Raw genomic sequence first — 56,912 nt, 5'->3', positions numbered from 1 at the left:
GCGTGACGCCGTTCATCGCCTTGACCTCGGCGGCGTTCAGCACGGACGCGGGGCTGCCGCCGACGGTCGGCGGACGGCAGATCATCGCCGGCAGCGCGCCGTCGACCTCCAGGTCCATCGCGAACTGCTTCTGCCCGGTCACCGCGGCGAGCGCGTCCTTGCGGTTCTGCGGGGTGCCGACGATGCGGAACTTCGACTCCGGCTTGAGCTCCACCTCGCGCGCGGTGGTCTTGGACACCGCCGCCCGCGGCACGATCTCGCCGTAGGACAGCGTCTTCCCGGCGCTGCCGATGATCTCGCCGGCCTTGGCCTGCAGGCTGCTCACGGTGTCGCCGAGCAGGATCGCGGCGGCCTCCAGCAGCGCCTGCTTGGCCAGCGCGGCGGCGACGCGGACCGGGGTGTACATCGCGAAGATGGTGTTCGACCCGCCGGTGAGTTGGTTGAACAGCAGTTCCGGACGCGCGGGCGCTAGCGTGACGTTGACCTTCTCCAGCGGCAGCTCGAGCTCTTCGGCGATGATCATCGCGATGGACGTGGTGATGCCCTGGCCCACCTCGGCGCGGGGCATCTCGAAGGAAGCAGTGCCGTCCTCGTGCACCTCGACCTTGATCAGCTGCGAGGTCGGCTGCGCGGCCGCGGTGAGCAGGTCGTTGAGGTCGTAGAGGTCCGCGGGCACCGGGGTGGTGACCGGGGCCGCCTCCGCCGACGAACCGAGCAGACCCGCGTGGGCGGCGGCGACCAGGCTGGTGCCTCCGATCAGGAAGCCGAGGAACTTACGCCGACCCATGCCTTCTGCTGGCACGCCGTGGTGTTCCAACCCTGGCTGTGACATGCCGTCTCCCGTCGCGATGCCGAACGAAATTTCACGCGAACCGAGAGTGAACCGAACTTCTCGCCCCTAACTGTTCAGATCTTGTACACCGGCCCGACCGCATCCGCCAAGACCGTAGTGATCTTGTTCCTGTGAGGAGCGGACTTCACCTCGCGGAGCCGGGATTGCCGACGTTCCACGCGACGGGATGGGGACGGCGGTGGATCCGGGCTGTGCGGTCGGTCTGGAGCCGGTTTCCGGCAAAATCGGCGGATGTCACCACTGTGCGAACAGTCTGGTGTCCATGGTGGACATGACGAACTGGCCGTCCACCGCTCGATTGCGGTGGACGACCAGGTGTTCGGCTGAGCCAGGGTGGTTACCAGGCGCCCTGGTTGACGTTGGCGTTGTTGAAGGCCGTCACTTCGACGTTTCCGCAGAAAGAGTTGTTGAAGACGTCGACGTCGACGTTCTGCAGGATCGCGACGTCCTGGTCGATGTTGCCGAAACCGCCCCACCAGCCGCCGCCGAGGGCCTTGCGCTCGGGCAGCAGCTCGACCGTCAGGTGTTCGAACATGGTTCCCCCTTGTTCGCCGTTCACGAGTTTCCGACTGCGGCTCGTGCCGCTGCCCGCGAGTACGACAGACACCCGTCACCACCCCGTCACACCACCGTCACACCACCCCCGAGGACCGCCGCCGAACACCCGGTTCACGCTCCGTGTTCACCCCACGAACAGGGGAAACGGAGGTTTGGAAAACCACCTGTAGACGGATCGGATGAACTCGAAAAAGACCAACGCAGATCACCGGTTTCCTTCGCAGGCACCGCGGAGTCCGATGTGGATGTCTCGGTGATCGGCCGCGCGGTCATTCGGGCCAGTCCGAGTTCTTGATGACCTCGACGAAGTCGCCGCGCACGAATCCGGGGACGTAGTGGGCGAGCACGTCCGCCTTGACGTTGCCGAAGGTCGTCGCGGGGCGGTCCTTGATGCCGTCGGTGAACGCGTTGAGGATCCGGTTCTTGAAGTCCGGTCGTGGGTGCGCGGCGACCACGGCGGCGCGCTGCTCGTCGGAGACTGCGTGGTAGCCGATGCCCAGGACGTCCAGCTCGACACCGCGGGTGACCAGAGCGACCTCGGGCGCCATGTGCAGGGGGATTTCCGGGGTGGTGTGCAGGGCGATGGCCGTCCAGACCCGGTCGGCGGGCTCACCGGTGATGCCGTGGGAGTGCAGGAACTGCCGGGCCTCGTCCGCGCCGTCGATCTCGAAGCGCTGGTCGGTGCGGCGGAACCGCTCGGTCAGCCCCAGGTCGTGGAACATTGCGCCCACGTACAGCAGCTCGGGATCGAAATGAAGCCGTTGCTCCCGGCCGCGCAGCGTGCCCCAGAGGAACACCCGCCGGGAGTGGTCGAACAGCAACGCCGGAGCGACCTCGCGCACCAGCTCGGTGGCCTCCCGCGCCAGGCGGCTGTCCGGGATCTCCACGCCTGCGATCGTTTCCGTCATCTCGGCTCTCCCTCTCCAGATCGGTGACTGGTTCCAGGGTGGCTCGGCGGCTACGCTGGTGCCATGTCTTTCCAGTCAGGAGAACCACGGATCCGGACATGACCCACCGGGTTGCGATCGTGGTCTTCGACGGGGTGACCGCGCTCGACGTCAGCGGCCCGTCCGAGGTGCTGCACCAGGCGACCCGGCTCGGCCGCCCGTACGAGCTCGTGCTGGTGTCACCGCGTGGCGAACAGGTCGTCACCACAGCTGGGCTGAGGCTGGCGGGTGCGATCGCAGCGGCCGATGTCGAGTCCGTCGACACGGTCGTCGTCGCCGGGGGAGACCGGCTCGTCGATCAGCCGCTCGGACCTGACCTTCTTGAGACCGTGCGCATGCTCGCTGCCCAGGCGACGCGGGTCGCATCGGTGTGCACCGGAGCCTTCGTCCTCGCCGAGCTGGGCCTGCTCGACGGTCGCCGCGCGACCACGCACTGGCGCCATGCCGCGGCGCTGGCCTGCCGCTACCCCCGGGTGCGTGCGGAGCCGGACGCCATCCACATCCGCGACGACCGCTACCTCACCTCGGCGGGCATCAGCGCGGGAATCGACCTGGCCCTGACCCTCGTCGAGGACGACCACGGGCCGGACGTGGCTCGGGAGATCGCCCGGGAGATGGTCGTGTTCATGCAGCGCCCGGGCGGGCAGTCGCAGTTCTCCACTGCGATCTGGACTCCACCGGCGCGCAGTGAACTGCTAAAAGACGTGATCGCGTCCGTGCTCGCCGACCCGGCCGGCGAGCACAGCCTGCCGAGCATGGCGGCCGCCGCGGCGGTGAGTACCCGGCACCTGACTCGCTTGTTCAACACCGAACTTGGCACCACGCCTGCGAAGTGGGTCGAACGGGTCCGCCTCGACCGGGCCCAGCAGCTGCTCCTCGACGGGCACAGCGTCACCTCGGCAGCGCACCGCAGTGGACTGGGCAGCGACGAATCGCTCCGCCGCGCCTTCGCCCGTCACCTCGGCACCACGCCGACCCACTACCGCCAGCGGTTTGCCAGCACGCACCGGCAGGGCCCAGCGGAAACCGAGCAGGACCGCCCGGTTCTCCGCTGAACCCCGAGGTCGTCAGAGCCAGCCGGGGAGTACGAAGATCGCGACCGACAGGACCGGGGCCACCACGATCATGCTCATGCCCCAGGCCATCAGGCCCTTGAACGTGGTGTCGCGCTCCGCCTCCGGGGTGCTGGCGACTACCAGTGCGCCGCTGGTGGAGAACGGGGAGGAGTCGACCACCGACGACGAGAGCGCCAGGGCGATGATCAGGCCGACCGCGCCGACCTGCCCGGTTTGCAGAAACGGCACCGCGAGCGGGATGAGCGCACCGAGGATGCCGGTGGTCGAGGCGAACGCGGACACACCGCCGCCGATGAGGCAGATGACGAACGCGGCCAGCAGCGGGACCCCGATGCCGACGACGCCGTTGCCGAGGAACTCGATGGTCCCGATGTTCTCCATCAGGCTCACGTAGGTCACCACGCCGCAGACCAGCAGCACCGTCGGCCACGCGACCTCGGACACGCACTTCTTCGTGGTATCAGGCCACAGCAGCACGATGATCGTCGCGATGCTCAGCGACAGCAGCCCCACGTCGAACTCGAGCGCCAGCGCGCCGACCGCCAGCGCGACGAGTCCGGTGAGCGTTGCGATCCGCTGCGCGTTCAAGGTCGTTACGGTGCGAGTCGCGGTCGTCGTGCCTGAGCCACCTTCCGGCTCCTCGGGATCGGTGCTGACTCGGCGGCCCAGCAGGTGTTTTCCGCCGAACATGTAGAACACCGCGATGCTGAGCAGGGTGTTGAACAGCAGCGAGCTGAGCCACAGCAGCACCGGGTTGCCCGGTAGGCCGCTGCGTTCCACGACGCCGTTGGTGATGCTGCCGAAGATGCTGATCGGGGAGAAGCCGCCGGCGCTGGCGCCGTTGATGATGAGCAGCCCCATCAGCAGCGGGTTGATCCGGTAGCGGGTGGCGAAGTTCAGGCCGATCGGCGCCATCATCGCCACCGCGCCGGGGACGACGGCGCCGACCATCGTCAGCAGGCTGGTGACCAGGAACATCACCCACGGGATGAGGGCTATTCGCCCCCGTACGGCCCGCACGCCGCTGTGGATGAGCCAGTCGACCGTGCCGTTGGCCTTGGCGACGGCGAACAGCAGGGTGACGCCGACCAGGGTGGCGAAGAGATCACCCGGGAACCCGGCGAAGAGGTCGTCGCTGGACTGGCCGAAGACGAACGTGCCGAGCAGGAAGGCGCCCAGGAACGCCACCGCTCCCATGTTCACCGAACGCAGGGTCGCTAAGGCGAAGATCAGAACCAGACCGATGATCGAGATTACCTGTGTGGACATCGACACTCCTCAAGGCGGACATTGGCTCGCAGGGGGTCGGCTGTTCGGGGATGCGGGTAAGAACGTGAGACCAGCGCCCGATGGGTGCTGGTCAACGTCGGAACCGCAAGGTGTTGGCTCGCGGAACGCCTTTGCATGCTTCGTGAACGATGGTTGATGCTTGGGTGCGTCTGCTGGATCTGGCGGTTGCGGTACGGGGTCGCGCTTCTGACTAGCACTTCGAACGCGTCGAGTGGGTGGCCGATCGGCTCAGGATTTCTTGGCCTCACCCCGTTTTGCGCGGCCGTCCACTGCTTCGCGCACCAGCTCGACCGGGTGCCACGCGGTGCGCCCCGCGCCGTGGAAGATCTGCTGCCGGCAGGACACCCCGGTCGCGGCCACGACGACGTCGTCGGACTCGGCCGCCAGCGCGGGGAACAGCCGGTCCCCGCCGACAGTCATCGACGTTTCGTAGTGCTCCGACTCGAAGCCGAAAGAGCCCGCCATCCCGCAGCAGCCCGCGTCGATCTCCACGACCTCGGCGCCCGGGATCCGGCGCAGCAGCGCGACCGTCGCAGCGGTGCCGACTTCGGCTTTCTGGTGGCAGTGACCGTGGAAGACGATGCGCCGCCCGGCCAACCAGGAGTCCGCGCGAAGTGCCAGCTGACCGGCGTCGATTGCCTCGGCGAGGAGTTCCTCGACCTGCTTGACCCGGTCCGCCACCGCGCGCACCGACGTGGAGTCCGGCAGCAGTGCGGTGTGCTCCTCGCGGAGCATCAACACGCAGGACGGTTCGCAGCCGACGATCGGCGAGTCGTCCTGTGCCAGCGACGAGACCAGCGCGGTGGCTTTCTTCTTCGCGTCGTCGAGCAATCCTTTGGACATGCTCGAACGGCCGCAGCAACCGCCGCCGGCGAGATTCACCTGCCAACCGGCCCGTTCCAGCAGCTCGATGCCCGCTTGGCCGATGTGCGGTTCGGTGTAGGTGGTGAAGGAATCCGCGAGCCAGGTGACCGGAGTGCCGTTGCTCGGCCGGGACCTTCGACGGAACCAGCGGAGCAGGTTGAGGCGTTGGAACGTCGGCAGCGGGCGTTGCGCGGTGATGCCGAGGGCTCGGTCCAGGAGTCGGCGCAGGAAGCCGATCCGGCCCGGCAGGTTCGACAGCGGGGCAGTGGCCGAGCCGATCCGGTTGAGCGCGCGGATCGAGGAGAACACCTGCGACCGGAGCGGAGTCCCGTGGATCTCGTGGTGGTGCGCGAGCGTTTCGGCCTTCAGCGAAGCCATGTCCACGCTCATCGGGCACTCGCTCTTGCACGCCTTGCACATCAGGCAGAGGTCGAGGATCTCGTGCAGGCGCTCGTCGCCGAGCGCTGCGTGCGGGTCCGGTTCGGACAGTGCCTTCACCAGCGCGTTGGCCCTGCCGCGGGTGGAGTGCTCCTCGTTCTTCGTCGCGATGTAGGACGGGCACATCACGCCTGTGGTCGACTTCCGGCAGGCGCCGATGTTCATGCACCGGTCGGCCGCACCGCGCATACCGCCGACGGCCTCGAACTCCAACGCCGTCCGCAGTGGTGGTGCGGGTGGGAGAGCGTCGCGGTCGCGCAGGTTCTCGGTCATCGACGGCGCGTCCACGATCTTGCCCGGGTTCATCACGCCCTCGGGGTCGAACAGGCGCTTGACCTCGCGCATCGCCTCGTACAGCGCGTCGCCGAAGATCTCCCGGTTGAACTCGCTGCGGGCGAGGCCGTCGCCGTGCTCGCTGGAGTTCACCCCGCCGTACTCGGCGACGAGGTCCTTGACCGCCTCCGCGACGGTGCGCATCTTGGTGACCTCGTCGGGGGCGGTCAGGTCGACGAACGGGCGGATGTGCAGGCAGCCCACCGAGCAGTGCCCGTAGAAGCCTGCCTCCATCTCGTGCTCGTCGAGGATCTCCTTGAACCGCTTGGTGTATTCGGCCAGGTGCGCCGGGTCGACGGCGGTGTCCTCGACGAAGGCCAGCGGGCGGCGGGTTCCTTCCCCAGCGGCCATCAGCAGGCCCAGGCTGGACTTGCGGACCTTCAGCAGTGCGGCCTGCTCGGCGGGGGTGACCGCGCGGAGCGTGTGGTAACCGTGCCCGCTGCGCTGCCACTGCTGGTCGAGCTCGTCGAGCTTGGCGATCAGCTGCTCCTCGTCGTCGCCGGCGAAGGACACGAACAGCAGCGCACCCGGGTCGCCGACGAGCACGTTGCCGAGGTCGGCGAACTCGATCTTCTGCCGGGACAGCTCCAGGATCGTCCGGTCCATCAGTTCGACCTGGTGCGGATCGCAGGCCAAAGCGTCGGTGGTGGCCGCTATGGCGCTGGCGGCGTCGGTGAAGTGGCCGACGGCGTAGACGGTTCGCGCGGGTTTGGGCACCAGGTCCACCAGCGCTCGGGTGGCGATGACCAGCGTTCCCTCCGCACCGACCACGAACTTCGCCAGGTCGAAGGGCTTTTCCGCGCCGAACCCCACCATCCGGTCGAGCCGGTAACCGCAGGCGCGGCGCCAGAACGCGGGCATCTTCGCCCGGATGACCTCCGCATTGGCGTCGACCAACGCCGGAAGTACCTGGTAGATCCGCCCTTCGATGGTGTCCGCCGACGCCCGGTGCCTCCGCTCAGCTTCGTCGACGGGCTCGAACCGGGCGCGCGAGCCGTCGGAGAGCACCACGTCCAGCGCTCGCACGTGGTCGATCGTCATGCCGTAGGTCAGCGATCCGCTGCCCGCGGAGTTGTTCCCGACCATCCCGCCGATCGTGGCCCGGTTGCTTGTGGAGGTGTCCGGGCCGAACATCAGCCCGTGCTCGGCGGCGGCCCGGTTGAGCTGATCCTGCACCACGCCGACCTCGACCAGCGCGGTGCGCGCGACCGGGTCGATGTCCAGGATCCGGTTCATGTGCCGCGACATGTCGAGAACCAGGCCAGGACCCACGGTTTGGCCGACCAGACTGGTTCCCGCCCCGCGGGGAACGATCGGGACGCCGAGCCCGGCGGCGATCTCGACCGCTGCGGCGATGTCGTCGGTGTGACGCGGGAATGCGACGCCCAGCGGGATGATCGAGTACATGCTGGCGTCGCGGGAGAAGAGGTGGCGGGTGTAGTCGTCGAAGGCGACCTCGCCGTCCAGGGCGCCGCGGAGCACGCGCTCCAAACGTGAACTGAGAGTCTGCTGCGCGGGGGAAGAGCCGGTCAATGCAGGTCCTTTCGTTCGCGGTCAGGCGCGCAGGGCCTCCAGCGCGGTGTGGATTCCGGCGGGGTCGATCGGCACCCCGGCCAGCTGGAGTCCCATGTGGACACCGGACAGGGTTCCGGCCAGCGTCAGGTCGTTGAAGTCGCCGAGGTGGCCGATGCGGAACACGCGGCCGTTGAGCTTGCCCAGCCCAGCGCCCAGCGACATGTCGAAGCGGTCCAGAATGATCTGGCGGACCTCGTTCGCGTCATGCTCCTCGCTCAACAGCACGGCGGTGAGCGAACTGGAGTGCTCGCGTTCATCCGCGCACAACACCTCCAGCCCCCATGCCCGCACGGCGGCCCGGGTCGCCGCTGCGTGTCGGTTGTGCCGGGCGAAGACCTCGGGCAGCCCATCGGCTTCGAGGAGGGACAACGCTTCTCGCAGCCCGTAGAGCAGGTTGGTCGGTGGGGTGTACGGGAAGCTGCCGCGTTCGTTGGCTTCGAGGAAGGGCATCCAGTTCCAGTACGACTTCGGCAGCCGCGCCTTTTCGGCAGCAGCGAGGGCTTTTCGGCTGATCGCGTTGAACCCCAGACCGGGTGGCAGCATCAGGCCCTTCTGCGAGCAGCTGACCGTGACGTCCGCGCCCCACTCGTCGTGCCGGTAGTCGATGGAACCCAGCGAGGAGATCGTGTCGACCAGCAGCAGAGCGGGATGGCCGGCTTCGTCGATGGCGGAGCGGATCTCCGGCACGCGGCTGGTGACCCCGGTCGAGGTCTCGTTGTGCACGACCATCACCGCGGCGATGCTGTGCTGCTGGTCAGCGGCCAGGTGCTCGGCGACGACCGCTGGGTCGACACCGTGCCGCCAGTCGCCGGGGACGAAGTCGACGACCAGCCCGAGACCTTCAGCCATGTCGCGCCACAAGGTGGCGAAGTGGCCGGTTTCGAACGCGAGCACGCGATCACCCGGTGACAAGGTGTTGACCAGCGCGGCTTCCCAAGCTCCGGTGCCCGAGGACGGGTAGATGACGACGGGACCGGTGGTGCCGAACACCGGTTTGATCCGGCGGAGCACGTCCAGCGTCAGCTCGGCGAAATCCGGTCCGCGGTGGTCGATCGTGGGTTGCGCGAGGGCGCGCAGGATCCGGTCGGGAACGTTGGTCGGTCCGGGGATCTGCAGGAAGTGCCGTCCGCTGCGGGCAGTCATCGCACACCGAGCCCTTCTGTGCCGTGAGGTGGTACGCTGTGCCGTTTTGAAGCGCCGAGAGGGTAGGCATCGGGACAGGGAGAGTCAAGGCAGTGCGCAACGTCCTGAACACGCTGCGGGTGCTGGAAGAAGTCGCCGCGCGGCAGCCGATCGGTGTCGGTGAGATGGCCCGCGTGCTGGGCATGCCGAAGAGCACGGTCCAGCGTGCGCTGCTCACCCTCGACGAAGCCGGGTGGATCCGTCCGGCGGAGGGCGAGGTGAAGCGGTGGGCGCTGACCACCAAGGCGCTCGCGATCGGCGGCCGGGCCAGCGGCGACCTCGATCTGCGCGACGCGGCCCGGCCGATCATGGAGGACCTGCGCCGGCGCACCGAGGAGACGATCCACCTCACCGTCCCGGAGGAGGACAAGGTCGTCCTGATCGAGCGGCTGGAGACGTCCAAGCCGCTGCGCATCAGCATGTCGCTGGGGCACGCGCTACCGCTGCACGCCTCGGCCAACGGCAAGGCGGTCCTCGCGCACAGCGGTGCTGACGTGCTCAAGCGCGTGATCGCCGACGAACTTCCGCGCTACACCGAGAACACGATCATCGACCCGGACCAGATGCGCGCCGAGTTGGAGCGGATCCGGGAACGCGGATTCGCCGTCAACCACGGCGAATGGCGCACCGACGTCGGCTCGGTTGCGGCAGCCGTCGTGGGACCGGAGAAACCGATCGCCAGCCTCAGCGTCAACATCCCGGTGAGCCGCCTGACCCCGGAGTCCGAAGCGGTCTTCGGCCAGGCGGTGAGCGAAGCGGCGAGGACCCTCGCGGCCCGCCTCGGCTACGCCTAGGACGTCGAAGTACGGGGCGGGGAAGACCTCGTGAGGAGGTCCTCCCCGCCCCGCACTTGTTGCGGATGGTGGGTCAGTGACCGCGGCTACCTGGGCCCCTCAGCCTGAGATGATCTTCCCAGGGGACCCCGGGGCGCTGCCGGGGGATCCGCCGGGTGATCCGCCGGGGGACCCCGGCTTGCCGTCGGAGGACCCCGACGCGCCGCCGGAGCTCATGGTCTCGTTGATCCAGTCGGCGTGCGCCACGACGTCGGTGTAGATGCCGGGCTTCTCCGCGCAGTTCTCGGCCTGTCCGCGGCTGGTCGCGCCGACCAGTGCGTAACCGCTGCCATCGTTGATCACGGCCGGGCCGCCGGAGTCGCCGTAGCAGGCGCTCACCTTGCCGTCCTGGTTGTCGATGCACAGCTCGCGCGACGAGTCGAAGGGGTTGTCCGTGCTGGTGCACTTCGACGGTGAGATCGTCTTGGTATCCAGCTCCTTCAGCTCCACCGGCGGCTCACCGCATTTGGGCGCGCTGCACGTCTGACCCCAGCCGAGCAGGTGCAGCGCGGTGCCCGGCTGCGGCTGCGAGGAAGCGATCTGGATCGGATCGGACTCGGCCGGCTTGGACAGGTGGACCAGGGCGATGTCGTAGCCGGCCTCGTCCTGCTTGTAATTCGGGTGGGCCACGAACTTGTCCGGCTTGACGACCTCACCGCCGCTGGTGCGGTCGGTCGTCCCGATCCGGTAGTGGATGTCGCTGGGCTTCTGGTCCTTCACGCAGTGCGCGGCGGTGACGAGCCACTGCTGGTCGATCAGGGAAGCACCGCAGTGGTGCTGACCGTCACTGGACTGCATGGAGGCGATGAAGGTGTAGGTCTGGGTCGACTTGCTCCCTCCGATGATGAGTGGTGTGGCCGTGGCGCTGGCGATGGGGGTGGCGAGCACGAGCCCGGCCAAGACCGTCGCGGCTAACGCGAGAATTCCTCGCTTCAGAGAACCTCGGGGCATGTTCTGTCCTTCCGCTCCAGCTCTGCGTCGGGGGAGAGCGCCATGAGCTGGGAGTACGTGGGGGTCTGCCGAGATGCTTCCGGTGGACAAGACCATTAGCATTAACCCGAATGGGTGAACCACGCGACGTGTCGGATCAGCTATCGAGAGTGTGCAGCGAGACTCTTTGGTGCGACGAAACTTGTTGTGGGTCAATGGATCTCCGCATCCTTCGGTGCGATGTCCACCTGCTGGACCCGTGGAAGGCGGGGACTGTCCGTCACGGAGGCGGCTTCCCGCGCTCCAGGATCGCCAGCCCCGGCGTCAATCATCCACATAGGACTGTTTTGCCGCCGGGCGGCATGTTCCCGGTGGCCGCCTTCGCGGAGTTGGATCCCGAAACCGTCGACGTGCAACAGCAATCCGCATCGACGATCCGGAACTCACCGGCTTCCATCGCGCTGCCTTCGACTGCAGCTGTGGTGCCCGTGCTGGCAGGACGCAATTTCAATGGAAATCAGACGTCTGATTTCCATTGAAATTGCGGAAGTTGTCCACGGCGAGGGGGGCCTGTCCGCAGGTGTCGGCGTGTCGTGGCCCGACACGTGGACGCATCTCGGGCTGGCGCCTGGCGCTGCGGTTCGGCGGTACGAACAGATCCACAGTGGACGAGATTGCCGTGTTTCGACTGCTCGGCGCCGGGGACAAATGCCCGACGGAACCATCGTTTATGCAGGTCAGGGGCTTGATGGTCGGCTAGTTCAGGCGGCGTCGATGTGACCGGTGTGCCACAGTGGCGACGTGTTTGAGCCCCCACGGCAACCTCTTTCCAGACCACCCCGGTGGCTGGTAGCGCTGTGGCTTGCGGTGCTCGTGGTGACGGTGACCGTCGTGGTGCTCACCTACGCGCATCCGGTGGCCAGGTTCGCCGACGACCTCGCCGCCTTGGCCAACGCGGTCGTGGCCGTCGCCGCCTACGCCTGGACCGGCTGGCTGCACACCGGCTCGGAACGGCGCTGGCGCCTCCTGATGGCCGCAGGCCTGGGCGGCTGGGCAGTGGCGCACGCGATGTGGACGTGGCATCGCGCAGTGCACGGCGAGGCGGTGGCCGTTCCCGGAGTCGCCAGCGTGCTCTACCTGCTGCTCCCGGCCGGTGTGTTCGCCGCGCTGGTCGTGATAGCCCGGACCGACCACGCCACGCTGCGGATCTACGACACGGCCGACCCGCCGCGAGTCCTGCTGCTCGACGGCCTCATCGTGGTCACCTCGCTCGTCGCGCTCGCTTGCGAAGTCCTCGCGGTGAACGCGGGCGCCGGCGATTCCCCAGCACTGGTGCTGCTGTCGGTTTCCTACACGATCGGTGATCTCGTGCTGATCGTGCTCGCGCTGCTGATGACCCTCGTCCTGCGCAGCACCTGGCGACCCAGGCTGATCTGGCTGGTGGCCGGCCTGTGCGCCATCGGGGCCAGCGACGTCACCTACGCGCACAGCACGCTCTCCGACGCGACAACACCCGCAGCCGCCGAGCTCGGCTACATGGTCGGCATGGCCCTGCTGCTCCCCGCAGCGCTCGCGCCGCCCCGGTCGGCAGCCGTCCAGCGCCGCAACATGTCGCTGGCTATGCTCGCGGTGTCCTACGTTCCGCTGGCCGTCGTCCTGGCCATGGTCGTCATCAACGTCGCAGGCGGGAGCCCGTACCCCGACGTCGTCTACGTCCTTAGCGTGATCATCGCGCTGGTCGTGATCCGCCACGTCATCACCTTGCTGCAGCTCTACCGGTCCCACCAGCGGCTGGCCCGGGCGATCCTGCGGGATCCGCTCACCGGCGTCGCCAACCGGGTGCTGCTGGCCGACCTGCTCGACGAAGCGGTGTCCAGCCCCGAGTTCGAGGAGCGCGGGCTGATCTACGTGGACCTGGACGACTTCAAGGCCGTCAACGACTGGCTCGGGCACCGGGCGGGCGACGAGCTCCTGCGCATCACCGCCCACCGGCTGCGCCGTAGCGTGCGCGAGGGCGACACCGTCGCGCGCATCGGCGGCGACGAGTTCGTCATCCTCCTCGTTCCGCCGCCGAACAATCCCGAGGTGCTGATGCAGCGCCTGGCCGACGCCGTGGCGGAGCCGGTCAGCTTGGCGGGGGAGGACCTGCCGGTGTGGATCACCGCCAGCATCGGCTATCACCGCATCGCCCCAGGTCAGCACCCGAGCGACGCGCTGGCGTACGCCGACCGTGCGATGTACCGGGACAAGCGCAGCAGGATGGACTGACCGGGCAGTGCCCCGCAGGTCAATTTGCGCAGAGGGCATGGCGCAGCTCCAGCGCCTCCTCGATAGCGTGGGCCGGATCGCGATGCTGCTCGACGTGTGAGGATGCGCTGGTGTCAGACCACGACAGCTCCATGGTCCGCTTGCGCGGAGTGCGGGTGCACAACCTGCGCGATGTCGACGTCGACTTCCCGCGCGATGCGCTGGTCGCCGTCACCGGCGTCTCCGGATCGGGAAAGTCGTCGCTGGCGTTCGGAACGGTCTACGCCGAGGCCCAGGCCCGCTACCTCGAGTCGGTCGCGCCCTACGCCCGGCGGCTCATCGACCAGGCGGGCGCACCGGACGCCCGTGAGATCATCGGCCTGCCGCCCGCCGTCGCGTTCCAGCAGGCCCGCGGCGCGGTCCAGGCCCGTTCCACGGTCGGCACCGTGACCTCGCTGTCGAACTCCTTGCGGATGCTGTTCTCCCGCGTCGGCACCTATCCCGACGGTGCGCAGCGGCTGGACTCCGACGCCTTCTCCCCGAACACGCCGGCGGGCGCGTGCCCGCACTGCCACGGCCTCGGGCGGATCCACGCGGTCAGCGAGTCCTCGCTGGTGCCCGACCCGGGGCTGTCCATCAACCAGAAGGCGATCGCCGCGTGGCCGGGCGCCTGGCAGGGCAAGAACTACCGCGACATCCTGGCCACCCTCGGCTACGACATCGACCGGCCGTGGCGGGAGCTGCCGCAGGCTGAACGCGAGTGGATCCTGTTCACCGACGAGCAGCCCGTGGTCACCGTGCACCCCGAGCGCGAGGCGGGACGCATCCAGCGCCCCTACCAGGGCACTTACCAGAGCGCTCGCCGATACGTCCTGCACACCTTGGCGACGACCCAGAGCGCGACGCTGCGCAAGCGCGCGTTGCAGTACGCAGAGGTGCTTCCGTGCCCGGCTTGCGACGGTTCGGGCTTGCGGCCCGAGGCGCTCGCGGTGAAGTTCGCTGGTGCGAACGTCGCCGAGCTCGCGGCGCTCCCGCTCACCGTGCTCGCCGCCAAGCTGAGCCCCGAGCAGGACAACGAGGTCGCGCGGGTCATCGTCACCGATCTCCTCGCCCGCATCGATGCGCTGGTCGAACTCGGCCTGGGCTACCTCGCGATGGACCGGACGACCCCGACGCTCTCGGCCGGTGAGCTGCAGCGACTGCGCCTGGCGGCCACGCTGCGCTCCACGCTCTTCGGTGTCGTCTACGTGCTCGACGAGCCCTCGGCCGGACTGCACCCCGACGACACCCAGGCGCTGCTTCGCGTACTGGACCGGATCCGGGAAGCCGGGAACTCGCTGGTCGTCGTCGAGCACGAGCCGGAGGTGATCCGCCACGCCGACTGGCTGATCGACGTCGGTCCCGGTGCGGGGGAACACGGCGGACACGTGCTGCACAGCGGCCCCTTGGCGGGACTGGCGGACTCCGCGGAATCGGTCACCCGCACCTACCTGCTCGACCCGCCCGTTCCGGCCAGCCGCGACCGGGAGCCGACCGGACACGTCGAGCTGCGCGGCGTCAGCCTGCACAACCTGGTCGAAACCGACGTCGACATCCCGCTCGGCGTTTTCACCGCCGTCACCGGGGTTTCCGGCTCGGGCAAGACGACCCTGGTCACCGGTGTCCTGGCTGCTGCTGTCCGCGATCACCTCGGTGCGTCCGGCCCGGACGACGAGGACGAGCCGCAGGACCTCGCGTCCCGGTACGTTCGCGACATCGTCGGCCTGGAGGCGATCAAGCGGCTGGTCGAGGTCGACCAGCGGCCGATCGGACGTACCCCGCGGTCGAACCTCGCGACCTACACCGGCCTGTTCGACGGGGTGCGCAAGCTGTTCGCCGCCACCGACGAAGCCCGCCAGCGCAAGTACACGGCCGGCCGGTTCTCGTTCAACGTCGACGGCGGGCGCTGCGAGACCTGCCAGGGGGAGGGGGCGGTGGCCGTTGAGCTGCTGTTCCTGCCCAGCAGCTACTCGCCCTGCCCGGCCTGCCATGGCGCCCGGTACAACCCGGAATCCCTTGACATCCGCTACCGCGACAAGTCGATCGCCGATGTGCTCGCCATGACCGTCGACGAAGCCCGCGACTTCTTCGCCGATGTGCCGGCGGTGGCGCGCAGCCTGGACACCCTCCGCGACGTCGGGCTGTCGTACCTGGCCCTCGGCCAACCGGCCACCGAACTCTCCGGCGGCGAGGCGCAGCGGATCAAGCTGGCGACGGAACTGAAGCGAACCCGCCGCGGCAAAACCCTGTTCGTCCTCGACGAACCCACCACCGGCCTGCACCCGGCCGATGTGGACGTGCTGATGCGCCTGCTGCACGCGCTGGTCGACGCGGGCAACACCGTCGTGGTGATCGAGCACGACATGTCCGTCGTCGCAGGCGCGGACCACGTCATCGACCTCGGACCCGGCGGCGGGGACGAAGGTGGCTCGGTGGTGGCCGCCGGTACTCCGGCGAAAGTGGCGCGCACCGATTCCAGCCGCACCGCGCCGTACCTGCGCGAGGTGCTCGAAAACCCGCGCTGAAAATCGGATACCTCCTGCTTTCCGGGCTTTTCCCAATCGGGGAACGGCTTTTCCGGATACCTGGAGGTGCGATCAGGGACGTGATCAGCGGGAGATGAATCCGTTGATCACGGTCAATGGTGGTTGTTGCCGAAGACGAGGAACATGATCATCAGGGCGATCAGGGCGGCGATGACCGCGAGGGCGATCTTGACCTTGCTGTACGGGCGTTCGCCCTGGATCTCGCCGGTGCGGCCGTTGATCAGGATTTGCCAGCTCTTGCCCGCGTACATGTAGGTCGCGACCCAGATCGGCAGCAGCATCAGCTTGAACGTGATGTTGGTGAAGTTGGTGTTCACCGCGTTGACGCGCTGCGTGTCGCCGCCGATGTCGCGCCGGCAGTCCTCCTGGAGCACCTTCGACATCCGCGATTTGGCCTCGTCGAGCCCGTTCTCGGGTTCCACGTCGTAGCGCAGCGCGTAGTAACCGGCCAGGTACTGCTGCTGGAAGGGTTGGGCCTCGGGCAGCGGCCACGGAGCGAGCGAGTCCACCTTGTCGACCGGGAGCACCATGCTGGCAGGCACCAGGACGTCGTCGAACGCGCGGGACACCTGACCGCTCACGCTGTACCAGCGGGTCCGGCGCTCCGTCCGGGTGTTGCCGTTGCTGTCCCGCGTGGTGACGTAGTAGTGCACGCCCCGCTGACCGCGGTAGTGGGAGAAAGTGTCCGAGTCGTAGGTCCAGTGCGGCATGTAGGTGCCCTTGGTCGACTCGGCGCTGACCACCCTCTTGAACGCGTTCGGCGCGAACCACCGCGACGACACCCACTTGCCCAGTGAAGTCCGAATGCCGTTGTGGTCCACCATGAACGGCAGCACGCCCTCGGGGATGATCTGCCCGGTCGCGTTGGGATCCAGCACCAGCGGCGAACCGCAGAACTGGCACAAGCCCGCGGTCGCGGTGGTCTCCGTCTGCGCAGAACAGCGCTGGCAGACCAGCGTGTACGGGGCGAGCTGGCCGACCGGTTTGCGGGGCAGCGAGCCCAGCTCCTCGATCGCGATCTCCCGGATCTGCTGGCCGCTGGCCTGGATCTCCTGCCGGAACCCGCAGTAGGGGCACTGCAGCACGTTCGTGCCGGGCGTGAACTCGAGGCGGGCGCCGCAGCCACCGCAGGGATAGGTGGCCGACGCGGCCGGGCTTCCGCCGTGCGGGTTGGACATCGGGTTCCCCTCCGGCTCAGGCTTGCGGCGGCAGCGGCGGCGGCACCTGGCCGAACAGGGAGTTGAGCTCCGGAACCTGGCGCGCGGCCACCCACGACGGCATGCCCTGCTTCCACACCAGGGTGTCCGCGGTCAGCGTGCCGCTGGAGATCTGCTGGCCGAGCGCGGAGAAGCCGAACGGGCCGAGCTGCTGGCCGTTCGCGCCGAGGTACCACTGGTCCTGCTGCGGCAGCGGCGGCGGACCAGCCGGTGCTCCCTGCTGCGGCGCGGGCTGGTGAGCGGCGGCCGCGGCCTGCTGACCGAGCGCCATGCCCATCCCCATGCCCATGCCGGCACCAGCGCCGCCGTCGTTCTGCGCGGCCTTCTCCATCGCGTTGGCGGCCTGGAACTGCGAGTACTGGTTGAGGTCGCCTGCGATGCCCATCTGGGTCCGCTTGTCGATCATGGCCTCGACCTCGGGCGGCACCGAGACGTTCTCGATGATGAACCGCGAGATCTCGATGCCCAGCGGGCGCAGTTCCAGGTTCAGCGCGTTGGCGATCCGCTCGCCGATCTGCCCCTGCTGGGTGACCAGGTCGAGCATCGGCACGCCGGAGGCGGCCAGCGCCGGCCCGAGCTTGCCGATGATCATCTGGCGAAGGTGCTCGGAGACCTCTTCGGTGCGGAACGCCGGGTCGGTTCCGGCGAGTTCGCGCAGCAGCGCCACCGGCTCGATCACTCGCAGCGCGTAACCGCCGAAGGCCCGCAGCCGGACCATGCCGAACTCCGGGTCGCGCACGATGACCGGGTTCTGGGTGCCCCACTTGAGGTCGGTGAACTGCCGGGTGTTGACGAAGTACACCTCGGCCTTGAACGGCGAGTTGAAGCCGTACTTCCAGCCCTTGATGGTGGACAGGACCGGCATGTTCTGCGTGTCGAGCGTGTACATACCGGGCGGGAAGGCGTCGGCGACCTGCCCCTCGTTGACGAAGACGGCTGCCTGCGACTCGCGCACTGTCAGCTTGGCGCCCATCTTGATCTCGTTCTCGTGGCGGGGAAACCGCCAGACGATGGTGTCGCGACTGTCATCGGTCCAGTCGATGATGTCGATGAACTCGCCGCGGACCTTGTCGAACAAACCCACCGTGAACCCCCGCCGACTACTAGGACTTCGACAACGACGTTAGCAAACCCATCACCCGGCCAACCGCGACTTCGACCGAATCACCCCGCAAACCCCTATGCCCCTGATCACAGTGCTGCTCGTGGTGTGTCTACCGGTCGGGGAGACGGGGAGTGGCGTGCGGCAGGTTGGCTGCCAGGACGTCGAAATGGCGTTGCACTGACCAGGCACTTCTGTCCCCGATGACGTAAAGGCGGCGTTTGGCCCGGCTGACCGCGACGTTGAGCAAGTTGGGTTTGCTCGCGGCCCACCGGCGGGCACCCGGGCTGTCGGGTTTGCTGCCGAGCACGGCGATGACGATGTCCGCCTGCTTGCCCTGTGCGGTGTGGACGGTGCCGGCGACCAGCCCCGGATGCCGTCGTGACCGGGCCGCGAGCTGGCGTGCGATGTCGCGGAACGGGCCGATCGCCATGACCCCGGACATGTCGAAGTCGAGGCCCGCGAGGACGCCGAGGATGTGGTCGAGTTGCTTGCCCTCGTCCGGGATCCAGTGGCCTTGGGCGTTGCTGCTGGCCACGTCGATCCACTTCGATTCGGGGAGCGTCGGGTAAGCAGTTTCGAAACGCTCCCCCGCAGCGCTGCCGGTCCCGTTGATCATGAGGCCGTCGTAGGCGACGGCGTTGACGATGTCGAACATCGGCTGGTCACAACGTCGGTGGACGGTCAGCGGAACACCGACCCAAGTCATTCCGTCGTCGTCCGGCAGCTCTGTGCCGAGCGGGGTGAGGCGGTCGGCGATGCGCTGGACGGAGGTGCGGCTGGGCGACCACTGTTCGTCGACATCGTGTTCGTTGCGGATAGCCTGCTCCGCGCGGAAGGGCAGGGTGGTGATCGGTTCCAGCTGCAGCGGGTCGCCGACGACGATGGCGCGCTGGGTTCGCCACAGCGCTCCGACCGCGTTCTGCGGGGTCGCCTGCCCGGCCTCGTCGATGAGCAGCCACCCGAGCGCTTCCTTGCCGAGGTGGCTGAACAACCGGGAGTAGGAGGCGAAGGTGGTGGAGACAACGGGCACCACGAAGAACAAGCTCTGCCACGCGGCGAGAACTGCCTCTTCCGGGGCATCTGAGGGTGCGCCGCCGCCGACAACGTCCATGGCGGCTTGCAGGTTTCGGCGCATCTCGGTGGGGGCGTGCTGCAGGAATGCCTTGTGCAGCGCTAGGGCGGCGAGGAAGAGTTCGCTGCGGGCGGTGTTCCACTCCGGATCGGTCCACAGCGCGGCTAGCTCCCGGCGCTCGCGGTCGTTCCACCACGTTTCGTCGGGGTAGTGCCGACCGAGAAAACCGGCTGCTTGGTCGAGCTGGTCGTCGAGCCTGGCGAGTTGGGACTCGCCACCACGCAACGCTGCCTCGGCTTCGGCCTGGGCGCTCGCGGCGCTGGCGATTTCCTGCTCGGCTAGCGCAACATCTCGCCGCGCTGCGACGAGCGGTTCGTAGGTGACCACCGGTGTGGGGACGCCGACTTCCAGGACGTGCTCGGCTGCGTCCAGTTCTTTCTTGGCGTCGACGACTGCCCGTCGGGCGGCTTCCACTTCTCGTTGCGCCGCAGTCACTTCCTGCTGTGCATCGTGCAGTTTCTGCTCGGCGGAGCGCACTTCGGTGGTCAGCCACACGTCCTGCTGCAACCACCGCTTGCCCGCTCCGCCGAAGGTCAGCAGTTGTTCCCAGAACCCCGGCCGGGACTGCTGGTGCTGGGCGTGGACCTGCCACCGACGCCCCAGCTCGGCTTCCCACGACCGGATTGTGTGGCCGTTCTCAACGCTTCGGCCTTGGCCGTTCCGTTCAGCCGCTGCTTGTCGTTCGTGGAGCACCCGTGCCGCATCATCTCTGCGCCTGCGGGCGGCTTGCTCGGCCTCGGCTCGACGTGCTCGGGCGAATCGATCGGCTTCGTCCAGCTGCTGGCGTTCGACGAGGACCGCGGTGTCGCGGCGCTGCTTGGCTGCTTCCACTAGCCCAACCGCCTCGGACACCGAGCTCCGCAAGTCGACCAGCTCGGCTTCCACCTGCGCCCGGCGCTCGACCGTCCGGTAGACGGCAGATCTCTCGGAGCGGAGGGTTTCCACCTTCTTCGAGGTGTCTCGGAAAGCACCAACGGCATCGGCCCACGACTGCTCTGGGGCGGTCTGCTCGTAGTTCTTGAGAATCGTCAACAGGCCGAACCAGGGGTTGTCATCGGCTCGCTCGTCCGGTTTGTGGAACCAGAAGGCGTTGGTGAAGCGGCTGCGGTTGCCCTTGTTGCCGAGCCGTGCCGCGATCGCTGCCCAGCCGTCGTGACTCACCGGCTCGTCAGCGCTCTGCCGATTCTTGGCCTCGGAGTCGGGTGCAAGCAGCGCAGTGGCGATTGCGGGGAAGTAGTCCAGTGCGGCAGCTTGTTCCTGCCACGACTCGTCGATGGCGTCGGCAGCCGGGATTTCGTCGGTGACGTTCTGCACCGCGCCGTTGTTCGCCGAGGCAACCACGATCTCGAAGCCGGTGAGTTCGGGGCGCCACTCGCTGATGACCCGGGTGTATTGCCCAGTGGCCCAACGCATCTGCTCGCCGGTGAACGCCTTCTGAGGGCTGGACAGCGACGCCAGCAGTTCAGCCCGCTCCACCACCAGAGCAGCGATGAGGTCGCGGAGCATCGTGGTCTTACCTGTGCCGGGCGGGCCGTTGACGCCCATGAGGCCGTCGCCTGGCATTGAGACCGCGGTGCTCACCGCCAACTGCTGGTTGAGCGCAAGCGCGTGCTCCGGGAGGCTGGGCCAACGACCAGCTGGGACAGCGTCCGGAGAGGTGGCTGCGAGCGCGGTGTCGATCCGCTCCCGGACGTCGATCCGCCGAGTGGTGGGGATTTCGGCCTCAGGCCGCAGGTACTCGTGCAGCGCGGTGCCGATGTCTCCCTTCGCCGTGCGTTCGGCGACCAGGGCTAGGTCGTTCATGATGTGGCTGTTGAGGAAGTCGTGACTGGCGACGGCATCGGCCTTGCGCTGGGACACGGCCCTGCTGCTGATGCGGATCTCGGTGGTCGGCAGGGCGGCATCGGTTCCGGCGGCAGCCACCGCGCTGGCGAGGCACTCGGCGAGGTCGTCGGCGTCCAGCATTCGCGGAACTTGTTTGGACGGAGCACCTTGCGGGGAGCTGTGCTCGTCGGTGACCACGTCCCGCAACGCTTCACCGAAATCGAGCGTGGCGTCCTGGAAGTCGGCCAGCAAGTCTCGGCTGCCGGCTGCCTCCTGGAACACCTTCCCAGTGGCCCAAGCGCAACTCGACAGCACCTCGGAGTCGAGGATGGCGCGTCCGTCCTCGCCGACGAGGAACGCGGCGATGGCGCTCTCCCCAGCAGGGCGCTCGTCGTAGCTGTCCGCATCCGGTTCGAAGACCCGTGACAGCACCTCGAAGACCTTGTCCAGCTGGTAGATCCCCAGGTACACGACGTGCTGCCACACCTGGTCCGACCGCAGCCGCCGCCGCGCGAGCTCGTGGTCGGGATCCCACGGCAACAGCTGGTCCGGCCGCACGGCGAACACGTCCTGCTCACGAGCGACCTTGTCGACCTTCTGCGGGCTGAACATCTCAACCGTCTGCCAGAACTCGACAACCCCAGCCCGCCTGGCATCCCCTAGTCGCGCCAACCCCAGCTCCGATCAACTCATCGCCACCAGCCGACCACGAATCGTATCGTCCGGAAAGGGAAGCAGTTCGGCAGAGCCATCAGTTGAGTCCGGCTGAAGTGGGACCTGCTGGCGACAAGATTCCGATCATGGGCGGTCTATCGGTCATTCAGGCCAAGCGTTACACCAAACTGGTTCCTGCCGATGCAGCGCGGGCGCTGTGGGGTGTGATGGAGGACAAGAAGGCCGGTACAGGCGTGCTGGTCACCACCTCGTACCTCGGCAAGGCCACCCATGACTTCGCAAAGCATTGGCAAGTCCGCGCGCCGAGGCTATCGAGACCGGCGAGAACTTCCGTCGGTGCTCGATTGATGTTCGGGGGCAACCTGATCGGTTCTGTTGGCGTCTTGTGGGGGCACGGGTTCGTCGGCTGAGGGGTTTTGATGGTGAGGAGTGGCGTTGCGGTCGCCGCGGCGGTGGTTGCCGTTGTGGGTGTTGCGGGGACGGCGTTGGCCGAGGGCACTTGGAGTCGGGAGGAGTTTCCGGGGCTGCCGGACATGGCGTCCTACGTGAGCACCGTGTCCAGTGGGGGAGGCGCTACCTGGGCTCTTGGTAGTTACAGCCCGCCCGGATCGCCGACGTCGGTTACCGCGCAGGGTTTTCGTCGGGAGGAGAGCGGGCGTTGGGTCGAGGTGGCGGTTCCGAACATCGGGCAGATCGTTTCCTCCGCGGTGACCGGTCCTGACAACGCCTGGGCGGTCAGCTCGTTCACCAAGGTCAGCCAAGGTGCGACGATGCACTGGGACGGGAAGGCGTGGACCGAGGTTCCGGTGGAGGTGCCGGACGCTCCGCGCGTCTCTCCCAGTGACGTTGCCGCGGTCGGACCCGATGTGTGGGCCATCGGGAACGCTTATCGCGACGGCCAGGACCCGATTTCGCGGAGCTTCGCGGTGCGGTGGGTCGACGGTGGTTGGCAGGGCGTTGCACTGCCGCCCGAGGCCGACGAGCAGCTCTTCGCCAGCATCGGTGGCGCCGCGCCGGATGACATCTGGATGGCCGGAACGACAGGTCAGCGGCCGCACCAGATCGTGTCGATGCACTGGGACGGCTTGCAGTGGAGCCACGTTCCGGTGCCGCCGGTGGACACGACGGAATCCGACTACATCACGGTGCACGATGTCGCTGCCTTCCGGCCGGATAACGTCTGGATCTCGGCCACCCAGACGCCCTACGACACCCCCCGAGTCCAGTCAGCCGATCCTGATGCACTGGGACGGGGCGCAGTGGAGCCGGCAGGATCCGCCGGTGCCGGTCAGCAAGCTCGGAAAGCTCGTGCCGGCTGGTGGCGCGCTGTGGAACCTCGCGCCTGACGCGCTGCTGCGCTACGACGGGACCTCGTGGCAGCAGGTCGACGGACCGCAGGACGGTGCTCTCGGCAACGCTGCCGAGCTCCCGGACGGTCGCTTGGTCGGCACCGGCAGCACGGGCGGCTCGTACCAACCTCAGCCGTTCGCAGTCGTGCAAAGCCCCTGACTCGCCGGACCTCTCCGGCCAGGCGGTCGGAGAGGTCCGTTGTCCGGTCAGCGGTTGTAGACGGCGACGTAGTCGACCAGCATCGGGTGGCCGGGTTCGGTGGCCGCGGTCGGAGTGGTGAAACCCGCGTCCCCGTCCGGGAACGCCCCGCCCATCGCCAGGTTGAGCAGCAGGAAGTAGCCGTCGTGCGAGGTCATGTTCTGCCAGGCGGCCGGGTCGATCTGGGATTCGCGCACCGAGTGGAACTGCTGGCCGTCGACGTACCAGCGCAGTTCCTCGGTGTCGCCAGTGCGGTCCCACTCGAAGCGGTAGGTGTGGAATCCGGCTTGGCAGGTCTCGCCGGGGCAGGGGCTGCTGCCGCCGATGCCCGTGGTTTCGTTGCACGAACCGCCGGGGCTGACGTCGCAGTGCAGGACGCCGTGCGTCTCGTTCTTGCCGTTGACGTTCTCCATCATGTCGAACTCGCCGATTCCCGGCCAGTTCCAGTAGTTCTCGCGGTAGGGCGAGCCCAGTGCCCAGAACGCCGGCCAGTAGCCGAGCGCAGCGTCACCGGTGGTGTTGGGGACCTGCAGGCGCGCTTCGATGCGGACCGCGCCACCTTCGGCGGCCTTGAAATCGGCCCGCTGCGTCTCGATCCGCGCTGAGGTCCAGTTCCCGGCGTCATCGCGCAGCGGGGTGATCTGCAGGTTCCCGTTGCCGTCCTGGGCGATGTTGGCCGCGTCGTCGGTGTAGGTCTGGATCTCGCCGGTGCCCCAGTTGTCCGGGCCGCCCGGGTAGGAGGTGCCGGTGTCGATGATCCAGTCCGGCGACGGCGGGCTGCCCGCGTCACCGGTGAAGTCGTCGCCGAAGGTCAGCGTCCAGCCCTCGTCCGGTGGCGGGACGTCGGCGGCCGCGGGTGGGATGGAGACCCAGGCGATGCTCAGGCCCAGGGAGAGGGAAGCGGCGGCGATGCGGCTTCGCATCCGGCTTGCTGTCATGGCGGTCCTCCGCAGCTGTGGTCGGTGGTGTTCCCGTGCGCCCGATCGCCCAGATTCCCCGCAGCCCATTCGTTCGAGGCAGCTGCGAACAACCCGGCACAAGATCAGCACGGCTGGGCTGGCGGGGTGAGTTCAGCGAGGTGTGAAACCGCAGGTCGAATGCTTGATTTGACCACTGCGGAACGTCGATGGCTCCGCGGTTTCCCAAGCGTCCCCGTGGAGCTGGGAAGTGTGCGAACCTGGTCTGCGAACACATCGGGAGATGCCGCCGAGACGCGGTAAGGCGATCGGGTGTCAGCATGCAGGTGCGCAGGGTGATCCGTGGCTGGGCGCTCACCGTTGTCGTGAGTGCGTTGGTGCTGGCAGTGGTCGGTTGCGGCCCGGCCGCGGAGAAGGCGGACATCGACTTCCACGAGTGGAGCTCGGGCCTGGACTTTCAGGAGGGAACCGCGGAGGGGACCGCAGTCGACGGGGACTCCATCCGGATCGACGAGCCGCTCGACACCGTCTTGCATCTGTCACCCGATGGTGAGGAGCGCGAGTACGACTTCGCCCGGTGGACCTCGCCTATGCATCCGCTCGACTTCGGCGCGACCCAGCTGGTGGCCTCGTGGAACGCGTCGACTCCGCCGGGGACCTGGGTGCAGGTAGAGATGCGGGGACACACCGCCGGCGGGGCCGAGACCGGCTGGTACGTGCTGGGTCAGTGGGCTTCGGGGGACGCCGACATCAAGCGCACGAGCGTAGGCGGGCAATCCGACGCCAACGGGTCCGTCGACGTGGACACCTTCACCGCGAGCCCGGGCGAGGAGCTGTCCGGGTACCAACTGCGCGTCACCCTCTACCGCGCCACCGGGACGTCCACGTCGCCCTCGGTGTCGCTGCTGGGCGCGATGGCTTCAGCGATTCCCGACAGGTTCGAGGTTCCGATCTCGGGATCCGGCGGGGCGTGGGGCGTCGAACTCCCGGTGCCGCGCTACTCCCAGAACATCCACAAGGGACACTTCCCGCAGTTCGGCGGTGGCGGCGAGGCGTGGTGCAGCCCGACCTCGACGGAGATGGTCGTCGAGTACTGGGGGAAGCGCCCGTCCGAGCAGGACCTCTCCTGGATCGAGCCGAACCACCCGGACCCCGTCGTCGACCACGCCGCCCGGCAGACCTTCGACTACGCCTACGACGGAACCGGGAACTGGTCGTTCAACGCCGCTTACGCCGCCTCCTACGGCTTGGAAGCGCGGATCACCCGACTGCGTTCGCTGGCCGATGCCGAGCAGTACATCCGCAGCGGAATTCCGCTGATCACCTCGCAGTCGTTCCGCGCCGACGAGCTCGACGGCGCTGGTTACGGCACCGAAGGTCACCTCATGGTCGTCGTCGGGTTCACCGAGGACGGCGACATCGTCGTCAACGACCCCGCTTCCTCAGACGACGCCGCCGTGCGCAACGTCTACCCGCGCAAGCAGTTCGAGAACGTCTGGCTGCGCACCAAACGCCACGACGCCGACGGCAAGGAGGCCAGCGGCTCCGGTGGCGTCGCCTACATCATCACCCCGCCCGGATTCCCCGGACGCCCTGCGCTCTGATGCGCTAGCGGGGATTGCTCCAGTGCAGGGTGCGCACGATCTGGTGCGGTCGTTCGCTGGCTGCGCGCAGGGTCAGCTCGGTGGCTTCCGGCGTGCCCGCGCGGATCAGGTGGGTTCCGGGAACCCGCACGAGTCAGGGCGTGTGGATTTCTGCGATTCGCACAACGCGGTCAACAGCAGTTGGTAGGTGACCGAGTGCAGCTGCGCCGGACCGTCGAGGCTGGTGCTGGCGAAGGTGTCCGGATCAGCGCCGAACAGCGCGACGGAACTGCGCCACTGGTTGCGGATGGCGGTGGTGGGAGACAGGACGAGTGTGCGTAGGCCGAGGCGGCGGGCCAGCTCGAGCTCCACGAGCGTTCTGCCGGAACCGGGCGGGGCGCACAGGTGCCACCGCCGATCGGTCACGTGCGAGGACAGCTCCAGCAGGTGCTGCTGGGACTTCCGCCAGGTGAACATCGGCGACAGGTCGGACCAACCGGTCACGCCGCGCCCCGCAGGACGATCTCCACCGGCCCAGGCTAAAGCATGCCCTGCGCACGGCCACTGCTGCCGGATTTGGCGGAGGTGGACGGGAATCGAACCCGCCTGGCCGAGGTGCTCGGCCACGTCGGTTTTGAAGACCGCGGGGGCCACCAGGCGCCCTCACACCTCCAGCGCCGAGGATAGGGCGCAGCGCAGCTGATCGCTCCGGTGCAGCACCAGGGGATGCGGTTGCTGAACGTCGCCGGAAAATGGCGGGCTCGCCGTGCGGCTGTTGCCACGCGGCGAGCCCTGCCCCCGTTAGGTCGGGCGCTTCAGTACCCGGCCCCCGTCTGGTCCGCTCGGCCCCCTCAGTCGTGAACGATCACGCCGCGGATGTTCTTGCCGTCGCGGAGGTCTTGGTAGCCCTGGTTGACCTGATCCAGGGTGTATCGGGTCGTGATCAGCTCGTCGAGCTTGAGCTGGCCGGCGTCGTAGAGGCGCAGCAGCCGCACGATGTCGTACTGCGGGTTGGACGAGCCGAACAGCGTGCCCTTGATGATCTTCTCGTTCAGCGTCAGGTCGGCGCCGGAGACGTGCACGGTGAGCTTGGTCGGGTCGGCCAGGCCGGTGATGACCACGGTGCCGCCTTTGCCGATCGCAGCGGTCGCGCTGGCCACCACGGCCTCGTCGACCGTGCCGACCAGGATCAGCGCCGCGTCCGCGCCCTGGCCCCAGGTCAGCTCGGTGACCTTGGCCTGCGCTTCGTCGGCGTCGGCGAAGGCGTGCGTGGCGCCGAACTCCAGCGCCTTCTCCCGCTTGAACTCCAGCGGATCGACCACGACGACGTACTTCGCCCCGGCCTGCAACGCGCCCTGCACGGCGTTGATGCCGAGCCCGCCGATGCCGTAGATGATCACGGTGTCACCAGCACGGACGTTGCCCGCGTTGACCGCGGTGCCCCATCCGCTGGGCACCCCGCAGCCGACCACGACCGCGGTCTCCAGCGGCAGCCAGTCGTCGACCTTGACCACCGAGTGCTGCGAGATGGTGGCCCGCTCGGAGAACGTACCGAGCATGCACATCGCGCCGATGTCCTCGCCGTCGGAGTGGAACCGGAACGACCCGTCGGGCATTGAGCCCGCCAGGATGGTCGCGCCCATGTCGCAGAGGTTCTGCCGACCTGTCGAGCAGTAGCGGCAGGTGCCGCAGTTGGGGATGAAGCTGCACACCACGTGGTCGCCCGGCTTGACCTTGGTGACGCCGGGGCCGACCTCTTCGATGATCCCGGCGCCCTCGTGGCCGCCGACGATGGGGAAGCGCGGTGGTAGGTCGCCGTCGGTGAGGTGCAGGTCGGAATGGCACAGCCCGGCCGCGGTGTACTTGATCAGCACCTCGCCTTCGCGCGGGCCGTCCAGGTCGAGTTCGACGATCTCGAAGGGTTTGCCGACGTCCCGGAGCACTGCCGCCTTCGTCTTCAATTCCGGCCTCCGATCACAGCGCGACTGCCTCGGTCTTGGTGCAGGTCGATCCCAATTCACTCCCCGGGCTGGCTGCTCGGAACCGCCGAACGCCGGGGGCTCGTGCCGGTTGATCCGCACCGAATCGGCCGCGATCCCCCGGCCATCGGTGCGCTTAGAAGATCCGCACCCCGCCGATCAATGATCGCTACCGGATCGGGTGGTCAACTGTTCAACTTCTGAACACCTCAGTGCCTGTTTTTGATCCTTTGCCTTTGATGCGCCGAAGGCGCATAGCCCACCCTCGCAACTCGCACCGCCGCGGGTTCTCAGCGCCCGCCTGGCGAGGACGGCCCTGACGCCGCGTATTGGCATACAAAATAAGTCCGGGCACCCGCAGTCCAGGCGGGCGCTGAGGTTCCGCTACCCGCACCGGCACGCAAAACGAGTTCAAAAACAGGTTTTCAGCGGGGCAGCCCGAAGGTGCGCATCCGGCTGTAGAGGGTGGTGCGGCTGATCCCCAGGCGTTGAGCGGCGTGCACCTTGTTGCCGTCCGTGACTCGCAGCGCCTCGGCGATGGCGTCGCGTTCAGCGCGTTCCCTGCCGGTCAGCCGGGCGGTGCGGCTGGTCGTGCGGTAGGCGGCCGGCAGATCGCGGATGGTGATATCACCGGCTGTGCGATGTTCGGCGCTCGCGCGGAGAACTCCCTGCAGTTCCCGCAGGTTTCCCGGCCACGGCTGCGCGATCAGCGCTTCGAGTGCGCTGGGTGCGATCCGCGCGCCGGGGCGGAGTTCGGTGAGCATGGCGTGCGCGATCCCGGCGAACTCGTCGTCCCGGTTGCGCAGGGGAGGCAGGTCCACCCGGGTCGGGCAGATGGCGGCAGCGCTGCGGGCTCCGGCGTGCAGGTCAGCCTGCGGTGCGGAGGTGAGCACCACGCGGGGGCGTTCGGCGAGCCTGCGAGCCAGCCGTGCGCACAACGCATCGGGCAGGAGCTCGATCCGTTCGACGATCAGCGCGTCCGCCGTCGTCGAGTCGAGCCGTTCGGCCCATTGCCGCTCGCCGAGCACGACCACGTCCGCAGCGTCGATCAGGTCAGCGCGATCGCCGACGACGAGCCTCGCGGCACGGGTGCGACCGGTGCCCGGTTCGCCCGCGACGAGCACTGGTTCTCCGCTGGTGCGGAGCTCTTTCAGTCGACTGTCCAGGGTGGACTGCCGCGATCCGGTGGTGAGGCCGCGCGGCACCCGGGATCGGGAGCGGGGAGTCAGTTCGATGAGAACCCCGTCCTGCGTACCGCCGACCTTCTGCGCTCGCAGGGCGACCGGGGCGCCGGAGCCCAGCACCAGGTCGCGCGCGAGCTCTCCGGAGGTGGGAGCGGAGGAGGTGATGTCGCGCAGGACCGCGTGATCGGACGGTTCCAGCAGGTCGAGGGCGGCCCGGTTGGTCAGCACGAGCTCGTCGCCGAACGCGACCACGGCTCGGCACCGGCGCCGCGCGGCGTCCTGGAAAGCTTGCAGCAGCCGCTTCTCGGATTGTTGCGCGCCTTCCCACAATCGCTGCTCGATGTCCTCCACCGCGCGTTGCATCAGCGGCGGGAACAGCGGGTTCGCCTCGGGCCCGACCCCGGTGATGTCCAGAACGCCTTCTATTCGCCGGGTCACGGGGTTGCGTATCGGGTGGCCGTAGCAGCTGAACATCTTCAGCGCCTCGACGAAGTGCTCGTGCCCGTGCACGGTGACGCCCCGCATGACTTCGAACGGCGTGCCTAGCGCGTTGGTTCCGGCGTTCTCCTCGGTGAACTGCGCGCCCGGGACCGCGCTGATCTGGTCCAGGGCGAGTTCGGTGCGCAGATCGGTGAATCTGCGATCCACGATCCGGCAGGCGCTGTCGGCGAGCGCGATGCAGAAGGTGGTGCCGGACAGCCGAACGGCGAGCTCGTCCAACACCGGGGCAGAGGCGATCAGGAGTCGGCTGCGGGGGTCGAACTCGGCGATGTTCAACCGGTCCACCGCCGACTCCGGCCGCAGCCCGCTCAGGATGGCGCGCCGCCAGGATGACTCGATCTCAGCGCGCACCGCGTGGCTGAACTGGGCAGTGCTCGTGTTCACCGCATCCTCCCGGACCTGCGCGAGGGCGAGCAGCCCGTCGAGCGACCCACCGGCTGTTAACGGAAGTTAACGCAGGATTATGTGTGACTCCCGCCACCTGGATCAAGCCCTGCGTCCAATCGCGCGACAACCGTGGCCCCGCTGAGACCTCTCGAATGCGCCTGTTGCTGATCATCGACACGCACCTGCTAAGCGGGCCGAGGTCCTCCGGAGGAGTGCTGGGGCGTCGTGACCATTGCTGACGTCACCCTCCACTCGCTCCCGCTCCGGCGCTGATCGTGCTTGGTCCGACCGGGCATCTGAAGTGCACCAGATGTCAGCTGTCGATATCTGGACTTCCGCGAATCCGATCTGGCTATTCGCACACCGGCGTTGGCGCTCGAGCATGCGGGTAGCCAGATCGGCGCAGAGGATCAGTGGCAGTCGCACCAGCCGAAGCGGACGCGTGATCGGGCCGCAGTTCCGGACCACGGTCGAGCACGCGTTGTGCGCCGAAACCATCGACGCCGCCTGGCAGCTGTTCGCGGAGCACGAGGTGGGTTCGCTGGAGGTCGGCAAGCGCGCGGACCTGGTCGTCATGGACGTCGACCCGCACGTCGTGCCACGGGGCGAGATCGGGGACATCCCGATCCGCGCGACCTGCCTCGACGGTCGCTGCGCCTTCTGGGAATGAGCGGGATGTCCTTGCCCGGCGCGCCGGACACCCCGGTCCCGCAGCAATGGCCCACGTTGGTGACCGGCAGCCACCAACGGTGCGCGTACGCGCTGATCGGCCCGTCGCGAGCCGACGCCTGTTCGAGGTGAAATCCGGTGCGCTGACGGGGAAATCTCGCGACGTGACAGGTCTTGACCGGGGTTGACCGGGTGCGTAGCTTGCCACAAGCAAGCGCTTGGTTATATCCAGGTGCCTGGAGAGCGGTGGTGTCGATGACGAGGCAGGAACCGGCTGCTCCCGAGACCGAGGTGGACGGCGGCGCGCGCGATCACGCGCGGCAGGTGCGCAGGGTGGCGTTCTCCGGCTTGCTCGGAACCGTCATCGAGTATTCCGACTTCTTGCTCTACAGCACGATGGCCGCACTGGTCTTCGGCACCTTGTACTTCCCGGCGTCGAATCCGGCGACTTCGACGATCGCGGCCTTCGGCACGCTCGCCGCCGGGTACGTCGCGCGGCCGCTCGGCGGGCTGCTGTTCGGGCACTTCGGCGACCGGCTCGGGCGCAAGTCGGCCCTGGTGACGAGCATGCTGCTGATGGGGGTGGCGAGCGTTCTCATCGGCGTGCTGCCCACCTACGGGACTCTCGGGCTGACGGCGCCGCTGCTGCTCGTGCTGTTGCGCGTCGTGCAGGGCATCGCGGTCGGCGGTGAGTACGGCGGCGCCGCGCTGATGGTCATCGAGCATGCGGACCCGCGACGGCGCGGCGCATGGGTGGGGATCATGCAGATGGGCTCACGCTCGGGTCGCTGCTGTCCAACGGAGCGGTGGCGCTGGTGACCTTGCTGCCGAAGGAGCAGTTCCTGGCGTGGGGCTGGCGGATCCCGTTCCTGGCCAGCGCAGTGCTGCTCATCATCGGGCTCTACGTCCGGCTGAGCGTTGCGGAGAGCCCGCTGTTCCGGGAAGCCGTAGCGGCGGGGAAAGCCCTCGAACAGGAGCCGATGCCGCTGGTACAGGTGCCCAGGAAGCCGCGTGCGGTGCTGCTCGCCTGCGCGGCGGGCATCGGCCCGTTCGCGCTGACCGCCCTGATCGGTTCGCACAGCGTCGCCTACGCATCCGGGCTGGGCTACGAGCTGCCGGACATCATGCGGGCGCACATGCTGATCAGCCTCACCGGACTCGTCGGCATCCCGCTGTTCTCGGCGCTGTCCGACAGGATCGGGCGGCGGCGGGTGCTGATGATGGGGGCGATCGGCGCCTTTGCCTTCGCCTTCCCGATGTACGCGCTCGTCGGGTCCGGATCGGTGACGGGGCTGACCGCGGCGCTGGTGATCGCCCAGGTCTTCCAGAACCTGATGTACGCGCCGCTGGCCCCGATGCTGTCGGAGATGTTCGGCACCCGCGTCCGCTACACCGGCGTGTCCCTCGGGTACCAGCTGGCGAGCCTGCTCGGAGCCGGTTTCACCCCGATGGTCGCCGCCGCACTGGTGGCCGGCACGGGAGGATCGAGCCTGCCGCTGAGCTGGATCATCGTGGTCGCGGTCGGAGTCAGCACCACCGCCGTGCTGCTGATCTCCGAGACCCGCGGCCGCGAACTCCGCGACGAACCCGCCGGTTAGGAGGAGAGCAGTGGGACGCAACCAGCGATCCGAAGTCGAGATGACGCCGGAGGAGATCTCGGCCTTCGTGTCCACCCAGCGCACCGCAACGTTGATCACGCTCGGCCCGAGAGGCCACCCGCACGCGATCGCGATGTGGTTCGCCGTCATCGACGGTGCCCTGTGGTTCGAAACCAAGACCAAGGCGCAGAAGGCCGTCAACATCCGCCGCGACCCGAGGGTCACCGCGCTCATCGAGGACGGGCTGACCTACGACGTGCTGCGAGGCGTTTCGATGGAAGGACGAGCAGAGCTCGTGGACGACGCTGAAGCGCTCTGGAACGTCGGTGTCGACATGTGGGAGCGCTACCACGGTCCGTACGACGAAGAGGTGAAGCCGCTGGTGGAGACGATGCTCCACAAGCGCACCGCCATGCGGCTGCACGTCGACCGCACGAGGTCCTGGGACCACCGGAAACTCGGCCTGCCCCCGATGCCCTTCGGCGGAACGACAGCCTCCTCCCGCCGTGACGATGTCGGATGAACGTCCACTGCGGGCTGAGCTGTTTGCGGAACTCTGGAAGCTCACTCCTGCGAAGACGTTTCCCGTGCCGGGGACTTCTGCTGTTCCGTCGCCGTCGAGCTGGGCGAGCGCTTCCGGCGACCGGGAGCCGGGCTCCGCGGTGCAACCGACGACGGTGAGCCCCTCGGTGCCGGCGATCTTGAGGCCTTTGAAGCGAAGCTTCAGCTCGCCCACGGCGGGGTGGTGGAACAGCTTCTCGCCCCGGTTGTGCGCTCGCACGTCGTGCCTGGACCAGCGGGTGCGGAACTCGTCGCTGCGCTTGGCCAGCTCGCCGATGAGCCCGGTGACCGCCTTCGAGTAGGGCGAGCGGGCTGCCTCGACGCGCAGCAGCGCGACGGCATCGTCGGCTGCTTGCTCCCAGGCCGGGAACACCTGGTCGGCGTGGTCGTCCAGGAAGATGAAGCGGGCCAGGTTCAGGGGAGCGGGCTGACGTTCGAAGACGGCGGCGTAGAGTGCTCGACCCAGTGCGTTGGTCCCGAGGATGTCGAGGTAACCGTTCTGCACGATCGCCGGTGCCGAGACCATCGCGTCCGCCAGGGCCTGGACACCCTCCGGGAGGTGGTTGTCGTTGGTGGACGGTCCTGGTCCTCGGTCTAGTTGATACCTGGCCGAAAGTATGAGAGAAGCTGGCCAAGTCTCGGCCGATCGGTTGATCTTCGTTGCCATTTCGGCCGATACGACCAGCTCCCGGGGCGGATAGCTTCGATCAGATCGGGGGACGAGACCAGGATTGAGGCGGATCACGATGACGTTTCCAGCCACTGCGAGCACTGATCACGAGCTGGGGCTCAACGCGATCCGGCGTGCCCGCGAGCTCACCGAACCGGTGCTGCGAGACATCGTCGACCGGCTAGGCCCATCGCTGGGCCGTGTCGGCAGATACCACTTCGGCTGGTGGTCCGGAAGTTCCAGTGCTTCGGGCAAGGCCATCCGACCAACCTTGGCCGTGCTCGCGGCGGAGGCGGTCGGTGCCGAGGCGTCGGACGCGATCCCCGCGGCGGCGGCCGCTGAGCTCGTGCACAACTTCAGCCTGATCCACGACGACATCATCGACAACGACGAGCTGCGGCGCGGTCAGTCGGCGGTGTGGAAGGAGTTCGGGGTCCCGGCGGCGATCCTGATCGGCGATGCACTGCACTCCGAGGCGTTCGGCGCCTTGCTGAACAGCGGTCGCCCCAGCGCGGCTGCGGCGGCGATGCGCCTGTCCACCGCGATGCGGGAAGTCGTCGTGGGGCAGGTCGAGGACATCCGGTTCACCGAGCGGCCGTGGACGGGCGAGCAGGCGGTGCGCATCGCCGAGTACCAGTCGATGGCGGAGGCCAAAACCGGTGCGCTGCTGGCGTTCTCGGCCTCCGCCGGAGCCTTGCTGGGCGGTGCGGACACCGCGGTCGCGGACTGCTTCGACCGCCTCGGACGCCATCTGGGCCTGGCGTTCCAGTGCACCGACGACGTGCTCGGCATCTGGGGCGACCCGGCGAAGACCGGCAAACCGGTGTTCGGCGATCTGCGCGAAGGCAAGCGGACCCTGCCGATCATTGCCGCACTGACCGCCGGTGGTTCCGCGAGCGAGCGGTTGGGGGCGCTCGTCGAACGCGGCGTGCACACCGACTTCGAGCTCCGGCTGGCGGCGGAGCTCGTCGAGGAGGCTGGAGGCCGCGAGTTCGCCGAACGGGAAGCCGCCAGACACCTAGCCGGGGTCGACGACTGCCTGGCCTCGCTGGCGATGCCGGCCGAGACCCTCGCTTGCTACGAAGCCCTGGCCCAGTCCCTGATCGGGAGGTCCAAATGAGCTGATCAGCTACCAGCTGGTGGGTCGGCGTAGACGCCTTTCACCATGCCGGTGGCCTGGCCGATCTCGATCAGGTAGCCGTCCGGGTCGCGCAGGTAGCAGCGGATCTCGGCCTTGCGGTCGATCGGCTCGGTGAGGAACTCAGCGCCCTTGCTGCGTGCATGGGCGTAGAAGGCGGCGATGTCGGCGACCCGAACGTTGAGGAAGGACGACACCACGTCGGTCGAATCCGGTGGGCGCAAGACGGTTTCGGGCTTGTCCGGGGTCGGACCGCCGCCGGGGTTCATGATGATCCAGCCGTTGGAGATCTTCACGATGCACGGGTTCTCCGCCAGCACGACCTGCCCACCGAAGACATCGGCGTAGAAGGCCCGGGAACGGGCCACATCGGACACGGTCAGGAAGTGGGTCAACACCAGCCCGGATTCGGGTGCCGGTAGGTCGTCGGTGCTCATAGTTGCTGCCTCCTGCGGGGATCGCCTTCAGCTGGGTGGCCTTCGACCGGACGCGTTGGGGGAGTTGTGCGGGGCGTGGCTCTCCAGATCGCCGCGGTTCCACCTGCCGGCTTCGGCGGCGGCCTGGTAAGTCGTCTGCAGGAACTCCAGCAAGGTCTTGTCCGGATCGTCGGAGGTGCGCACGGTGGCGTACGGAAGCAGGAACTCGCCGAAGTTCGCGTCGTAGGCCGCGGCTTCCGGCGACACGGGATGCTCGGCATAACCGGGCGGTTCCGGGTAGGCATAGGAGTAGAAGCTGCCCTCTTCGCTGCCGCCGGGCCAGAAGCCGCAGCTGGACAGCTCGTGCGAGTAGGCCTCGACCATGACCCAGTCGCCGCAGTTCGGGGCGCCACCGGGATGTGGTGGGGCAGTACGTCCGGAGAACCTGGTGCAGGCCAGGTCCATCGCGCCCCAGAAGAAGTGCACGGGGCTGACCTTGCCGATGAACCGGGACCGGAACCGGCTCATCACCTGGTGCGCGGCCACCAGCTGGCCCCAGAACCGCTGTGCGTGGTCGGGGCTGTATGAGGCGTGCTCGGTGTCATCGGCGAACGGGATGGCGCGCACGACCTCGACCGGGCGCCCGAAGATGGGAACCTCCAGGTCGAGTTCGGCGAGCGCGGCCATGACCTCGTGGTTGAACGTGGCCACTGACTTTGGCTCCAAGGCCACCTGGCGCGCGCCGCCGTTGCTGGAACGGATCTGCAGCTGGTGGTCGACGAAGTCGAACTCCAAGTCGAACAGCCGTCCGCCGTGCGGGATCGCCGAGGTGGAAAGGCCCCGCGGAGTCACGTACAGCGGCACCTGCCACCAGTGCGGGGCCATCGGCGCTTGCACCAGCCGGATCTTGCCCACGATCTGGGTCCACATGTGCAGCGTGTCCCGCGTGGCGGTCCACTCGTCGACCGGGAGGCTCGGCCAGTCCGCGGTGAGACCGGCCCCGGCTCGCTGCGTGCAGGTCATCGGCGCGCCCCCAAAGTCGTCGTCCATCACGCTCCGGCACGGATTACCCAGGTTCGGGCACCAATGCACTTCTCGGCCGAGATGACGAGCTGGGGCGCACTCCTACCCGGTGATGCGCCGGGCGACCTCGCGCGCCATGCGGAAGATGCCCGCGCCGCGATGGGATTTGCCCGGCTCAGCGAGGTCCGGTGCGGACTGGCCGGCTCCGGGGACGCTCCCGGCGAACTGCATGGCCCGGTACGGCCAGTTGCGCTCGGTGTTCCACTGGCTGACCACCAGGTGCAGGTCGTCCAGCGTCGAGCCGGGAACGATGTAGCCGCCGTAGAGCTGGGCGACCCGACCGTCGCCGTGGTCCTCGTGCTGCCACGACGTGCCGTGCAGCATGGTGCCGCGGGCGGCTTCGTACAGGTTCGACGTGGGGTCGTCGAGGTCCAGGACGTCGATCCGGTAGTTGCCGGCGTCGAAGCAGCACAGCAGCCACCTGTTCTCGATCCGCCGTAAGCAGAGCTCACCGAACGCGCCGGTGAGGGCGACCGTAGGCGGGTTCCCCCACGCCCAGGCGCCGTCGCGGAAGCCCCAGCCCTCCCATGCGCGCGGATCACCGATCTGGTCGGCGGGCACGCGCTGCAGGATGAGGCCCTTGTCCCGCTGGAAACCGGTCGAGAAGGCGTAGACGTAACCGTCGTCGCCCTGCTCCCAGGTCAGCATCTGGAACAAGCCGCCGTGCTGGTCACCAGGCCAGGTCGCGCCGGTGCGGTGCCAGGTCTCGCCGTTGTCGGTGGACCGGTGCACCTCGGTCCAGTGCACGTTGCCGAGTCCTTCGCAGACCATGACGTGCAGGTACATCTCACGACCGATGGTGATCACGTCGGTGGGCAGCGTGGTGGTCACCCGCCGCCCGCGCACGACCGAGTCGTGCTCGTAGTCGAGCGCTTGATCGGCGTAGGACCGCGGACCGGTGGAGCCGGTCCACTGGATCCCGCTCCTGGCCGTCGCCGGATCCCCGAACAGCACGACGGGCGACCGCCAACCGGGACCGCCCACGCCGGCCTGCTCGAAGGTGTCGCCGAACACCGAAACCAGCCGCCCGTCCGGAGCGATCGCAGTCACCCCGAGATCGGTCCCACCCACTCCGAAGGAGTCGGTGATCCCAGGCCCGGTCAAATCCTTAACCTTGCGCACCGAAAGCCACACCTTCCCCGCGCGCCGCAACGATGTTCAACGCAACAGCAGCGCCTTCGACAACGGTGTACACCCGCGATTCTAAGCGCCACGAAGACCAACTCCGAGTGCGTCAGCACACAACTGTGAAATGCGCGGATTGGGCTTTTTGTGAAAGGTGAACACCATGCCCAACGGGCATGCGCGACGGACCCCACGGTGGTGACGTCCAGCAGTTCTTCCTGAAATTGGCTCCCGATGTCAGTGCCCGACCCCGGATGGTGCGCGAGAAGCCCGAACTCGACCGGCCCGACCAGCAGCGGCAGACTCGCACTGGCCGCCCGAAGTCGCTCCGCGACGTCCTCATCGGACCCGCCCGCACTGCGCTGACAACTCCATCCCAGCAGCCGGATCCCGGCATCGAGCCCGATCCCGGGGTCCCACCCGAGCGGATCGAAGAAGCGAGTGACTCCGTCGATGAGTCCCACGCCGAACGGAGATCCCGTCAACACCTCTATTGCGGCAGGTGCCGGAGCTGCAGACCCGAGCATCATCTCAAGACTGTTGGTTTAGCAGTACGGCCCGGAACCCACATAACGCATCGTCTTGCGAGAGAGCATGGCGGAATTTCACCGCATATTTCAAGATTTCTGCTCCGCTCTTGGCAATCGAGGCGTTTTTCCTGAAGTTGGCCCCTTTTTCGACAGCTGTGCCGAAGCCAATCGCAGCAACACCGCCCCGAGGATGAGACGGAGAGCGTTTTCCGGCCAGAGCCCGCAGGATGTCAGGAGGTGACCACGTTCGAGGAGGTGCGGACATGACTTTCGAGGACTCCCGTGGACAGTTGTCGGAGCAGGCCCGCGGCAAGTTGGAGGAAGAACTGACGACGCTGCGGGAACGCCGCCGCACGCTGGTCGCTGCGATACGCCAGCAGGAGAGCGACGTGGGAGACCGCGCCGACGAAGCCAACGCTCTGGAGACGGGGGATGAGCTGGCCGCGATCGACGAGCGCATCAGGGCGGTGACGGATCTGCTCGTCGGCGGCCCGGGGAAGACCCCGACAGGTCAGGTGCCGGACGGCACCACAGCCACCCTGTGCTTCGACGACGGCACCGAGCAGACGGTGCGGGCGGTGGCGATCACCGAGGAGATCGCCAGCAGACAGCAAGGCGCCACCGTGACCACGGACAGCCCGCTGGGCCTGGCGCTCGCCGGTCACCGCACCGGTGACACGATCAGCTACGCGACGCCGGACGGCGACGTGCGCGCCCGCATCATTTCCCTGGAGTTCCCGGAGAACAGCGAGTAGAACGGCGCGGAGTCCGATGTGGACGCATCAACGAGCGAGGACCGCGGCCCGCGAGCGATCCGGCTGCTGACCTTCGGCCACGGCACCGCCGACGCAGCGACCATGACCAACCTGCTGCGAAACGCCGAAGTCCACCAGCTGGTCGACGTGCGCACCGCACCCGGCAGCCGCCACAATCCCGACGCCACCCGAGCAGCGATGTCGCACTGGCTGCCCGCTGCTGGCATCGGCTACCGCTGGGAAAAGCGCCTCGGCGGTTGGCGCCGGGCGCGCGCGGACAGCCCCGACACCGCGCTGCGCAACCAGGCGTTCAGCGGCTATGCCGAGCACATGCGTTCCGCTGGATTCCGGGACGCCATCGACGATCTGATCGCCGATGCGGCCGTGGAGCTGAACGCGGTGATGTGCGCCGAATCGCTCTGGTGGCGCTGCCATCGCAAGATGATCGCCGACTTCCTGACCCTGGTGCGCGGCGTGGAGGTCGGCCACCTGATGCACGACGGAAAGGTGCGCCCGCACCGCCCCAGCCCCGAAGCCCGCCTGGTCCCGGAACGAGGTGTGCTCATCTACGACGCCGGGCAGCCTCGACTCGACGTCGATTGACAGCGCGCCGAACACCCGAGCGGTGATGTTGCCGAGTGCCAACGGGTCCTGCATGCTTCCCGCGGAGAACCGCAGCGACGCTGGTTTCGGCGAATCGCGACCACGTGCGGTGCGACGACGTTCTGGAGGACCGGCGTGGCGAACCCGCCCGATGAGCCACCGGAGCCGCAACCGGTGCTGACCTCGCTGACCGGCTCGGCGATCTTCCTGGTGCTGACGATCAACGGCGGCGGCGAGCCAGCGGTACGGGATCTGCTCGGAGACCTGGCCGGACTGCAGCGCGCGGTGGGCTTCCGCTACCCCGAAGGTGGCCTGGCCTGCGTGGCAGGCATCGGCTCGACCGCCTGGAACCGCCTGTACTCCGGCCCCCGCCCGGCCGGTCTGCACGTGCTGCCCGAGTACGCCGGACCGCACCACCGAGCGGTGTCCACCCCAGGTGACGTCCTGCTGCACATCCGAGCCAGGCAGATGTTCCTCTGCTTCGAACTCGCCACGCAGATCCTGACCCGCCTGGGCAGTGCGGTCTCCGTGGTCGACGAGGTGCACGGCTTCAAGTACTGGGATCAGCGCGACCTGCTCGGCTTCGTCGACGGCACCGAGAACCCCGACGGCAACGCGGCGCACAAGGCGGTGACGGTCACCGCGGACCAGGACGCTCCGTTCGAGGGCGCCAGTTACGTCATCGTGCAGAAGTACTTGCACGACACGGAATCCTGGAACGCGCTGCCGGTCGAGGAGCAGGAGCGGATCATCGGCCGCACGAAGCTCGACGACATCGAGATGGCCGACGACGTCAAACCGGCCGACTCGCACGTCGCGGTCAACACGATCACCGAGGCGGACGGCACTCAGCGGCAGATCGTGCGCGACAACATGCCGTTCGGCAGCCTCGGCGACGGCGAGTTCGGCACCTACTTCATCGGCTACGCCAACGATCCGGCGGTGATCGAGCTGATGCTGGAGCGGATGTTCACCGGCACCGGCGAGGCGACCCACGACCGGATCCTGGACTTCTCGACGGCGAAGACCGGATCGCTGTTCGTCGTGCCCACCGCGGACTTCCTCGACGACCAGCCACCCCCGCCGGAGCCGGGGCGCACGACCGAGGCCGATGCATCGCTGCGGATCGGCAGCCTGAAGGGACGACAGCCATGAACAACCTGCACCGCGAGCTGGCCCCGATCTCGGCGGCGGCCTGGCAGGACCTGGAGGACCAGGTCCGCGAGGTGTTCGTGCTCAACGCCGGCGCCCGCCGGGTCGTGGACATGCCGGACCCGAAGGGCCCCGAACTGGCTGCGGTGGGCACCGGCCACCTCGGCGAGCCCACCACCGCGGCGGCGGGCGTGCAGATGCGCGTCCGCGTGGCCCAGCCGGTCGTCGAACTGCGGATGCCGTTCCGAGTCTCACGCGAGGCGGTCGATTCGGTGGAGCGCGGCGCTCAGGGCGCCGACTGGTCACCCGCGGTCATCGCCGCGCAGCAGATGGCCTTGGCCGAGGACAGCGCCATCTTCGACGGCCTGCCGTCCGCAGATACCGACGGTCTGCGCAGCGGCTCGTCCCACGAGGTCATCGCCCTGCCAGCGGACGTCTCAGCCGTCCCGGAAGCGGTGGCGCAAGCACGCACTGCGCTGCGATCGGCAGGTGTCGGCGGCCCCTGCGCACTGCTGCTGAGCCCTGACATCCACACCGCGGTCAGCGGCGCGGTGATCGGCGGGCGACTCGCGGTCGAGGAGCTTTCACGCGTCGTCGGCGGTGACATCGTGTGGTCACCAGCCCTGGACGGAGGCCTGCTGGTGTCGACCCGCGGCGGCGACAGCGAACTGGTCCTCGGCCGCGATCTGTCGATCGGCTACCTCGGCCACGACACAACATCGATCGAGCTGTACCTGGAGGAGAGCTTCGCCTTCCAGCTGCACAGCCCCGAAGCAGCCATCGAACTGGCGAGCTGAGCCCGGCGAGGAGCAAACATGACCGAAGACCCGAACCCGGACCCGGGCTGGTACTTCAACCTCCGCACCCACAAGGTCGAACACCACGACCGAGCGCGAGCCAGCGACCTCCTCGGCCCCTACCCGGACGAAGAAACAGCCCGAAGAGCCCTCGAACTAGCAGCCGAAAGAACCCGCCAAGCCGACGCCGAAGACGAAAAGTGGAACGACGACTGACGCGACTCGCCACTCGATCCCGTCTTGGTGCAGCCGACGGGTAGTCCGCTGTGGAGAAGCAGGCCGTGTTGGCGGTCAGCAGCGGGTATCAGTTCGCGGGGTGGTCGTGCCGTCGCTGGTAAGTGACCCAGCTGTAGGAGCTCCGCCTGACGCGGTCTGTCTCGTGCCACGAGGTGGGGTCGATCTTCGGGAAGTGGACATCGCCCGCCAGGTCGGCGTTGATCTCGGTGATCTCGAGTCGATCGGCAGCGCCGATGAGTTGGGCGTAGATCTCGCCTCCGCCGAAGCAGAAGACCTCGTCGTCGTTGGCTGCTGCCATCGCTTCGGCGATCGAACCCACGACTGTGATGCCTTCGGGTGCCCAGTCGGTGCGGCGAGTGACGACGATCGAGCGTCGGCCGGGCAGGGGGCGGCCGATCGAGTCGAACGTGCGCCGTCCCATCACCAGGGTCTTTCCCGTGGTGATTCCCTTGACGCGTTGGAGGTCGTCTTTGTCCCTCCACACCAGATCTCCATCGCGGCCGATCACGCGGTTCCGGGCTACTGCTGCGATGAGCGTCATGATCACGGGGTCATTATCGCCTAGCACATGCCGGTTGTGGTGCGGCACGACCGGACCACCGGAGCCACCATCAACCGGTCACTGATCGCCTACGGCCACGAGCACCGACTTCACGGGATCACTCGTCCAGGACTTGAGCCGCGGGGCCCACGTCGCGCCGGCGGCTCGGACGGTGAGTCGGTGGCGTGACGTGGACCCCGCAGCTGGTCAGTGCAGGGAGTCGATTGCTGCTTTGCTGTACGGGGTCAGGTCGGTCAAGCGGTTGTTGAGGACCTTGGTCGGCCACTCGGGGTCGGCGAGGAGGGCTCGGCCGACTGCGACGAGGTCGAACTCGTCCTGTTCCAGGCGGTCGAGGAGTTGGTCGACGTTGTCCACGGCTGCGCTCGCTCCGGTCAGCGAGCCCGGTTCGAAGACCTTGTTCAGGCCGACCGAGCCGACGGTGATGACCGGCTTGCCGGTGACCTTCTTCGTCCAGCCCGCGATGTTGAGCTCGGAACCGGAGTCGGGGAACTCCGGCTGCCAGTAGCGGCGGCCGGAGGCGTGGAAGGCGTCCACTCCGGCGTCCGCCAGCGGGGTGAGCAGGGTTTCCAGCTCGCCGGGGTTCTCGGCCAGTCGGACGTCGTAGTTGGCGGACTTCCACTGGGAGAAGCGCAGCACGACGGGGAAGTCCGGGGCGACCTTCTCCCGGACCGCGGCCACGATGTCCGCGGCGAACTTGGTGCGGGAGACCAGATCGCCGCCGTAGGCGTCGGTGCGCTGGTTGGTGCGCTCCCACAAGAACTGGTCGATGAGGTAGCCGTGCGCGCCGTGCAGCTCCACGCCATCGAAGCCGATGCGCTCGGCCGCCTGCGCGGCGTCGGCGAAAGCGCGGATGACGTCGTCGATGTCAGCGAGGGTCATTGTGGTGCCAGCATTGGGCGTGCCGTCCAGCGCGATCCCGGACGGTCCCGTGGAGGGGGCTGAGGGGAACGGCGGTGCTCCGGCGGGGCGCTGGATGCCGACGTGCCAGAGCTGCGGCATGATCTTGCCGCCCTGCGCGTGCACGGCCTCCACGACCCGGGCCCAGCCGGCGAGCTGCTGCTCACCGTGGAAGCGGGGGACGCCGTCGCTGAACCCGGCGGACGGGTGATCGACGGTGGTGCCCTCGGTGATGATCAGGCCGGTGCCTGCTGCGGCGCGGCGGGCGTAGTACGCGGCCACGTCCTCCCCGGGCACACCGCCCGGGGAGTGCTGGCGGGTCATCGGAGCCATGACGATGCGGTTCGGCAGCGTTGCTGAACCCAACGTGAACGGGCGGGACAGTAGTTGAGCTGCGCGGCTGCTCACCGTTTCGGTCTCCTGTCAGGCATGCCGAGATAAACTGTGCAAATCAAGGGTACAGTTCGCAGACCAAACTGCAACAGTGAGAGTTGCTATTCTGGGTTGGGTAAGATCGCCGCTGATCTGCGGGCGGAGGTGGAGACCGTGCTGGACATCCGGTTCTCCCGCGCGCTGAAGGTGATGCTGTTCCTCGCGCTCGCCGATCAGGACGATCCCGCCGCGCAGAGCTCGGCCCAGCTGGCCCGCGGCCTGAACACCAACCCGAGCCTGGTCCGCAAACTCCTGGTCCCGCTGGTCAACGCCGGACTCGTCGTATGTGCGAAAGGCCGCGCCGGGGGAGCGAGGCTGGGCAGGCCGGCGGACCGCATCACGCTGGCGGAGATCTACCGCTGCGCGGTCGGCGACAAACCCCTGTGGGCCTGTTCGCCGAACGGCGAGCAGGAGGCCTGCCTGGTCAGCGCGCACGCCAGCGACTACTTCGCCGCCCTCACCGCCGAAGCGGAACAAGCAGTGCTCGCCTCCCTCGGCGACCGAACCCTCGCCGACAGCGTCCGCGAGCTCCGCGACCTGGAGGAGCAGCACGGCTCGGCCTGATCGCTGCGCGAATCCCGGGCGAATGAAGACCCCGCGGAACCGATCTGCGAGAAGACCGGTTCACGACAGGGGTCTCATAGTCCGGTGTGGACTGTCTGAGTACGCCTCGAGTCCGCGCGGAGATTCGTCGGCGGCTGGGATTAGCCGAGCGCGTACACCTGGCCGGTTTGACCGCCTTCGATCGAGCGGACGTAGGCCCGGGCGACCTCGGCGACGTCGATCGGGCGGATGTCAGGGGAGAAGTCCTCCACGTCGCGGTTCCAACGCTGTCCCAGCACTTCATGCCCAGCGCATCGCAACTGTTGTGGATGGTCGACAGCTACCTGCTGACGGTGGCGGCCTTCCTCGTTACCTGCGGAATGCTGAGCGATCGCATCGGGCGCAGGAAGGTGTTGCTCGGCGGTTTCGCCGTGTTCAGACTGGCTTCCCTCGGGGCGGCTTTTGCCACCACACCGGCGATGCTGATCTCCTTCCGCGCCGTGCTCGGGTTCGGCGCGGCCATGCTCGCGGCCGCAACGGTGGCCATCATCCGCGTCGTCTTCCCGGACGATCGGGAACGCGGGTCCGCGATCGGGGTGTGGTCGGCGAGCGCGGTTCGATCTCCCCGTCGCACCTCGTCGTCGGCGTGGTGGCGGTGGCGCTGCTGGTCGCGTTCGTGCTGCGGCAGCGCCGGATCCGGGATCCGCCCTGGGGATCGTCATCCTCGGTACGGCGTTGAGCGTGATCTACCGCAACACGCTGCAACCGGTGGCAGGAGTCGCCTCCGCGCTGGGGACGGGCGGTTCGACGGTCAGTGCAGGACCACTCCGCCCCAGGCTGCCTGGCTGGCGAGGGTGACGTCCGGTTCGAGCATCGCGCGGTCGAACTCCCGGATCTCGCCACCGGCCACCAGACGGGGCCAATCGGGGTTGGCCAGCGCGCCGCGTCCCAGCGCTACCAGGTCGGCTTCTCCCGCAGCGAGCACGGATTCCGCTCTTGCGAGCTCGTGCATCCCTCCGTTGGCGATCACGGGCAGACCGGTGACGTCCTTGGCCAGCCGGGTGATGGTCGTGCCGGAGTCGAGCGCGGCACCGTCGGCCCAGTCCCTGCCCTCGCTGGCGAGGTGGACGTAGTCGGCACCCGCGGCGGCCACGGCGCCGAAGATCACTTCCGCTTCGCGGGCGCCGCCGGGCCAGCGGTAGTCGAAGTCGTTGACCTTGGTCTGCGACAGCCGGATGCCCACCGGGAAATCCGGCCCCGCGGCGGAGCGGACCGTCCCGAGCACTTCGGCGGCGAAGCGCGCTCGGTTCACCGCCGATCCGCCGTACCGGTCCTCCCGGAGATTGGTGTAGGCGGTGAGGAACTGATCGATGAGATAGCCGTTCGCGCCGTGCACCTCCACGCCGTCGAACCCGGCTTCGCGTGCTCGGGCGGCAGCTGCGGCGAAACCGGCGACGGCCTGGGAGATCTCGTCCGCGGTCGCCTCGCGCGGGGTCTGGAAAGGCCCGGACCCGCCGCCGTACGCAGGCATCTTGGCCCCTTTGGGGGCGACGGCCGAAGGCGCGATCGTCGTCGTCCGGTACCGGTTGTGCTGGGACAGAGCGCCCGCGTGCATGAGCTGCAGCACGATCCGGCCTCCAGCGTCGTGCACCGCGCGCACGACCTCGCGCCAGCCCGCGACGTGCGCGGCGGAGGTGATGCCCGGCTGGTCCGGATACGCCTGGCTGTGCTGCTCGTCGGTGTAGGTGCCTTCGGTGGTGATCAACCCGAATCCGCCGCATGCGAACTCCGCGTAGTAGTCGGCCATGCGCGCGGTCGGCACCCCATCTCCGGCGGTGCTGACCCTGGACATCGGGGCGACGACCGCTCGGTTGGGCAGTTCGGTCCGACCGATCCGCACCGGGGTCAGGGCGGGGTGAAGCGACATTCGTTCCTCGTTTCCGTGAAGGGAGATCGCGGTGCTGCCGGGTGCGGCTCTCCGCTGCTCGCGTGACGAGAACGATCCTGCGTGCGACGCATGCGCAGGTGCAAGTACGGTCTTCAATGTGCCGTAGTGTCGATTTGTATACCAATGGAGGTGGTCGTCGTGCGTGAAAGCGTTTCGGAGATGCCGGAGTACTGCACCGTCGAGACGGCGATGGAGGTCGTCGGGGGCAAGTGGAAGATGGCGATCCTCAAGCACCTCATCGCCGGGCCGCAGCGGTTCGGGGAGCTCCGGCGGGCGCTGCCATCGGTCACCCAGCGGATGCTGACCCGCCAGCTGCGCGAGCTCGAGGCGGACGGCGTCGTGCTCCGCACGGTGTACCCGCAGGTGCCACCGAAGGTGGAGTACAGCCTGACCGGGATCGGGAAGAGCCTGGAGGACCTCATCCACCGGCTCGAGGAGTGGGGCGCGTGGTACCGGGAGCAAGACGTTCCGGGACGGGCGGCGGAAGCATGAGGCGGCGAGGGCTGCCCGGTTGATCTCCGTGCGTGGCCTGGTGGTTGCGGGCGGTGCACCTCGGGTGGTGCGCTGGGGCGTTGGTCGGGTTGGCGCGGGGGCGAGAGCGGGGTTTTTGGTGAGACCCTACAAATCTTGGTCTTGAATGCTGGCGCGTCGCTCCTCACGCTGCCGGGCGCTATCAGGCAGTGTTGAGGTCACGTTCGGCGACGTTTCCGCACCAGGGGCCGTCGCCTTTCTCGTGCGCAGAAGATGTGAGGCTCGGTGTTCAGTCGTATCGCCATCGTGAACAGGGGAGAGGCCGCTGTGCGGCTGATCCACGCCGTCCGGGAGGTCAACGCCGAGGGCTCGGCGCGGATCGAGACGGTCGCGCTCCACACCGACGTGGACGCCACCTCCACCTTCGTTCGAGAGGCCGATATCGGCTACTGCCTCGGCCCGGCGTCCGCGCGTCCCTACCTGGACCTCGACGTGCTGGAACGCGCCCTGCGCGAGACCGGCGTCGACGCGGTGTGGGTCGGCTGGGGCTTCGTGGCCGAGGACCCCGCGTTCGCCGAGCTCTGCGAGAAGCTGGGCGTGACCTTCATCGGCCCGAGCCCCGAGGCCATGCGCCGGCTCGGTGACAAGATCGGGGCGAAGCTGCTCGCCGAGGAGGCCGGGGTTCCGGTGGCGCCCTGGAGTCGTGGTGCTGTCGAGGACCTCGACGGCGCGCTGAAGGCGGCCAAGGAGATCGGCTTCCCGCTGATGCTCAAGGCGACCGCCGGTGGTGGTGGGCGCGGTATCCGGGTCATCCACTCCGACGCGGAGTTGGAGGAGGCCTACGAACGCACCAGCCTCGAAGCCGAGCGCGCGTTCGGCAGCGGTGTGCTGTTCCTCGAGCGGTTGGTCACCGGCGCCCGGCACGTCGAGGTCCAGGTGATCGCTGACGGACAGGGCACGGCCTGGGCGCTGGGTGTGCGGGACTGCTCGGTGCAGCGCCGCAACCAGAAGATCATCGAGGAATCGGCTTCGCCGGTGCTCGGCGCTGAGCAGGTGCGTGAGCTCAAGGCCGCTGCCGAGCGGCTGGCGCTGGCCGCCGACTACCGCGGTGCCGGGACCGTCGAGTTCCTGTACCAGCCCGCCGAGGAGCTGTTCGCCTTCCTCGAGGTCAACACCCGGCTGCAGGTGGAGCACCCGATCACCGAGGCGACCACCGGCATGGACCTGGTCAAGGCCCAGTTGCACGTGGCGTCGGGTGGCAAGCTCGAGGGCGAGGTCCCGGCCGAGATCGGGCACGCGGTCGAGGCGCGGCTCAACGCCGAGGACCCGGACCGCGACTTCGCGCCCGCGCCCGGCCGGATCTCCCTGCTCGACCTGCCAGCCGGTCCCGGCATCCGGGTCGACACCGGTGTCAGCGAGGGCGACACCATCCCCGCCGACTTCGACTCGATGATCGCCAAGATCATCGCCTACGGCCGCAACCGCGACGAGGCGCTCGGCCGCCTGCGGCGCGCGCTCGCCCAGACGACCGTGATCATCGAGGGCGGCACCACCAACAAGAGCTTCCTGCTCGACCTGCTCGACGAGCCCGAGGTCATCGACGGCAGCGCCGACACCGGCTGGATCGACCGGGTTCGCGACGAGGGCCGCCTGGTCTGCGACAGCGGTTCCGGGATCGCCCTGGCTGCGGCGGCCATCGAGGCCTACGAGGACGAGGCGCAGGTGGAGCTGCAGCGGCTGCTGTCCACCGCGCACGGCGGTCGACCGCAGGTCCAGCACGAGGGCGGCCGCGCGATCGACCTCAAGCTGCGCGGCGTCGGCTACCGCGTGCTGGTCGCCCAGGTCGGCCCGCAGCGCTACCGCGTCGGCTTCGCCAACGGCGACGACGTGCGCATGGTCGACGCCGAGCTCGAGCGGTTCGACGCCGCCACCGGCCAGCTGATCGTCAACGGGCAGCGGTTCCGGCTGGTCACCAGCACGCACGGCCCCATTCACCTGGTCGAGGTGGACGGCGTGACGCACCGGATCAGCCGCGACGAGGGCGGCGTGCTCCGCTCGCAGTCGCCGGCGCTCGTGGTCGCCACGCCGCTGGAGGTCGGTGCCGAGGTCGAGGCCGGGGCACCGGTGCTCGTCCTGGAAGCCATGAAGATGGAGACGGTGCTGCGCGCGCCGTTCCGCGCCAAGCTGCGCGAATGCCTGGTCTCGATCGGCAGTCAGGTGGAGACCGGTGCTCCGCTGCTGCGCCTGGAGCCGATCAGCGAGGACGACGACGAGTCCGCCAGCGCGGAGAGCTCCGCCGCAGAGGTCGAGCTGCCTGCCGAGCCCACCGGCGTCTCGGCGCAGGACCGCGTGCAGCGCGGGCTGCAGGACCTGCGCAGCCGCCTGCTCGGGTTCGACGTCGACCCGCACGACCAGCAGCGTGTTCTCGCCGACTACCTCGCCGCCCGGGCCGAGGTGACCGAGGACGGGGACCGGCCGCTGGCCGGCGAGGTCGACCTGCTGTGGGTCTTCGCCGACCTGTCGGAGCTGAGCCGGAACAAGCCCGCCGCGCAGGACTCCACCGCTGACATGCAGGTGCACAGCCCGCGCGAGTTCTTCCACACCTACCTGCAGAGCCTCGACGTCGAGCGGGCCGGGCTGCCCGAGACCTTCCAGAACCGGCTCACCAGGGTTGTCGGGCACTACGGGGTCAAGGACCTGGACCGGACCCCGGCACTGGAGGAAGCGGTCTTCCGCATCTTCCTGGCCCAGCAGCGGGCCGCCTCCGATGTGGTCGTGGTGACCAAGCTGCTGAAGCAGTGGCTGTCCGAGCCGGTGCCGCCGGCATCGGTGCGCGAGACCGTGGGCCACGCCCTGGAGCACCTGATCGTGGCGACCCAGGTGCGCTTCCCGGTCGTCGGCGACCTCGCCCGCAACGTGGTGTTCCGCTGGTTCGCGCAGCCGATGCTGCGCCGCACCCGCGCCGAGGTCTACGCCGACGTGCGCGGACACCTGCGCTACCTCGACGAGCACCCGGACGCCGCCGACCGCGCGGAGCGGATCGCCGCAATGGTCGCCAGCCCGGAACCGCTGGTTCGCCTGCTCGGCCAGCGGATCGGTCGCAACGGCTCGGACCACGGGCCGCTGCTGGAGGTGCTCAGCCGGCGCTACTACCGGGACCGGGCGTTGGAGGACGTCCAGTGCCGGCGGATCGGTGACCGCTCGCTGGTCACCGCCGAGTACGACCTGGACGGGCAGCGCCTGCAGCTGGTTGCCACGGCCGCTGAGTTCGCCGACCTCGGTGAAGCGGTCCGAGCCGTCGGCGAGGCGGCCAACGGTGCTGCCGAGCTGGTCGCGGACATCTACCTGACCTGGGACGACCAGCCCGCGGACGCCGACGCGGTCGCGGAGGCGCTGCGCGGTGCTCTGGCCGAGCTGCCGCTGCCGAGCAGCCTGCGGCGCGTGACGACCTCGGTGGCGGGGCGTCGCGGTTCGGCGATGCACCACCACTTCACCTTCCGCCCGAGCGAGGACGGGCTGGTCGAGGAGCGCATCATCCGCGGCCTGCACCCGCTGGTCGGCCAGCGGCTGCAGCTGCACCGGCTGGAGAACTTCGACATCACCCGGCTCCCGTCGGCCGACGAGGACGTGTACCTGTTCCGCTGCGTCGCGCCGGAGAACCCGGCCGACGAGCGCCTCGTCGCGATGGCCCAGATCCGCGACCTGACGCCGCTGCGCGATTCGGACGGCCGGGTCGCGGCCCTGCCAGCGGCCGAAGCGGTGCTGGACGCCTGCCTGGACGCGATCCGCCGAGTTCAGGCTCAGCGCCCGGCCAAGAAGCGGCTCGACGCCAACCGGATCGTGCTCTACGTGTGGCCGTCGATCGACATCTCCAAGGAAGCCCTCAACGCGGTGGTGGCGCGCGTGGCGCCGCGGACCGCGGGGGCCGGGCTGGAGGAAGTCCTCTACCTCGGTCGGCAGCGGGACGAGGAGACCGGAGAGCTCAGCGGCGTCGCGCTGCGGCTGTCCTACGGCGGCGGTGCTGGCCTGCAGATCGAGATGGCCGAACCGCCGACCGAGCCGATCCAGCCGCTGGACGACTACGGCCAGAAGGTGCTGCGCGCCCGGCGGCGCGGGAACGTCTACCCGTACAAGCTGATCGACGTGGTGGCCGGGGCCAGCGGCACGTTCGTCGAGTACGACCTGGACGACACCGGCGCCCTGGCGCCGGTCGACCGCCCGAAGGGCCTGAACAAGTCCGGCATCGTGCTCGGCATGGCCAGCACTCCGACCGAGCGCTACCCGGAGGGCGTCAAGCGGGTCGTGCTGCTGGGCGACCCGACCAAGGCGCTCGGCGCGCTGTCCGAGCCGGAGTGCTCGCGGGTGATCGCCGCCCTGGACCTCGCTGAGCGCGAGGGCGTTCCGGTGGAGTGGTACGCCCTGTCGGCGGGTGCCCGGATCTCGATGGACTCCGGCACCGAGAACATGGACTGGGTGGCCGCGGCGCTGAAGCGGATCGTGCACTTCACCCAGGACGGCGGTGAGATCAACATCGTGGTGGCCGGCATCAACGTGGGCGCCCAGCCGTACTGGAACGCCGAGGCCACGATGCTGATGCACACCAAGGGAATCCTGGTGATGACGCCGGATTCGGCGATGGTGCTCACCGGCAAGCAGTCGCTGGACTTCTCCGGCGGTGTGTCGGCGGAGGACAACTTCGGCATCGGCGGCTACGACCGGGTGATGGGCCCGAACGGGCAGGCCCAGTACTGGGCGGCCGACCTCGCCGGTGCCCGGCGGGTGCTGATGGGGCACTACGACCACACCTACGTCGTGCCAGGCGAGACCGGGCCGCGCCGGGCCCGTACGTCCGACCCTGCCGACCGCGACATCTCGAACTACCCGCACGCCGTGGTCGGCAGCGACTTCACCACGGTCGGCGAGATCTTCTCGGCGGCGACGAACCCGGATCGCAAGAAGCCGTTCGACATCCGGACGGTGATGCGGGCCGTCGCCGACCAGGACCACGCGGTGCTGGAGCGCTGGGCGGGCATGGCCGACGCGGAAACCGCCGTCGTGCAGGATGCGCACCTCGGTGGCCTGCCGGTCTGCCTGGTCGGGATCGAGTCGCGCTCGGTTCCGCGCCGGGGCTTCCCGCCCACCGACGGCCCGGACACCTACACCTCCGGCACGCTGTTCCCGCGGTCGTCGAAGAAGGTGGCGCGCGCGATCAACGCGGCCAGCGGGAACCGTCCACTGGTGGTGCTGGCGAACCTGTCCGGCTTCGACGGCTCGCCGGAGTCGATGCGCAAGCTGCAGCTGGAGTACGGCGCCGAGATCGGCCGCGCGGTGGTCAACTTCGAGGGCCCGATCGTGTTCTGCGTGATCTCGCGCTACCACGGCGGTGCGTTCGTGGTGTTCTCCAAGGCGCTGAACCCGAACATGACCGTGTTGGCGGTGGACGGCTCGTTCGCCTCGGTCATCGGCGGTGCTCCGGCGGCGGCCGTGGTCTTCGCCGGTGAGGTGAACGCGCGCACGGCGAAGGATCCGCGGGTGCAGGAGCTGGAGGCGCGGGTGTCGGGAGCTACCGACGTCGAGCGCGTCACGCTGGCCGACGAGCTGGCGGAGCTGCGGTCGTCGGTGCGGGCCGAGAAGCTCGGCGAGGTGGCCGCGGAGTTCGACTCGGTGCACAGCATCCAGCGCGCGGTCGAGGTCGGATCGGTGGACGCGATCGTCCAGCCGGAGCGGTTGCGGCCGGACATCATCGACGCCATCGAGCGCGGCCTGGAGAAGTAGGACTGACAACGCGCGAGCGACGAGGGGCAGTTGCTCCTCGTCGCTCGCGTCGTTTACTCCACTGTGTACGTTCAGCCGGTGGGCTTTCCGTCGAGGAAGCCGACCGCGCCCAGGACGTTCCCGCGGCGTGCTGCCGCGTCGTCGACCGGCTGGTCCGGGCGCCAGTACGCCGCGGGCACAACACCCGGTTCGACCAGCGTGTAGCCGGGGAAGAGCTCGGCGACCTCATCGGGGTTGCGGATGTGCATCTGCGGCGTCGAAGTAGAGGCGAGCAGTTCGCGCAGCTCGGCGATCTCCTGGTCGGTGCGGCTCAGCTGGGCGTTGTTGGAGACCGCCAGCGCGCTGCCCGGCGCGCAGGCGTCCCGGTAGCGGGCCACCAGCGCCGCGCCGTCGGGGCTCGGGATGATGTCGAGGATGCCGAAGGCCAGCACCGCGACCGGTCGGGAGAAGTCCAGCAGTCCGGTGACAGTGGGGGAGTTGAGCACCGCGTCGACATCGCAGACGTCTGCTTCGGTGACCGTCACCCGTTCGTCGTGGCCGAGCAGGTGCCGGGCGTGGTGGCAGGCGACGGCCTCCCAGTCCACGTAGGCCACGCGCGCCTCCGGGTTGTGCGCGTGCGCGATCTCGTGGACGTTGCCGACCGTCGGAACACCTGATCCCAGGTCGATGAACTGGTCGATCCCCGCCTCGATGGTCAGGAAGCGCACCGTGCGGCCGAGGAACCCGCGGTTGATGTAGCAGTAGTCCCGCTCCGTCGGGGCGAACTCCAGCGCCTTCTCCGCCGTTTCCCGGTCGATGGCGAAGTTCGCCGAACCGCCGAGCAGGTAGTCGTACATGCGGGCGATGTTGGGGTTGTCCAGGTCCGCGTGCGAGACCCTGGCCGCCAGCTCCGCATCTCGGAAGTTCTGATGCATGTCGCACACGGTAACTGCTCGAATCCCCTTCGAGGAGGGGCAACCGAACGGTCGGCACGAGGATGCCCCGAATGGCGGTGACCAGTCATCGCGACTGCTGCTGATCGAGCATGGCGAGGTAGGCGTCGAGCTGGGCGGCGCCGGTGAGGAGGTTGCGGCTGCGCGTGGTCAGCCGGTCCTGCCAGGAGTCGAGGAAGACGCTCAACGCTTCCGTTCCTCCAACCTCGCTTAGCGAATCGATGAACTGCGCGATCTGGTGCAGCAGATAGCCGCCCCGGCGCAGCTGCCGTGCGATCTCGGCGTCGCGCACGCAGTCCGGTCCGTATTCGCGGTAGTCCGTGGCTCTGTTGCGTTCGGGGCGCAGGATTCCCTCGGCTTCCCAGGTGCGCAGTGTCGCCGGATGCACGTCCAGCCGACGTGCGAGTTCGCCGACAGTCAGCGGTTGTCCTGTGAGAGGCGCCGGTGTCCTGGTGGACAGGACACCCAGGGCCGTCGCGACTTCGGTGCGGGTGTCGCGTTCGGTGAGCAGCGCGACGTGTGCGGCGTCGATCAGCCGGTAGGCGGACTCGGTGTCGCCGCGGTTGGTCGCGCGCATGATCTCCACCGCCTGCTGATGCCCGTGTCCGGCGCGCAACGCGAGGAAGGCGCGGAGGGCCTGGGCGTGCAGGGCTGTGTAGTGCCGGTATCCGGTCTCGCTGCGTTCGGTCGGCGGGAAGACGCCGGCGTCGTCGTAGTTGCGGATCGCCTGTGCGGACAGACCGTGCTCCCGGGCGAGGTCGATGGGTCGCAGCTTGCACCTCCGATTGAGGCTTGTATCCGGATTAGCCAGGTAAATCTTGTAGAAGTTTCACCCGAGTTTTCAACGATACGTTGGAGAGCAGTTCCTTCGAAAAGGGGTTGTTCATGTCCACTGCCGCATCTGCGCGTGCCATCGGCCGCCAACTCGACGACTCGGCAAGCCTGGGTCATGTTCTCGACGAGCTGCTCGCCGCGAGGGCGGAGCCGCCGACCTTGCTCGGCCTCGGCGAGCCGACTCATGGGATCGAGGCGTTCCCGTTGCTGCGCAACGAAATCCTGGGTCTCCTGGTCGAACGTGGATACCGGTCGATCGTGCTGGAGACCGATGTCTTCGCCGCTTCCGTTGTCGACGACTAGGTGAGCGGGGCTACGGCGAAGATCGACGACGTGCTGGCGACCGGGTTCAGCCACGGTTTCGGTGCTGTGCCGGGCAACCGCGAACTCGTCGAATGGCTCCGGGCACACAACGCCGACCGTGCACCGCAGGATCGGGTTCGCTTCCACGGCTTCGACGCGCCGGTGGAGTTCTCCGCTGCGCCGAGCCCGCGATGTGCGCTGACCTCGGTCAACGACTACCTGTCCGCGGCGCTGCGGCCCGAGTCTGTCCGCGACCTCGACGCGCTGCTCGGCGAGGACGCGGACTGGACGAACGAGGCGGCCATGTACGACCCGGCAGCGTCCGTCGGCGGCTCGGATCGCGCTCGTGCCTTGCGCATCGCCGCCGACGACCTCGCCAGCGCGCTGAGCCGCGCGGCACCGGCGCTGCGCCCCGCCGACCCGACCGGCTACGACCACGCCCTAGCGCACGCGCGCACCGCTCAGGGTCTGCTGCGCTATCACGCGGCCATGGCCAGCTCCGGGCCCGATCGCATCGCGACCTTGCTCAGCCTGCGCGCCGAGATGATGGCCGAGAACCTGCTCGCGATCGCGGCTGAGGAGCAGCAACGCGGGCCAAGCCTGGTGTTCGCGCACAACGTGCACCTCCAGCCGGCGCAGTCCCAAATGTCGGTCGGTGAGGACAACGTGAGCTGGGGGAGCGCTGGCTCGCTCGTGGGAATCGCGCTGGGCGAGCGGTACAGGTTCGTGGCAACCGACGCCAACCCCAACAGCGATCCGGACACCCTCCAGGGAGTGTTGGCCGAGGCGACCACTCGGCGTGCCCTGTTCCCGGCACCCGCTCTCCGCGCCGCGCTTGCCCCGTCGATCGGCGCGGGCGAACCGATCGTGCCCGGCCACATCCCTGTCACCCCGGCGGACTTGGACGGCGCTGATGCGGTCATCTTCGTCGCTGACACCGACGGGAAACGGCATGAGTTCTGGTGACCGCTCTCGGTTTTAATCGTTTGACGCTTCGTTCGGGACGGCGGTAACTTGGCTGAGCTTCTGTTGCCGTCGTGTTGGAGAAGGACGTTGTTCATCTGAGGTCCTGAGATGCCGTCTCGTCGTGGCTCGTGCTGAGCCCGACCGGTAGCGACCTCTGCGCTGTGAGCCGTCTTCCCACTCGTCTTCGGGTATCGACCTCCGCTGCACCGCTGTCGCTCGCGGCGTCTCGAACGTGTCCTGCACCGTTCGATTCGGACTTCGGGAGGTCCTCATGTCAACATCCCCGCATTCGCCCGTTACCGTGGGCATCAGCTGCGTCGGGCTCGAATTCGAGTGGCCGGACGGCGGCCGCGTCTTCAACGGTCTCCAAACAGCGTTCGGACCCGGCCGCACCGGGCTCATCGGGCTCAACGGCTCGGGTAAGTCCACGTTGCTCAAGCTGCTCGCCGGTGAGCTGACCGCTACCGGCGGCGTGGTCCGGGTGTCCGGCGAAGTCGGTTACCTGCCGCAGAACGTCGCGCTCGACACCGCGTTGCGCGTTGACGAAGTCCTGGGCATCGCCGGGGTTCGCGCGGCGCTGCGCGCCATCGGCTCAGGTGACGTGCGCGAGGAGCACTTCGCCGCGATCGGCGAGGCCTGGGATGTCGAAGAGCGTGCTTCGGCGGTTCTCGCCGGTCTCGGATTGGGGCACATCGGGCTCGACCGGACCATCGGTGAGGTTTCCGGTGGCGAGTCGGTGCTGTTGCGGCTGGCCGCGCTGCTGCTGGACCGGCCGGACGTCCTGCTGCTCGACGAGCCGACCAACAACCTCGACCTGCTCGCCCGGCGACGGCTGTGCTCGGCGGTCGCGGCGTGGTCCGGGGTGCTGGTCGTGGTCAGCCACGACCGCGAACTGCTGGCCGAGGTTGATCAGATCGCTGACCTTCGGGATGGCGAGATCAACTGGTACGGAGGTGATCTCGCCGCCTACGAGGAAGCTGTCGCGATCGAGCAGGAGGCGGCGCAGCGGATGGTGCGGGTCGCTGAAACCGATCTGCGCAGGCAGAAGCGCGAGCTCGCCGACGCGCACCTCAAGCTGGCCCGTCGCAAGCGGTACGGCCAGAAGATGTGGGACACCAAGCGCGAACCGAAGGTGGTGATGAGCCAGCGCAAGCGCGATGCCCAGGTGTCGGCCGGCAAGCACCGCATCATGCACGAGACGAAGCTCGCTGAGGCTCAGGAACGGCTGGTCGAGGCGGCGGAGGCGGTGCACGATGACGATGAGATCCGGGTTGACCTTCCTCGCACCGCGGTGCCGCCGGGACGCACTGTTCTGACCCTGCGTGACCTGCGCTTGCGTTACGGGGCGCGGGTATCGGGAGGGTTGGACCTGCATGGGGCGGAACGGATCGCGCTCGTCGGGCGGAACGGTGCTGGTAAGACGACGTTGTTGCGCACGATCGCCGAGGAGCTGGAACCGCTGGAAGGGAATGCGGTTGTGCACGTTCCGCTGCGGTTCTTGCCTCAACGGCTGGATGTGTTGGACGAGGGGTTGAGCGTCGCGGAGAACGTGGCGCGGTTCGCGCCTGGTTCGACCAACAACCAGATCCGGGCTCGCTTGGCTCGGTTCCTGTTCACCGGGGATCGGGCTGACAAGCAGGTGTCGATGCTGTCCGGTGGTGAGCGGTTCCGTGCGACCCTCGCTGCGCTCGTGCTCGCTGAGCCTGCGCCGCAGCTGCTCATGTTGGACGAGCCGACGAACAACCTGGACATGGCGAGCGCTCGGCAGCTGGTCGCGGCTTTGGAGTCTTACGGCGGGGCGTTGATCGTGGCCAGTCACGATGTGCCGTTCCTCGAGTCGATTGGTGTCACGCGGTGGCTTTTGCTCGACGGGGAGCTGCGCGAAACCACGCTGGAGGAGGTGTGGGGGATGACGTGAGTTCGGTGGACCGGCGAGAACGCGGAGAGGGCTATCGCATTGCGCGACAGCCCTCTCCGGATCGGTTGTTGCGTTACGCAGCCACTCGCTCGCGGTGGTCGGCGGTCGGTTCGACCGAGGTTCCCGAAGCTCCCGCTGTGCTGCGGAAGTTGCGGAGGCGGAGGCTGTTGGAGACCACGAACACGGAGCTGAAGGCCATGGCGGCTCCGGCGATCATGGGGTTGAGCAGTCCTG

Annotated in this window: 50 protein-coding genes, 1 tRNA gene and 2 pseudogenes (1 of these 53 running past the window's edge); 27 read left to right on the top strand and 26 right to left on the bottom strand. The window is 68.3% G+C overall.

All coding sequences use genetic code 11. From position 1 onward, the window contains the following. The 3 genes from ACWCO2_RS07705 to ACWCO2_RS07695 all read right to left on the bottom strand — a co-directional run. Window positions 1–787: the 5' end (the start) of a molybdopterin cofactor-binding domain-containing protein gene (locus ACWCO2_RS07705; protein ID WP_450126913.1), read on the bottom strand. Its footprint begins 1,496 nt before the window's first position; only the first 787 of its 2,283 coding nucleotides appear in the window; it begins with the start codon at window positions 785–787; its stop codon lies off the left edge, out of view. A 403-nt stretch (window positions 788–1,190) separates the two neighbouring features. Then, complete coding sequence (locus ACWCO2_RS07700; RefSeq protein ID WP_450126912.1) at window positions 1,191–1,388, bottom strand: hypothetical protein; 198 nt, start codon at window positions 1,386–1,388, stop codon at window positions 1,191–1,193. 292 nt (window positions 1,389–1,680) lie between these two features. Further along, entirely contained in the window at window positions 1,681–2,319 is a 639-nt protein-coding gene (locus ACWCO2_RS07695) for an HD domain-containing protein (RefSeq protein ID WP_450126911.1), read from the bottom strand. 98 nt (window positions 2,320–2,417) lie between these two features. Here ACWCO2_RS07695 and ACWCO2_RS07690 point away from each other — a divergent pair, with 98 nt between their 5' ends. After that, window positions 2,418–3,413 (top strand): GlxA family transcriptional regulator, encoded by a 996-nt coding sequence (locus ACWCO2_RS07690; RefSeq protein ID WP_450126910.1) that lies wholly within the window; start codon window positions 2,418–2,420, stop codon window positions 3,411–3,413. 12 nt (window positions 3,414–3,425) lie between these two features. On the opposite strand, the gene ACWCO2_RS07685 is transcribed toward ACWCO2_RS07690, so the two are convergent. The 3 genes from ACWCO2_RS07685 to ACWCO2_RS07675 all read right to left on the bottom strand — a co-directional run bounded on the left by ACWCO2_RS07685 (window position 3,426) and on the right by ACWCO2_RS07675 (window position 9,077). Beyond that, window positions 3,426–4,703: an SLC13 family permease gene (locus tag ACWCO2_RS07685; protein ID WP_450126909.1), complete on the bottom strand. Its 1,278-nt coding sequence runs from the start codon at window positions 4,701–4,703 to the stop codon at window positions 3,426–3,428. A 249-nt stretch (window positions 4,704–4,952) separates the two neighbouring features. After that, window positions 4,953–7,841: an FAD-binding and (Fe-S)-binding domain-containing protein gene (locus ACWCO2_RS07680; RefSeq protein WP_450126908.1), complete on the bottom strand. Its 2,889-nt coding sequence runs from the start codon at window positions 7,839–7,841 to the stop codon at window positions 4,953–4,955. A gap of 72 nt (window positions 7,842–7,913) precedes the next feature. Beyond that, window positions 7,914–9,077, bottom strand: coding sequence for a pyridoxal-phosphate-dependent aminotransferase family protein (locus ACWCO2_RS07675; protein ID WP_450126907.1), 1,164 nt, complete (start codon window positions 9,075–9,077; stop codon window positions 7,914–7,916). 92 nt (window positions 9,078–9,169) lie between these two features. Here ACWCO2_RS07675 and ACWCO2_RS07670 point away from each other — a divergent pair, with 92 nt between their 5' ends. Then, the gene (locus ACWCO2_RS07670; protein WP_450126906.1) at window positions 9,170–9,910 is read left to right on the top strand and encodes an IclR family transcriptional regulator; all 741 of its coding nucleotides are present in this window, start codon (window positions 9,170–9,172) and stop codon (window positions 9,908–9,910) included. Between the two features lie 99 nt (window positions 9,911–10,009). Here the strand turns inward: ACWCO2_RS07670 and ACWCO2_RS07665 are convergent, their stop codons facing one another. Next, a complete protein-coding gene (locus ACWCO2_RS07665) occupies window positions 10,010–10,900 on the bottom strand; it encodes a S1 family peptidase (RefSeq protein ID WP_450126905.1) in 891 nt (296 codons plus the stop codon). Between the two features lie 194 nt (window positions 10,901–11,094). Here ACWCO2_RS07665 and ACWCO2_RS07660 point away from each other — a divergent pair, with 194 nt between their 5' ends. The 3 genes from ACWCO2_RS07660 (at window position 11,095) to uvrA (ending at window position 15,690) form a co-directional block, all read left to right on the top strand. Beyond that, window positions 11,095–11,418 carry a hypothetical protein gene (locus tag ACWCO2_RS07660; protein WP_450126904.1) on the top strand — a complete coding sequence of 108 codons (324 nt, stop codon included), beginning with the start codon at window positions 11,095–11,097 and terminating at the stop codon, window positions 11,416–11,418. A 337-nt stretch (window positions 11,419–11,755) separates the two neighbouring features. Then, window positions 11,756–13,147: a diguanylate cyclase domain-containing protein gene (locus ACWCO2_RS07655; RefSeq protein ID WP_450126903.1), complete on the top strand. Its 1,392-nt coding sequence runs from the start codon at window positions 11,756–11,758 to the stop codon at window positions 13,145–13,147. A gap of 110 nt (window positions 13,148–13,257) precedes the next feature. Beyond that, on the top strand, window positions 13,258–15,690 hold the full coding sequence (gene uvrA / locus ACWCO2_RS07650) for an excinuclease ABC subunit UvrA (RefSeq protein WP_450126902.1): 2,433 nt from the start codon (window positions 13,258–13,260) through the stop codon (window positions 15,688–15,690). 113 nt (window positions 15,691–15,803) lie between these two features. On the opposite strand, the gene ACWCO2_RS07645 is transcribed toward uvrA, so the two are convergent. The 3 genes from ACWCO2_RS07645 to ACWCO2_RS07635 all read right to left on the bottom strand — a co-directional run bounded on the left by ACWCO2_RS07645 (window position 15,804) and on the right by ACWCO2_RS07635 (window position 21,601). Next, window positions 15,804–16,889, bottom strand: a complete 1,086-nt coding sequence (locus tag ACWCO2_RS07645) for a hypothetical protein (protein WP_450126901.1) — start codon at window positions 16,887–16,889, stop codon at window positions 15,804–15,806. Between the two features lie 16 nt (window positions 16,890–16,905). Then, window positions 16,906–18,012: an SPFH domain-containing protein gene (locus tag ACWCO2_RS07640; protein ID WP_450126900.1), complete on the bottom strand. Its 1,107-nt coding sequence runs from the start codon at window positions 18,010–18,012 to the stop codon at window positions 16,906–16,908. Window positions 18,013–18,142: 130 nt separating this feature from the next. Next, window positions 18,143–21,601, bottom strand: a complete 3,459-nt coding sequence (locus tag ACWCO2_RS07635) for an AAA domain-containing protein (RefSeq protein ID WP_450126899.1) — start codon at window positions 21,599–21,601, stop codon at window positions 18,143–18,145. Window positions 21,602–21,789: 188 nt separating this feature from the next. Between ACWCO2_RS07635 and ACWCO2_RS07630 the strand changes: the two genes are divergently transcribed. Genes ACWCO2_RS07630 through ACWCO2_RS07620 form a run of 3 tightly spaced genes read left to right on the top strand, consistent with a single transcriptional unit; the run spans window position 21,790 to window position 23,173 of the window. Next, the gene (locus ACWCO2_RS07630) at window positions 21,790–22,074 is read left to right on the top strand and encodes a restriction endonuclease (protein WP_450126898.1); all 285 of its coding nucleotides are present in this window, start codon (window positions 21,790–21,792) and stop codon (window positions 22,072–22,074) included. 9 nt (window positions 22,075–22,083) lie between these two features. Further along, complete coding sequence (locus ACWCO2_RS07625) at window positions 22,084–23,010, top strand: hypothetical protein (protein ID WP_450126897.1); 927 nt, start codon at window positions 22,084–22,086, stop codon at window positions 23,008–23,010. Beyond that, window positions 22,946–23,173, top strand: coding sequence for a hypothetical protein (locus ACWCO2_RS07620; RefSeq protein WP_450126896.1), 228 nt, complete (start codon window positions 22,946–22,948; stop codon window positions 23,171–23,173). Before ACWCO2_RS07625 ends, ACWCO2_RS07620 begins: the two co-directional genes overlap by 65 nt. Window positions 23,174–23,220: 47 nt before the next feature. Here the strand turns inward: ACWCO2_RS07620 and ACWCO2_RS07615 are convergent, their stop codons facing one another. Next, a complete protein-coding gene (locus ACWCO2_RS07615; protein WP_450126895.1) occupies window positions 23,221–24,150 on the bottom strand; it encodes a glycoside hydrolase family 16 protein in 930 nt (309 codons plus the stop codon). Window positions 24,151–24,449: 299 nt separating this feature from the next. Here ACWCO2_RS07615 and ACWCO2_RS07610 point away from each other — a divergent pair, with 299 nt between their 5' ends. Next, window positions 24,450–25,733, top strand: coding sequence for a C39 family peptidase (locus ACWCO2_RS07610; protein WP_450126894.1), 1,284 nt, complete (start codon window positions 24,450–24,452; stop codon window positions 25,731–25,733). 4 nt (window positions 25,734–25,737) lie between these two features. Here the strand turns inward: ACWCO2_RS07610 and ACWCO2_RS07605 are convergent, their stop codons facing one another. The 5 genes from ACWCO2_RS07605 to ACWCO2_RS07585 form a co-directional block, all read right to left on the bottom strand. After that, window positions 25,738–25,863, bottom strand: a complete 126-nt coding sequence (locus tag ACWCO2_RS07605) for a hypothetical protein (protein ID WP_450126893.1) — start codon at window positions 25,861–25,863, stop codon at window positions 25,738–25,740. Beyond that, complete coding sequence (locus ACWCO2_RS07600; RefSeq protein WP_450126892.1) at window positions 25,839–26,216, bottom strand: DEAD/DEAH box helicase family protein; 378 nt, start codon at window positions 26,214–26,216, stop codon at window positions 25,839–25,841. The genes ACWCO2_RS07605 and ACWCO2_RS07600 overlap by 25 nt, the downstream gene beginning before the upstream one ends. A 73-nt stretch (window positions 26,217–26,289) precedes the next feature. After that, a tRNA-Sec gene (locus ACWCO2_RS07595) sits at window positions 26,290–26,385 on the bottom strand. A gap of 178 nt (window positions 26,386–26,563) precedes the next feature. Next, a complete protein-coding gene (locus ACWCO2_RS07590; RefSeq protein ID WP_450126891.1) occupies window positions 26,564–27,673 on the bottom strand; it encodes an NDMA-dependent alcohol dehydrogenase in 1,110 nt (369 codons plus the stop codon). A gap of 443 nt (window positions 27,674–28,116) precedes the next feature. Then, on the bottom strand, window positions 28,117–29,760 hold the full coding sequence (locus tag ACWCO2_RS07585; protein ID WP_450126890.1) for a sigma-54-dependent Fis family transcriptional regulator: 1,644 nt from the start codon (window positions 29,758–29,760) through the stop codon (window positions 28,117–28,119). 385 nt (window positions 29,761–30,145) lie between these two features. On the opposite strand from ACWCO2_RS07585, the gene ACWCO2_RS07580 reads away from it, so the two are divergent. From ACWCO2_RS07580 to ACWCO2_RS07565, 4 genes are all read left to right on the top strand, one after another. Next, window positions 30,146–30,433 carry an amidohydrolase family protein gene (locus tag ACWCO2_RS07580; protein WP_450126889.1) on the top strand — a complete coding sequence of 96 codons (288 nt, stop codon included), beginning with the start codon at window positions 30,146–30,148 and terminating at the stop codon, window positions 30,431–30,433. A gap of 254 nt (window positions 30,434–30,687) precedes the next feature. Beyond that, a complete protein-coding gene (locus ACWCO2_RS07575; RefSeq protein WP_450126888.1) occupies window positions 30,688–31,251 on the top strand; it encodes an MFS transporter in 564 nt (187 codons plus the stop codon). Further along, window positions 31,182–32,030, top strand: a complete 849-nt coding sequence (locus tag ACWCO2_RS07570) for an MFS transporter (RefSeq protein ID WP_450126887.1) — start codon at window positions 31,182–31,184, stop codon at window positions 32,028–32,030. Before ACWCO2_RS07575 ends, ACWCO2_RS07570 begins: the two co-directional genes overlap by 70 nt. Window positions 32,031–32,040: 10 nt before the next feature. Continuing rightward, window positions 32,041–32,553 (top strand): pyridoxamine 5'-phosphate oxidase family protein, encoded by a 513-nt coding sequence (locus ACWCO2_RS07565; protein ID WP_450126886.1) that lies wholly within the window; start codon window positions 32,041–32,043, stop codon window positions 32,551–32,553. Between the two features lie 156 nt (window positions 32,554–32,709). Here the strand turns inward: ACWCO2_RS07565 and ACWCO2_RS07560 are convergent. After that, window positions 32,710–33,117, bottom strand: a pseudogene (locus tag ACWCO2_RS07560) (MmyB family transcriptional regulator); the annotation flags it as partial. 220 nt (window positions 33,118–33,337) lie between these two features. Here ACWCO2_RS07560 and ACWCO2_RS07555 point away from each other — a divergent pair. Then, entirely contained in the window at window positions 33,338–34,381 is a 1,044-nt protein-coding gene (locus ACWCO2_RS07555; protein ID WP_450126885.1) for a polyprenyl synthetase family protein, read from the top strand. A gap of 5 nt (window positions 34,382–34,386) precedes the next feature. Here ACWCO2_RS07555 and ACWCO2_RS07550 read toward each other — a convergent pair whose 3' ends face one another. The 3 genes from ACWCO2_RS07550 to ACWCO2_RS07540 all read right to left on the bottom strand — a co-directional run bounded on the left by ACWCO2_RS07550 (window position 34,387) and on the right by ACWCO2_RS07540 (window position 37,020). Beyond that, window positions 34,387–34,836, bottom strand: a complete 450-nt coding sequence (locus ACWCO2_RS07550) for a VOC family protein (RefSeq protein ID WP_450126884.1) — start codon at window positions 34,834–34,836, stop codon at window positions 34,387–34,389. A 27-nt stretch (window positions 34,837–34,863) separates the two neighbouring features. After that, complete coding sequence (locus tag ACWCO2_RS07545; protein ID WP_450126883.1) at window positions 34,864–35,865, bottom strand: DUF5996 family protein; 1,002 nt, start codon at window positions 35,863–35,865, stop codon at window positions 34,864–34,866. Between the two features lie 75 nt (window positions 35,866–35,940). Beyond that, on the bottom strand, window positions 35,941–37,020 hold the full coding sequence (locus tag ACWCO2_RS07540; protein ID WP_450126882.1) for a DUF4185 domain-containing protein: 1,080 nt from the start codon (window positions 37,018–37,020) through the stop codon (window positions 35,941–35,943). 796 nt (window positions 37,021–37,816) lie between these two features. Between ACWCO2_RS07540 and ACWCO2_RS07535 the strand changes: the two genes are divergently transcribed. The 5 genes from ACWCO2_RS07535 (at window position 37,817) to ACWCO2_RS07515 (ending at window position 41,076) form a co-directional block, all read left to right on the top strand. Further along, entirely contained in the window at window positions 37,817–38,308 is a 492-nt protein-coding gene (locus tag ACWCO2_RS07535; protein WP_450126881.1) for a GreA/GreB family elongation factor, read from the top strand. An 18-nt stretch (window positions 38,309–38,326) separates the two neighbouring features. Further along, window positions 38,327–38,911 (top strand): DUF488 domain-containing protein, encoded by a 585-nt coding sequence (locus tag ACWCO2_RS07530; RefSeq protein ID WP_450126880.1) that lies wholly within the window; start codon window positions 38,327–38,329, stop codon window positions 38,909–38,911. A 135-nt stretch (window positions 38,912–39,046) separates the two neighbouring features. Further along, window positions 39,047–40,066, top strand: coding sequence for a Dyp-type peroxidase (locus ACWCO2_RS07525; protein WP_450126879.1), 1,020 nt, complete (start codon window positions 39,047–39,049; stop codon window positions 40,064–40,066). Then, window positions 40,063–40,860, top strand: a complete 798-nt coding sequence (locus ACWCO2_RS07520; protein ID WP_450126878.1) for a family 1 encapsulin nanocompartment shell protein — start codon at window positions 40,063–40,065, stop codon at window positions 40,858–40,860. Before ACWCO2_RS07525 ends, ACWCO2_RS07520 begins: the two co-directional genes overlap by 4 nt. 18 nt (window positions 40,861–40,878) lie before the next feature. Continuing rightward, window positions 40,879–41,076: a hypothetical protein gene (locus tag ACWCO2_RS07515; protein ID WP_450126877.1), complete on the top strand. Its 198-nt coding sequence runs from the start codon at window positions 40,879–40,881 to the stop codon at window positions 41,074–41,076. 88 nt (window positions 41,077–41,164) lie between these two features. Here ACWCO2_RS07515 and ACWCO2_RS07510 read toward each other — a convergent pair whose 3' ends face one another. Together ACWCO2_RS07510 and ACWCO2_RS07505 are read right to left on the bottom strand one after the other, a co-directional pair. Further along, window positions 41,165–41,638, bottom strand: coding sequence for a dihydrofolate reductase (locus tag ACWCO2_RS07510; protein ID WP_450127008.1), 474 nt, complete (start codon window positions 41,636–41,638; stop codon window positions 41,165–41,167). Window positions 41,639–41,845: 207 nt separating this feature from the next. Continuing rightward, window positions 41,846–42,964, bottom strand: a complete 1,119-nt coding sequence (locus ACWCO2_RS07505; RefSeq protein ID WP_450126876.1) for an NADH:flavin oxidoreductase — start codon at window positions 42,962–42,964, stop codon at window positions 41,846–41,848. A 96-nt stretch (window positions 42,965–43,060) separates the two neighbouring features. On the opposite strand from ACWCO2_RS07505, the gene ACWCO2_RS07500 reads away from it, so the two are divergent. Next, window positions 43,061–43,552 (top strand): RrF2 family transcriptional regulator, encoded by a 492-nt coding sequence (locus ACWCO2_RS07500; protein ID WP_450126875.1) that lies wholly within the window; start codon window positions 43,061–43,063, stop codon window positions 43,550–43,552. A 140-nt stretch (window positions 43,553–43,692) separates the two neighbouring features. Here ACWCO2_RS07500 and ACWCO2_RS07495 read toward each other — a convergent pair whose 3' ends face one another. Beyond that, entirely contained in the window at window positions 43,693–43,830 is a 138-nt protein-coding gene (locus ACWCO2_RS07495) for a hypothetical protein (RefSeq protein ID WP_450126874.1), read from the bottom strand. Window positions 43,831–43,833: 3 nt separating this feature from the next. Here ACWCO2_RS07495 and ACWCO2_RS07490 point away from each other — a divergent pair. Both ACWCO2_RS07490 and ACWCO2_RS07485 read left to right on the top strand, forming a co-directional pair. Beyond that, window positions 43,834–44,082, top strand: a pseudogene (locus ACWCO2_RS07490) (MFS transporter); the annotation flags it as partial. Between the two features lie 47 nt (window positions 44,083–44,129). After that, on the top strand, window positions 44,130–44,270 hold the full coding sequence (locus ACWCO2_RS07485; protein WP_450126873.1) for a hypothetical protein: 141 nt from the start codon (window positions 44,130–44,132) through the stop codon (window positions 44,268–44,270). Window positions 44,271–44,342: 72 nt separating this feature from the next. Here ACWCO2_RS07485 and ACWCO2_RS07480 read toward each other — a convergent pair whose 3' ends face one another. Continuing rightward, the gene (locus ACWCO2_RS07480; protein ID WP_450126872.1) at window positions 44,343–45,458 is read right to left on the bottom strand and encodes an oxidoreductase; all 1,116 of its coding nucleotides are present in this window, start codon (window positions 45,456–45,458) and stop codon (window positions 44,343–44,345) included. A gap of 144 nt (window positions 45,459–45,602) precedes the next feature. Between ACWCO2_RS07480 and ACWCO2_RS07475 the strand changes: the two genes are divergently transcribed. Both ACWCO2_RS07475 and ACWCO2_RS07470 read left to right on the top strand, forming a co-directional pair. Then, the gene (locus tag ACWCO2_RS07475; protein ID WP_450126871.1) at window positions 45,603–45,971 is read left to right on the top strand and encodes a winged helix-turn-helix transcriptional regulator; all 369 of its coding nucleotides are present in this window, start codon (window positions 45,603–45,605) and stop codon (window positions 45,969–45,971) included. A gap of 264 nt (window positions 45,972–46,235) precedes the next feature. Next, window positions 46,236–51,725, top strand: a complete 5,490-nt coding sequence (locus ACWCO2_RS07470; RefSeq protein ID WP_450126870.1) for an ATP-binding protein — start codon at window positions 46,236–46,238, stop codon at window positions 51,723–51,725. 71 nt (window positions 51,726–51,796) lie between these two features. Here ACWCO2_RS07470 and ACWCO2_RS07465 read toward each other — a convergent pair whose 3' ends face one another. Continuing rightward, window positions 51,797–52,639 (bottom strand): SAM-dependent methyltransferase, encoded by an 843-nt coding sequence (locus tag ACWCO2_RS07465; protein WP_450126869.1) that lies wholly within the window; start codon window positions 52,637–52,639, stop codon window positions 51,797–51,799. Window positions 52,640–52,724: 85 nt separating this feature from the next. Next, entirely contained in the window at window positions 52,725–53,429 is a 705-nt protein-coding gene (locus ACWCO2_RS07460) for a MerR family transcriptional regulator (protein ID WP_450127007.1), read from the bottom strand. 113 nt (window positions 53,430–53,542) lie between these two features. Here ACWCO2_RS07460 and ACWCO2_RS07455 point away from each other — a divergent pair, with 113 nt between their 5' ends. The 3 genes from ACWCO2_RS07455 (at window position 53,543) to ACWCO2_RS07445 (ending at window position 56,678) form a co-directional block, all read left to right on the top strand. Further along, complete coding sequence (locus ACWCO2_RS07455) at window positions 53,543–53,794, top strand: hypothetical protein (protein WP_450126868.1); 252 nt, start codon at window positions 53,543–53,545, stop codon at window positions 53,792–53,794. Beyond that, window positions 53,795–54,760 (top strand): erythromycin esterase family protein, encoded by a 966-nt coding sequence (locus tag ACWCO2_RS07450; protein ID WP_450126867.1) that lies wholly within the window; start codon window positions 53,795–53,797, stop codon window positions 54,758–54,760. 271 nt (window positions 54,761–55,031) lie between these two features. Then, window positions 55,032–56,678, top strand: coding sequence for an ABC-F family ATP-binding cassette domain-containing protein (locus ACWCO2_RS07445; RefSeq protein ID WP_450126866.1), 1,647 nt, complete (start codon window positions 55,032–55,034; stop codon window positions 56,676–56,678). Window positions 56,679–56,912: the final 234 nt, after the last annotated feature.

Source organism: Saccharopolyspora sp. NPDC002376, assembly GCF_053593195.1.
Note: the sequence above shows the minus strand (reverse complement) of the source record. Positions and strands in the feature narration are given on the sequence as shown.

Coding starts and splice junctions, on each gene's coding strand:
- ACWCO2_RS07700 (WP_450126912.1), bottom strand. CDS start 1,388: ATGTTCGAACACCTGACGGTCGAGCTGCTGCCCGAGCGCAAGGCCCTC.
- ACWCO2_RS07695 (WP_450126911.1), bottom strand. CDS start 2,319: ATGACGGAAACGATCGCAGGCGTGGAGATCCCGGACAGCCGCCTGGCG.
- ACWCO2_RS07690 (WP_450126910.1), top strand. CDS start 2,418: ATGACCCACCGGGTTGCGATCGTGGTCTTCGACGGGGTGACCGCGCTC.
- ACWCO2_RS07685 (WP_450126909.1), bottom strand. CDS start 4,703: ATGTCCACACAGGTAATCTCGATCATCGGTCTGGTTCTGATCTTCGCC.
- ACWCO2_RS07675 (WP_450126907.1), bottom strand. CDS start 9,077: ATGACTGCCCGCAGCGGACGGCACTTCCTGCAGATCCCCGGACCGACC.
- ACWCO2_RS07665 (WP_450126905.1), bottom strand. CDS start 10,900: ATGCCCCGAGGTTCTCTGAAGCGAGGAATTCTCGCGTTAGCCGCGACG.
- ACWCO2_RS07660 (WP_450126904.1), top strand. CDS start 11,095: ATGGATCTCCGCATCCTTCGGTGCGATGTCCACCTGCTGGACCCGTGG.
- ACWCO2_RS07645 (WP_450126901.1), bottom strand. CDS start 16,889: ATGTCCAACCCGCACGGCGGAAGCCCGGCCGCGTCGGCCACCTATCCC.
- ACWCO2_RS07635 (WP_450126899.1), bottom strand. CDS start 21,601: ATGTTCAGCCCGCAGAAGGTCGACAAGGTCGCTCGTGAGCAGGACGTG.
- ACWCO2_RS07630 (WP_450126898.1), top strand. CDS start 21,790: ATGGGCGGTCTATCGGTCATTCAGGCCAAGCGTTACACCAAACTGGTT.
- ACWCO2_RS07625 (WP_450126897.1), top strand. CDS start 22,084: ATGGTGAGGAGTGGCGTTGCGGTCGCCGCGGCGGTGGTTGCCGTTGTG.
- ACWCO2_RS07615 (WP_450126895.1), bottom strand. CDS start 24,150: ATGACAGCAAGCCGGATGCGAAGCCGCATCGCCGCCGCTTCCCTCTCC.
- ACWCO2_RS07610 (WP_450126894.1), top strand. CDS start 24,450: ATGCAGGTGCGCAGGGTGATCCGTGGCTGGGCGCTCACCGTTGTCGTG.
- ACWCO2_RS07580 (WP_450126889.1), top strand. CDS start 30,146: ATGCGGGTAGCCAGATCGGCGCAGAGGATCAGTGGCAGTCGCACCAGC.
- ACWCO2_RS07575 (WP_450126888.1), top strand. CDS start 30,688: ATGACGAGGCAGGAACCGGCTGCTCCCGAGACCGAGGTGGACGGCGGC.
- ACWCO2_RS07570 (WP_450126887.1), top strand. CDS start 31,182: ATGGGTGGGGATCATGCAGATGGGCTCACGCTCGGGTCGCTGCTGTCC.
- ACWCO2_RS07555 (WP_450126885.1), top strand. CDS start 33,338: ATGACGTTTCCAGCCACTGCGAGCACTGATCACGAGCTGGGGCTCAAC.
- ACWCO2_RS07550 (WP_450126884.1), bottom strand. CDS start 34,836: ATGAGCACCGACGACCTACCGGCACCCGAATCCGGGCTGGTGTTGACC.
- ACWCO2_RS07545 (WP_450126883.1), bottom strand. CDS start 35,865: ATGGACGACGACTTTGGGGGCGCGCCGATGACCTGCACGCAGCGAGCC.
- ACWCO2_RS07535 (WP_450126881.1), top strand. CDS start 37,817: ATGACTTTCGAGGACTCCCGTGGACAGTTGTCGGAGCAGGCCCGCGGC.
- ACWCO2_RS07520 (WP_450126878.1), top strand. CDS start 40,063: ATGAACAACCTGCACCGCGAGCTGGCCCCGATCTCGGCGGCGGCCTGG.
- ACWCO2_RS07515 (WP_450126877.1), top strand. CDS start 40,879: ATGACCGAAGACCCGAACCCGGACCCGGGCTGGTACTTCAACCTCCGC.
- ACWCO2_RS07510 (WP_450127008.1), bottom strand. CDS start 41,638: ATGACGCTCATCGCAGCAGTAGCCCGGAACCGCGTGATCGGCCGCGAT.
- ACWCO2_RS07480 (WP_450126872.1), bottom strand. CDS start 45,458: ATGTCGCTTCACCCCGCCCTGACCCCGGTGCGGATCGGTCGGACCGAA.
- ACWCO2_RS07475 (WP_450126871.1), top strand. CDS start 45,603: ATGGAGGTGGTCGTCGTGCGTGAAAGCGTTTCGGAGATGCCGGAGTAC.
- ACWCO2_RS07465 (WP_450126869.1), bottom strand. CDS start 52,639: ATGCATCAGAACTTCCGAGATGCGGAGCTGGCGGCCAGGGTCTCGCAC.
- ACWCO2_RS07455 (WP_450126868.1), top strand. CDS start 53,543: ATGTCCACTGCCGCATCTGCGCGTGCCATCGGCCGCCAACTCGACGAC.
- ACWCO2_RS07445 (WP_450126866.1), top strand. CDS start 55,032: ATGTCAACATCCCCGCATTCGCCCGTTACCGTGGGCATCAGCTGCGTC.